Here is a 55,396-nt window from a genome sequence, read left to right as displayed (position 1 = left end):
TCCGACCCGCAAGATCGAGTTGGGATGGTTGGGCGTCCAATGCCACGGCAGTGACCCGCCCGGTGCGCTGGCGCGCCTTCTCCGCCGCTGCAATGGCTGCGGACGTCGGGGATATCAGAGCGGGTGTTGCCGGGGTGCACGCAGCAAGCGCGGCCAGGGTGGCGGCACCGATGCTCGCGCTGAGAAAGGTGCGTCGGGTGAATGGGCGTGGGTGTTGAGCAGAAAGCGGCATGGCAGACCTCATGGGGCAGAGCAGAGCAAAAGGAGAGGGGCCCGGTGAGGTGGCGCAGGGGGAATGCGGGTCCCACCCCACCGGGGTCAATGCAGGCGCGAGTCAAGGATCGCGTCCCGCGCACGCTAGCCGAGGGTCGTCAGCATGGCTTTCATATCGGCGATCTCCGCAGTTTGGGAGTTGACGATGTTGTCGGCGAGCTTCATGGCGGCACCGTCCTTGCCACCCGACTGTTCCTGCTTGGCCATGGTGATCGCACCTTCGTGGTGCTGGATCATTAGGGTGAGGAATTGCTTGTCGAACGCAGTCCCGGTTGCGGCCTTCAGGCTGTCCATGTTCTGCGCGGTCATCCCAGGCATCGAACCCATGCTGGAGGAATCGGTAGGCATCGGCGTGGACATGTCCATTCCGGACATGTCGTCGGGGGTCGGCGAGCTCGAGCTCATTCCGGGCATAGTGACCGGTTCACCCCACGACTTCAGCCAGGACTTCATCTGTTCGATCTCGGGCTGCTGGGCGGCTTTGATTTTCTCGGCCAGGTCCTTGACCTGTGTTGAGGCGGCACGGGATGGGGCGAGGTCGGCCATTTCGATGGCGCCTTGGTGGTGCACGATCATCATCTGCGCGAATGTGACGTCTTGCGCGTTGTGCGCCGCGGCGGGTGTCGAGGACATACCGGACATGCCGGACATGTCTCCCATGCCGGAACCGGTGCAGGCTGTGAGGAGGCCACCAGCGGCCAAGACCACGCCGGCAAGGGCGAGACGAGGTGCGATTTTCATCAGTACTCCAAAGGATTGGTTTGGGATTTCGAGGTTGTATCCGATGGGAGAAGCAGAGCTCTCCCCGGGAGCCTTTAAATCCGCAAAACCTGGAGAACCAGAGTGCGATCGCGGGCACGCACCGCGATCTCTTGTCGCCATTGCGCGATCAATCGAGGCGCGCCGAAGGAAAGTTTGTTCCCCAACGGGGAAGCGAGCAGGAAAAGCAGGGCGGCGCCGAGCAAGAACAGGCAGGCGTGCATGGTGTCGTGGCTCATCGGTGCGACTAGCGGGGGCGTGGAGGTGCGTGCCACGTCCGCCGCGACCGAGGGATGTTGGGTGGTGGGCCCAACCAGAGAAGAGGCCATGGTCGTTAGGTCGCTATGGGCGGAGTCCTCGGGGGATGTGGCCGTCATGGGCATGTCGATTCCCGTGTGCATGGCAGCGATTCCCGAGATGAGTGCGAGCACCATCAGTACCCGACCGGCGATCGTCGCCGCTCGGGTCGGGGGCCGTGCGCTGTCCCTGTCCATCTCCTCAAGAATACCCACCAGTGGTATCGCAGGGAAACCGGTGCGGGGCATTCTCAGCTCCGTACTTCAGACCCGGTCTCTGCGGCACTGCTGGTGCTCTGCCCGGCTTCGTCTACGGTGCGGCGAGAGGGCTGGTTACATTGGGTCGTTGATGTGAAGATGGTTGCAGGTGTCGTAGAAGTCTTGAAAGTTGCGCAGGGCGGGTTCGTTTCCCGCCTTCGCTCGACAGTTGTTTTGGCCAAGGCCCGAACCGTACGGCATCCTCGGGTCGAGTATGCGGATCAACGCCAGGGAGTTGCCGTCTGCGCCGGTCGCCTGGCTGCCGCCGAGGCTATAGAAGTCCACCGCGTGGCCACCACCTCCGGCATAGTGCTGCGAGTAAATCCCAGCACCTTCGATCTGGCCGGTACAGCGCCGGTTGATGTCGCTGACGCCGACGCTTGCGAAGGTGTGCAAGGCGATCACGATGACCTGCAGGACTTGGGTGTCGATCCCGCAGTTCGGGACCGAGCGGCCCTCCGCGATCCATCGGATCTCCATGATGTGGTCGGGGGAAGAGCCGGAAAGTTGGCCAGCCGCGACGTACCCCATGAGCTCTTGGGCGAGGGCGCGGGCGTCGGAGGACACCGGGGCGCTGGATCCGGCAGCGCGAGCGGCGGCCGCGGCGGCCGCTTCGGCTGCCGCTCGTGCCGCAACGCCGGCCTGATACTGCTGTTCCGTCGTAGCGGTGGCGCTGGTCAGCGACGCAAGTTGGGCCTGCAGCTCGTTCTCGTGGGCGGTTTGTGCAGCAAGCGACGCAATCATGTCCTTCTGTGCCTGGACCGCTTTGGTCAACGCGGTCTTCGCGGTAGCGGCAAGTGTGGCGAGAGCGTCCTTCGCGGCAACGGCCTGATCGCTGGCGGCCTTTGCGTTGTTGCTGTCCTGCGCTGCCTGCGAGTACAGCCGGTTGATGGTCGATGTCAGCTTGCCCAGACTACTCAGGCGATAGAGCAGGCCCGCTCGGTCTGAGGACTTGCTGATCAGTAGCGTGCCGGTGAGATTGGGACCGCCTGTGCGGGCGAGCTTCGCCATGACTGTCGCCGCCTGCTGGTGGGAGGTTTCGGACTTGATCTTCAGCTGGGCGGCTGCGGCTGTGAGCGTATCCGCTTTGTTTTGGCCCGCTGTGAGTGCGAGCTGGGCTGCTTCGTTTTCTTTTTCGCGGGCAACGGCGGCGTCCTCGGCCGCTTTGACTTGCGTCTTGAGATTCGAAATCAGCGCGGTGATCGCATTGACTTGGCGCTGTTTTGCTGCCTCGTTTGAACGTGCGGCTTGAACGTCACCCCACGATGGATAAGTATCGGCCATCGCTTTGGGGGCGGTGATGCCGCCCGAGGCGGTGATGAGGACTGCGATCATCAGGCCAGCCCAAAGTCTCCACGAGCCCATGCCGCGCGGGGGAGTTGAGGCGTGACGTCGTAGCATTCAGGGTCCGAATCGTATGTGCGAAGCCGTAGCCTTCGGAAAGAGATGGGTCGTTGGCTTCCCGACGCTAACCTGTGACCGCTTCTCCCTCCCCCGCAACACGCCGTCAGCGAATTCGAGGAGGGTTCGACGCGCGATCTTCTCATTCGCAGGAGTTTGCGACGCCCCGCCGATACTGCCTGCGGGTGAACGGAGCGTAGATTCATCGTGGCGCGTTGGAGTGGTCTCGAACGACCGGGAGATCCCTGCCCCGTCGGCGCGGTTTGCTGTCGACACCATGAATATTGCCCCCGGGCGGCGCGATGACGGTCCTCTGAGGGGCCCTGCCCGGAAAAATGGTTGATTTGCTGCCAGCTCAATCACCACACCACCACCACGGGGTCGAGTTGGCCCGTGATGGCACCTGACCATCGACACGACATATCGTCGTTCTGCGGTGTCCGTGGAAGCGCACTGTCTCGTCACATTCTCATTGAAAACATAGAGAGGAAGAGGGCGAGCGCGCCAACGGCGACAAGGACTACGGCACCGAGGATAAGGAGGCGATGTTTACGGGCCTTCGCCGGGAGCACGGGTTCAGGCGCAGCTCGGGTTTCCCACCAGGGCCGCTCATTCTGATTGTCTGGCACTTTTCTCCTTCCTGCCGAGCTGTGTAGCGGCGCCGCTGGGGCGTCAGTCTTGTCTGAATCCGATGAAGAGTCCGCCGGTGGCTTTGGAACTGAGGTTGTAAAGCAGTGCGATAAGCATCCCGCCCACCATGGTGGCGAGCGCACCGACGAGTCCTACCGCGACCGATCCGACGAGCACGGTTCCGAGGTTGATTACTTTGGCAACGCTTGAGGCGGAGGATGCCGTGGTTTCACCCGCCGGGCCGGAGAGGAGGGAATCGATCTGTTGGAACGCGCCGATTTGATTAAGGATCGTCCAGAGGAGGGCGCTGGCCAGTATGGTGACTGCGGCCATGATCAGGCCGACTAGGAGGGACACCTTCGCCATCGACCACACACCCGTGTAGACAAGGTGAAGTCGGGCGTCGTTGTGTTCTGCGCTTTCGCCGATGTTGTGTTGTCTGTTCATAGGAACTCCTTCGGGGCGTTTGTCGGGCGGGTTGGTCAAATCGGGAGTGTGACCCCGCCGATGAGGGCTTGGAGGCTGTAGATCCACGCGGTCCAGACTCCGGTGACCATGAGGACGCCGATCACGATCAGGACGGTGCCGCCGGCGATGTTGATGGCTCGGATGTGTCGACGGAGGAAGCTGATGGCGCCGGTCGCCCAACCGATTCCGAGGGCGAGGAGGACAAAGGGAATGCCGAGGCCGATTGAGTAGAAGCCGGTCAGGATGGCGCCGCGCGCGGCGGATTGACTGGACAGGCTGAGCGAGAGGACGGCGGCAAGGGTGGGTCCCATGCAGGGTGTCCAGCCGAGCCCGAAGACGATTCCGAGCAGGGGTGCGCCGATGATGCCGGTCGAGGGACGGATGGGCAATTTCAGGGTGCGTTGGAAGAACGAGAAGGTGCCGATAAAGGCCAGGCCCATCACGATCACTAGAAGGCCGAGCAGACGGGTGATGAGGTCTTGCCAGCGCACCAGCCAGGACCCGAAGGCGCCGAACAGGGCACCGTAGGCGATGAACACGATGGCAAAGCCGAGGACGAAAAGCGCGACTCCGGTGGCGGTTCGACGTCGGCTGACGCGCCCCGTGGACCCGGTGACTCCTCCGACATAGGCCAGATACCCGGGCACCAACGGGAGCACGCATGGGGAGGCGAACGAAACCAGCCCGGCGAAGATCGCGATCGGGATGGCCAGTAGCAGTCCGCCGTTGGCGATGATGGAGGCGAATTGTGCGCCCACTAGGTCACCGCCGATCGGCGCCAATTGGGGTGCGGGAGGAGTCTGATCATTTCTGGCCAGCAGTGATGGCACCGGCGAGAATGAGGGCTGCGGCCATCGGGTATCCGGCGGCAAGGTCGACCCAGCCGGGGGGCTGTGCGCCAAAGACGCCGAGATGGGCGAGCCAATGTTGCAGGCCAACCAGGAATCCGATCAGCATGATCAGTTGGCCGACGCGCAGGAACCGGCGTTTGCGTAGGTAGCGGGCACGCAATTGCTCCGGGGTTGGTTTGGCTTCCTCGTGAGTGGAACGTCGCCGAGGAGATTCTGCGTTCTTGCGAGCCATGGTTGCCTTCCTGCTGCTGTTTGTGGTTGATGGGGGTGGTTGGTTTCAGAGGCCGCTGTAGGAGTGCAGGCCTTTGAAGAAGACATTGACGATGCCGAAGTTGAACATGACCGCGGAGAAGCCGATAATCGCCAGCCAGGCCGAGCGGGATCCGCGCCAGCCGCGGGTGGCGCGAGCGTGGATGTAGCCGGCGTAAAGGACCCAGATGATGAAGGTCCACACTTCCTTGGTGTCCCACCCCCAGTAGCGCCCCCAGGCCTTTTCTGCCCAGATCGCACCGGCCATCAGCGTGAAGGTCCAGAGGATGAAACCGACGATGTTGATCCGGTACGCCAGGTTCTCCAGGGTGCCGGAGCTGGGAAGGGTTGCCAGAAACCGAAGCGGGGCTGGTCGGCCGTCGGCGATCTGAGTCTCTCTGCGTGTCTGCAGGAGTTGTACGGCGGAAAGCGCGAAGCCGATCGCGAAGAAGCCGGTAGCGATGATCGCGACCATCACGTGAATGACGAGCCAGTATGACTGCAACGCAGGCGGTAACGGTGCGACCTCGACGTAGTAGCGCATGCTAGAGATCCCCAGGAGGATCAGCACAAGCCCGGTGACGAAGGAGCCGAGGAATCTTAGGTCGTACCTGAGCGTGATGACGAGGAAGACGCCGACGATGAGCAGGGTGCCGGTCATCGAGAATTCATACATATTTGCCCACGGCACACGTCCGGCGGCGATGCCGCGGAAAATGTCGGCGCCGAGTTGGACGATGAAGGCGAGGACGGTGAGTGAGTAGCCGGTGCGTAAGCTCGCCGACCCCAACCTCGAGGAGTCGGCCCGGTCCACGGATCCGCGGATGAGGGTTGTCGTTCGTGCCGGACCGGGCGTGTTGCTGGCCGCCGCTTCTTGCGCGCGCCGAGCGACGGCGCTAGGGACGGCGGCGGTCGCGTGAGCGCTGCGCCGGGCGAGGTCCAGCGCGAAAGCAATGAACGCTGCCGCGTAGAGGACCATCGAGCAGATAAGCAAGATGACGGAGATCTGTGACAAAGAGTCGGTCACGGTGTTCCCTTCAGGTCGGTGTTTCGTTGTGAGTCCTGATCGGCTGCACTTGTGCTACGCAGGGCTGCTTGGTGGGCAGACGCCAAGTCGGCCACCGCGTCCTGTAGTTGAGGGTCGTCGCCTCGAGCGAGTCCGGCGTACTCGATGCGGACGGGTTTGGCTTCGTCGACAATCGCTTTCACCCACAGGCGTCGGCGTGGCACGAACAGGGAGGTGAGAAGGCCGCCGAGCGCGGCGATGGCGAAGAACAGCACCCACCCCTGGGCCGGGTCGTGATGGATTTCAAAGGACGCGAACCGGGACACGCGCTCCAGCGTGATCGAGCCGAGACCGTCGGGAAGTTGCTGCGTCTGACCGAGTTTGAGCTCAATTGACCGGACCCCGGTCGTGCCGCCGGTGAGTTGGGTGAGCTTCGTGGTGTCAAGTGCGTACACGGACTTAGGTGCCCCGGTGTTGATGCCGAGGTCGCCGGAGTAGGCGTTCAACGTCAGAACGGGGTTGGTGAGGTCGGGGTACGCGGAATAGAACGCGCCGGTGCTTGCGGTGGACTTCGTGGGGTAGAAGAACCCGATCAAACCGACTTGTTTGGCAAGTCCGTCGGGGACTTTCACGACGCCGAGGGAGGTGAGGTTCGCGTCTTGTGGGAGGAAGGGGATGTCGTCGCTGAACACGGCGCGGCCTTGCGGGTCGCGGACCGTGATCCGGGGGGCATACCCATTTCCCAGCAGATAGACGTCGGTGCCGCCGATCGACAGGGGTTCGTTGACTTTGATTGTCCGGCTCGTCTTGTCTGGCGAGCCTTGGGTTTGGGCGGTGACGGTCGCGGTGTAGTCGGTCGGGAGTCCGCGTGCCCGCTTGTTCTGGGTTTCGTAGGTGACCGCGAGGTTGTTCAGGGTGAGCGAATAGGGTGCCAGCTCTGTGGGGCTGAAGAAGCGGCCGGGGTTGAACGAGTCGTAGGCGGCGAGGGTGTTGATCATGCTTTGCCCCTCGACAACCACCCGGTTGCCGTCGAACCCGAACCCGCCGCCGATTCCCACCGTGATCAGGATCCCTACCAAGGCGATGTGGAAGGTCAGGTTGCCCGCTTCGCGCAGATAGCCCCGTTCGGCGCTGACCGACAGCTCCCGCCGACCAGCGGCCTGCGTGCCGGGGAAGGCGGCAATCCGGTAGCCGCGTTTGCGGAGAATTGTTGCCGCCGTGCTGATTGCCGTGGCGGCCGTTGCCGCCGAGGCGGCTCCCCGACCAGCTGACAACTCGATGGAGGTGTAGCCGCTCATCCGTGATAGTCGGGCGGGCGTTTTTGGTGGTGTCGCGCGCAGGGAGCGCAAGTGGTGGACAGTGCGCGGCACGACACAGCCGATCAGGGAGATGAACAGCAGCAGATAGATGCTGGAGAACCAGAACGAGGTGTAGGCATCGAAGGCTTGGAGTTTGTCCAGCACTGGGGCGAGGCCCGGGTTGTCTTTGAAGTATTGAACGACACCGTTGGGGTCGGAGCTGCGTTGCGGGACCAGGGATCCGGGGACGGCGGCAAGAGCGAGCAGCAGCAGCAGGAACAGGGCGACGCGCATGCTGGTCAGCTGTCGCCACATCCAGCGCATCCATCCGGTGAACCCGAGCGCCGGTTCGGTGATTCTGCTCGCACCGGGTGGTCTGACGTCGATGTGGTCCAGGGGCCTAGACATCGGACGGCTTTCGCATCGAGTTCGACCGGGGTTCGTCTTCGGGGGCTCCTGCAGCATCGTCGACGGCTGGGGCGGTGGTGACGGCGGGATTCGGGTCGTCGAGAGGTGCGGGATGGTGCCCGTCACGGTACGGCGAGTACTCGGGTTCGGGGTGACGTTTAGTTTGCACGATGAACAGCGCCGCCCCGAGCGCGACCAGGACGAAGGAGGCCCACACGTTGGCGGGGATACCGAGGAACGTGTTACTGGTGGGATCGATCCGGATTGCTTCCAGCCAGCTCCGGCCCAGGCCGTACCAGATCAGGTACACGGCGAAGGCTCGCCCCCATCGCAAGTTGAGGCGGCGTTCCAACACCAGGATCATGCCGACCCCGATCAGGTTCCAGATGATCTCGTAGAGGAACAACGGGTGGAAGAGCGTTCCAGCAGGCAGGCCGGCAGGGAATTTGGGATTGCTCGCTTCGATCTGCAGGCCCCACGGCAACGTGGTGGGCAGGCCGAAGAGTTCGTGGTTGAAGTAGTTGCCGAACCGTCCAAGCGATTGCGCGACGAGCAGGGCCGGTGCCAGCGCGTCTGCGAAGGACCAGAACCGGATCTTGGTTTGCCGGCACCCGATGTAGGCGCCGACGGCTCCGCCGATGAGGGATCCATAGAGGGCGTTCCCGCCGTCCCAGATGGCGAACACGTTCCACAGGTTCGCGCCGGGGTAGAAGTAGTCGCCGGTGTGGGTGAAGACGTGGTAGAACCGAGCGCCGACGATGCCTAACGGCACCGCCCAGAGAATGATGTCGAGAACGACGGGGCCGCGGGCGCCGCGCTGGGCGAGTCGTTTGGAGGTGATCAACGTGGCTGCGACGATTCCGGCGAGAATGCACAGCGCATAGGTGTGGATGGTAAGCGGACCCACCGTGAACTGCGCGAAGACGGGGTCGGGGCTGGGAATGCTGAGGTGGCGGTTCATGAAAGGGCTTTCGGTGAGGGGTGTGCGGGGGGCTCCTAACGCGCGGAAGGGTGTTACGGTCCCTGTTCTGTCAGAACGGTGCTGATTAGTGCGCTGAGCACGGACGCGTCCGGCAGTTGGCCCAGGATGCGAGCGGCGACGCGCCCGTCCTTGTCCACGACGAGTGTGGTGGGGACCGCGTTGGGGGCAACAATCCCGCTGAACGCCAGTTGCATGGCACCGTCGGAGGCGTCGAGCACGCTGGGGTAGGTCACTCCATAGGTGCGGGCGAACGCGCGGGCGGTGTCGGCTTGGTCCCTGACGTTGACGCCGAGGAATGCGACCCCTTGTCCGGCGAATTTTGTGTATGTCTTTTCGAGTGCGGGTGCCTCCGCCCGGCAGGGGGCGCATCCGGCGTACCAAAAATTGAGGACCAGAACTTTCCCGGCGTACATCGCTGAAGTGGTCGATTTGCCGTCTTCGAGCTTTCCCGCGAATGCGACGGGTGCCGCACGATTCTGGGGTTTGATTTCGGTGATGGTGCCGTCGCCGGCGACGTAGTTCTTCCCGGATCCGTCTTTGTACTGCTGAGCGAGGGCATCATTGTTGCTGCTGCACCCCGCCAGCGTGACGACGAGCATGACAGCTGCGGCCACCGAGGTGAGGGCGGTCCGCAGCCTGATGGTTCGCATGATGCGGTTAGCCAAGGGTGATTCCTCTCGCGCTCATGAATGGTTGCGGGTCGATCCGGTTACCGTTGACGCGGACTTCGAAGTGCAGGTGGCAGCCGGAGGAGCCGCCCGTCGTACCGACCTGGGCGATGTTCTGGCCGGCTTGAACGGTTTGGCCCACGTTGACCAGGACTCCGCCCTCGCGGATGTGCGCGTACCCGGTCATCACCCCGGTGCCGTGGTCAAGGAGCACCCAGTTGCCGTAGGTTCCAAGCCAGCCTGCGTATACGACGCGTCCGGGGGCGGCAGCGAATATCGCGGTGCCGCACCCGGCGGCAAGATCTGTGCCGTAGTGGAATGCGCCCGAACTGGCTACCGGTTTGTCCGGGCGGGGCCCGAACCGGTCGCTGATCCATCCGGACACCGGCTTCGCCCAACCCTGTCCACCGAGTTGCCCGCCGTCCCCCGACGGCACCGGTGCACCATCTGCCGCAGCCGCGGCAGCAGCGGCAGCGGCGGCAGCAGCGGCGGCTGCGGCGGCTGCGGCGGCCGCTTCTTGCTGACGTCGGGCCTCTTCCCCTTTGCGGTAGTCGGCTTCGGTCGCTTTGCGATTCTCGACCAGCACTGCCAGTTGGGCTTGCAGGGTTCCCTGTGTCTGTTGCTGTTCAGCCAGCTGGTTCGCTGCAGTGCGGCTGGCAGCGACCGCGTCCTGCAGCGCCTTTTCGGCTGCGCGGCTAAGGTTCGCCAGAGCGGCTTGGGCGGCATCGGCCTGGCGGGTAAGTGATCGGACGGTGTTTGCGCTGGTGGTGGCGGCGGCGAAGGCCCGATTGGAGCGTTGCGTGAGTTGGCTCATGGTGCCGAGTCGGAACAGCAGCGTCTCTGCTCGTTGCCCGTTCAGCAGGAGCAGCGTGGTCGGGTCGCCGTTGCCGAAGCGTGCAAGTTGGGCGACAAGTTGGCCGGCGCGTGCTTGGGATGCGTTCGCGAGCGCCTGCGCCGCATCGGCCGAAGTACGCAGCGTTTGTGCGCGGTAACTTGCTAAATCGAGTCGTGCTTGCGCCTTCTCGTAGTCGCTGCCACGGTCGGCTGCTGCCGCCTGGGCGGTGCGGACGTTGTCTTCCAGTGTGCGCAGAAGATTGGTGATCCGATTGATTTCGCTTGCTTTCGCACTCTCGCTTGAGCGTGCGGCTTCAACCTCCGACCAGGACGGATAGTCGGCGCCTCGTGCCGGGCCTGCTGCCACTAGCTGGCTGAGTAGAACGGTCAGGATCAGCACAGCCGCTGGCCACCGCACTCGAATTGGTCGGACTCGACGGGTGCTCTTCGTCGAGCCCGGTGTGGCGCTCATGGGGTGCCCTCGATCAAGGTGACCCAGCTGGCGCCGTGATCGGCGGTCGCGACGATTCCGTTGGCATGGGCACCGAGGATCCAGAGTCTTGACGCGCCCTGCACTGTTGCCAGCGACTCGGGCAGAGTGTCGAACGTTCCCTTCCGCGCCCAGGTGGAACCGTCGTCTGTGGTTGCCCAGATCTTCTTGCTGACGTCGACGCCGACGAATTGTCCCGGTGCGGCATCCACCGGGGCGAGCAAATACAGCATCGGTCCGCCGGGCAGGGCGGAGAAGGTCATGCCAGCATCCCGGCTGATCTGCACACCGGCCTGGGTTGTGGCAAGGAGCGTATCCGGCCCGTTTGGGTTGACCGCGAGCTTCCGCAACGACAGTGTCCCGCCATCGTGCCAGGTGTGACCGCCATCATCGCTGATCCGGACGCGCTGTTGGGCCGCGTCGAAGCCGTAGATCCGCACGCGGGCGTCGCTTGTCGGGGCGGTAACAAGGTCGTGGAAGTCGGTGTGACCGGCAAGCGAAACAGGCTTCCAGGATTGTGCGGCATCGAGGCTTTGGATCAGACCGAGGTTCGCGGGTAGCTGCTGCGGGTTGTTGCCGGGGTCGGGGTGCCCGGATGCGAACATGACGCCGGAACGGGCGACGGTAAACCCCATTGTGTCCTGGCTACTAATGCCGACCCGGGCGGTGGTTTCGGTGGCGAAACCATCTCCTAGTTTCGCCGCGTCGATCGCCCACACCCCCTGGTGGGTCGCGGCAAAGATGCGGCCGTGCGTGGCATCCAGGCCGTGCACGTGTCCGAGCTCGTTCATCGTCGGAGCCGCCGGTGTTGCGGCGCTGCAACCGCTGAGCAGGAGAGTGACCGCGAGGGTGCTGACAATGAGGGCTGAGGTGTGCCGACGGATGCGAAATGGCATGGTTATTTCACTTTCTGCGTAAGCCACGCATAGGGGTCGACCGGGGTTCCGTTGACGGAAATGCCGAGGTGCAGGTGGGCGCCGGTGCTGGCCCCGGTGCTGCCGACCAGGCCGACCAGTTGTCGGACCTTGACGGTTTGTCCCACACTGAGCGCGAGCGAACCGTAGGCCATGTGGGCGTAGAGGCTGCTGACGGTTTGTCCGTCGATTTGGTGGTCGATGATGGCGTACACGCCCAGGCTTCCGGACGGATTGCCCACCTCGCGGACGACGCCGTCCGCTATCGCCTGGATCGGGGTTCCGACGCCCGGATTCATATCGATGCCCTCGTGATAGGAGGAACAACCAGAGCAGGGCGCGACTCGGTAGCCGAATCCGTCGCTGATGGGTACGCCAACATCGAATGGCCACTGGATCGGGGAGGCGGGGTCGTTTGTGAACGTGTTCGCTGTCCGCAGGAAGGTGTTCGGGGTAGTGACTGTGGCTTTTGGTTTCTGTTTCGGCGGCGGCGGCGGCGCGGTCACAGCGACTTCTTCGCGTGTAACGGGTGCCGGGTCGGTAGCGGCGACTGTTACCGTTTGCAGCTCTCCCGGCCGTGCCGTTGCGATCTGTTGCCGTTCGCCGGGCACGATCGCATAGGCCGGGAGGGCGTAGGTTCCGAACAAGGTTCCGGCCAGCGCCAGCGCAGCAATCGGCGCCCATCGTTTGCGGGTACGTCGTTGCCGAGTGTTTGCCGCGGGACGGGTGACCGGTCGACGCCGCCCGGCGGCGCGGCGGGCTCGGCGTGATTCGTGCTGGTAGGCGGTCGAGGGAAGCGCGTTCGCGCTTCGGCGGTGGCGAGAGTGTGCGGGCATCGTGGCGAAAGGCTCCGACGTTTGGCGTGAGAAGACCCGTAGGTCGGCTCGGAAGGGTAACGACGAGAAATGCCGACCGGAGGCCACATTCGTCGCCGAATAACTGGGGAGGGTGTGTGACGGAGACCATCCGAAGGGAAGCGTCGATCACGTCACAACAGTGGAGCGCAAAAGCCCAGGCCAGCCAACCGCTAGTGCTTTGCTAGTCAGGTCGGCGTTGCGCCGTGGGGTCCAGAGGTGCCGGTCTAGGTGCGGCTTATGGAGAGCGCGACTAGCGACGGTCCATGCGCTCGAACAGACGTAATTGACGGTATGGCGACAGGCGCGATTCGCTGCACAAGGTCAACAAGCGCGAGCGCTCTACTTACCGCGAAGAGCGAGACGGCGACGGCGATTGCGACCAGAACGCACGCGGCGCCTGCGATCGCACAACTGAGCTCGCAGACTGTGTCGCACTGCGGTCCCGGGGAGCTCTGAAGGCTTCCGGGTGCGCTTGCGGCTGGCGAAACCGGAACGATGGGCGGATCAATGTGTGGTTGGGTCGCGACAGAGTGGGCGTTAGGTTGGCTGCCAACCGCAGTTGCGACGGACTCATGCGGGTGTGCCGAGTTCATGGATGTCATCACAAACATCCCGACCACCAACGCCATCAGGGACACAATTGCGAGCAGGATCCGATGCCGGCGCATAGCAACGACCCGGTTCGGGTCGAGTCGCGTGAGCGTCATGTTTCAGTCCTGGGTTGATGGTTTGGGGCACCCGCATCTTAGCGAGGGGTGGTGGGCGGGAGCAGCAGACCGGATGATGTGTCTGCCTTTTACAGGTTAGGTGGAGAGCTTGAGGGCGGTTCCTTGCGCTTGCCGAAAGTCAATGTGGAGGTGATCGCACGTGTCGTCGAACGGCAGAAAGTTGGTGACGGCCACGCTCCCCCGGCAGCCCACCTGGCCCAGATCTGTATTCGGGGGCATCACCGGGTCAAGCGCGCGAATCAGGTTCAGCGACTCCGGATCTCCGCCCGTGAGCGGGCGACCATTTAGCAAGTAAAAGTCCACGGCATGACCTCCGCCGTTGGCGTAATGCGAGGACGCACTACCGGCACCTTCGATCTGGCCGGTGCACCGTCGGTTGATGTCACTGACGCCGACGGTGTTGAAGTTCGCTAATGCGACTTCGATGGTCTGCAGCACCCGATAGTCCACACCACATCCAGGAACGGCGCGGCCCTCCGCCAGGTTCCTGATCTCCGGGATGTGGTCGGGGGTGTACCCCGTCAACCGTCCTTGCCCAACAGCGACCATAAGAGTCTGCGCCAACCGCTGTACCGTCGGCGATACGGTCGACTCCACCGTGGAGTCCAGTTTCGCGCTGTTCTCAGTGATCGAAAAGGCTTCTCGCGCCGCCGCTGGAACGGCAGCTCCGCCACTCAGCAACGTCTGTACCGCTACGCCCGCTCGAGACGTAGTAGCGGCGCCATCGATGGAAGTCGCATATGCGGGCAACGCCGCTGTGCCGACGAGTCCACTCGCCGCTGCAACCACAACAACCTTCGCCCAGATCGAGCGCAGTCGCCGGTTTTGTGAACGGTCTTCACTTGAGGGCCGATACGCAAATGGGGCACGAGCAGGCCGCGCGTTGCTGATTCGGCGCGAAGTGGGCGCCGCTGGGCTGTTGCCTACGCCGCGAAATGAGTCCTCTCGAACCCCGTGGGATGCCGCGACCCGACGTTTGGCCCGCCGGACCGATGCGGATACCGGGCTTGATGCTCGTCGATCCAGCGTCTGGGGAGGAGTCAACTCGATTTCGCGGCGCTCGAACGCGTGTCTTTCGCGTCGAGACGAGAAAGCGTCCACTGCAGCCGCATAGTTCGAGCGCCTTTCCGTCGGCTCGGATCGCGGCAGGCCGCGAGGCTCGACGACGTCCTGTGACAGGGAGAAGTCCCCAGCAGACGTGCTCGAGCGTGCCACACAATGCCTTTCGCCGGGGGGACGCGAACGGACCAGGTGATGCTGAGTTCGCAATGGGAATACCCGGTAATGGTATGCGCTCGTTACCAACTTGTCACATTCTGCGCCTGAGCCAGCGCTCATGCGGTCCAGGCCGGAACGGCCGACGGTGTCGTCGCACCGTTCACGGTCGTCGCCCTAGCGGATACAGCCGCAGCCGGAGCGTTGCCATCGTCGTCGCACTCGTCGCCCGGACGGGCAGTAAAGAGATCGGCATCTTCGTGCCGCCGACCTCTAACGGTTGCGCATCGTCAAGACCCCGTGTGCATCACGTGTTCGGGATCTCAGGCCCGGTGGTTTCCTTGCGGATACGGCTCGAGGTGCGGATGATGTGGCACATGACTAGATCTGGCTCGCTGAGTCAACCCCGGGGGGTGCCGACCGATGATGTGCACCGCGCGCTGTGGCGGCACATTGGTACCCCTGCGGCGATCTACGGCACGATCGTCTACGCGAGCGTGGTCGCTGCGACGTCGATCGGTCTCAAAGAGTCAAGCTCGGCATGGCAGGCTCTCGTCTTCGCCGTGGTCAGCGTCATCGTGTTCTGGGTCGCGCACGTCTTCTCGACCGCTCTCGGTTTCCAAGGAGATGCCGACCGCCTTCGGGACAGAGTGAGGGATTCACTCAGGCGGGCCCTGCGGGAATCGAGTGGAATGCCAGAGGCAGCCGTCGTTCCATCCGCTCCGCTTCTGCTGGCCGCGCTCGGGTTAGTGACGCTCGACACCGCAATATCAGTCGCGCTCTGGTTGGCGGTGGTGATGCTTGGATTGCTGGGCTACCTTGTCCTGTCGGTGCGCGCTCGACCTTGGTGGGCGCGCATCGCGGCAGCGCTCACCAGTGCGCTCTTCGGCGTCCTCGTGATCCTCCTCAAGACAGCCCTGTATTAGACCGGACAACGAGCCTGGGTCAGCGCTTCTTTGAAGCTGAGTGCCAGCCCTGAAGTGACTCTCGCCTCAGGCCAGGGTGAGGGGCGAACGCGGCGCTGATGGGCTGTTCCGGTGTGCGGGAACGGCCTGAAGATCAGGCCTGTGAATGTAATCGCCCTGCACGAGTGCATGGAGATCGACATTAGGCGGGCGACTTGTGCACGGACGCCGCGTAGACCTGCGCGAGCGATGCGTTCAGGCGCGCGTTGAATTGCTCATTAGTTTGTTCGGCGGCGAGCCCTTCGAGCAATGCGCGGGCGAAGCTTGCGATCATGCCCGGTTCCTTGGCCAGCAGGTCGCATGCCTCGTCACGGCTGTACCCACCGGAGAGCGCGAGCACTCGCAGCACCCGCGGGTCGGCGGCCAGATCGGTGTAACGGCCCGTTAGCGTCGGGATCGTCAGTTTCAGTATGATCGCGGCGTCGTCTGGCAGCGCCTCCAGCCCAGCCAGCAAAGCGTTGTAAAGCAGTGCCTCTGCCTCGTCCTTATGTGGGCTGTGGATGCTGACCTCGGGTTCGAGAATCGGCACGAGCCCTGCCCTCGCGATCCTTGCGGCGTACTCGAATTGTTGGTCGACAATGGCGCTCACGCCGCCCTTGTCCGCGTCGTTGATCACGGAGCGCATTTTCGTGCCGAACATGTGGTTCCGGTTAGCCAGCTCAAGAAGGTCATCGAGCGTGTCGATCGGCTTCATCAACGACACCCCGTGCCGCTCGTCGGCAAGCCCCTTATCCACTTTGAGAAACGGTACGACTCGCTTTTCGGCCCACAGATAGCGCCCTGTCGGGACGCCGCCGATATCGCGTTCCATGGTCTGCTCGAACAGGATCGTACCGAGTACGCGCGTTCCATCAAACGCTGGGCTGGTGATGACGCGGGAGCGCATTTCGTGGACCAGGTCGAACATCTCCGCCTGGGAGTCGTATCGGCTCTCGGGGATGCCGTAATCGGCCAGCGCCTTTGGAGTGCTACCGCCGCTCTGGTCCAGTGCAGCGAATAAACCGCGACCGGAACGGATCTGCTCCAACTGCGTCACGTTCATCCCTTCATCCTGATCCGGCCCCGGAGTCCGTGCAAGACCACCTATACGCTGCCGAGCGGCTAGATAAAGAGCAGAGTCTGCGCTCACTGCCAACCGCGGTGCGGTTCAGTTCAAGAGTTGTAGGAGTGGATTTGCTGCGATACCGATGGCGAGGGACACAGCGCCGAGCACAATCGTAAGGCGGAGGCTGTGAGCGCCGACGGATTCCGGCACGGCCGCGGTGTTCGGTTGCCCGATGTCGGTTACGCCTCGCTGGAACAGCGGGAAGATCCAGCGAAGGTAGTAGAAGAGGCTGGCCACTGAGTTGGCTGCCGCGAGGATCACAAGCCAGCCCAGGTTGGCCTCGAATGCGGTGGTGAAGGCCGTCAGTTTTCCTACGAATACCGCGGTCGGCGGGGTGCCGACCAGCCCGAGAAGGCAGATGGTCAGACTGAGTGCGGCCCAGCGGTGGCGGCGGAAGAGTCCGGTGTAGTCGATTAAGGTGCGTCGGCTGGCGAATGCAGAAACGACGGCGAATGCGCCGAGGTTGGTGATTGTGTAGCCGAAGAGGTAGTAGAGCAGGCTCGGCAGGGCGCGCGTGGGTTGCTGATATGCGGCCACGATCATCAGCAGGTAGCCCACTTGGCTAATGGTTGAGTAGGCCAGCAGCCGGCGGACGCTGGTTTGGAAGAAGGCGGCGAGGTTGCCCAGTGTCATGGTGACCGCGGCGAGCAGGGCGAGGATGAGGGTCCAGTTCAGGGGGACGTGTGCGAAGACGTCGGTGCTGATCCGGAAGAGTGCTACGAGCGCGCCGATCTTGGGGATGGTGGCGATGAACGCGGCGACCGCCGGTGTGGCGCCCTCGATGGCGTCGGGCACCCAGAAGTGGGCGGGAACGGCGCCGGCTTTGAACAGCAGCCCGGCGGCCAGCACGAGAATTCCGATCGCCGTTGCTCCCATCGGTCCGCGTAGCAGGCTGCGGCCGAGTTCCGCATAGGAGGTGCTACCGCCGGTGGCTAGGAGCAGTACGACACCGACCAGTATGAGCATTCCGAACAGGGCGCCCATCAGGTAGTACTTCAGCATGGCTTCGGTGCCAAGGCGGTCTTTTGCGAACCCGACCAGTGCGTAGAGGGGGATGCTGGCCAGCAGGTATCCGGACGCGAGCACGAGCAGGTCGCTGGCACCAGCGACCACGATGGTGCCGAGGGCTCCGAGCAGCAGCAGCACGTAGAACTCCGATTCCCGCTTCATGCCGACGATCTGGTCGGTGGCCAGCCCGATCACGATCGCTGTGCCCGCAAGCACCGCAAGACGTACCGCGTTCAGCGCGATGTCGATCGTGTAAGTCCCCGCGGCCGTGACCACGGGCGGCTGTGTCATCGCGACAACGGTGGCGACCACGGCGACGAGGATGCCGACTAACGCAAGGACGCGCACCAGCCATTGCCTTCGCCGGGGCAGCCAACTGCCCATTAGGAGACCGAGCACTGCTGTCACGGTGACCGCAAGTTCCGGGACGAGGACGGTCAGATCGATCTCCTGCCCGGCCTGCATACCGTTCATCGGCCGACCAGGGCTATCAGGGCGTGGGCGGCAGGCTCGATCACGCCCAGCAGGAATCTGGGCATCACGCCGATGATCAGCGACAGCAGTAGCAGTGGCGCGATGGAGACGAACTCGCGTGAGAAGACGTCCTTGATGGGTATGTCGGCGCCATCCGACGTCGTGAGCGCCCGATCGGTTTCGAGTGGTTGCCGCTGGCGGCCGAGGAAGATGCGCTGGAACATGCGTAGCAGCAAGCTGGCGGTGATCACGATCCCGACCACGGATAAAGCTGTTGGTATCGGTGCCGCCCCGAGGCTGCCGGTGAAGATCTGGAACTCGGCGATGAAGCCGGAGAGCCCGGGCAGTCCCAGGGATCCGAACACGGCTACCGCCATCAGCCCGGCGAAAACCGGCGCCCGTGTCGCCAGTCCGCCGTAGGCGTCGATGTCGAAGGTTCCCCCGCGGGCGTAGAGCACCCCGGCGAGCAGGAACAGTGCCCCGGTCAGTAGGCCGTGGCTGACCATCTGTGTCACCGCACCGCTGACCGCCAGAACTGAAGCTTGCACGTTTGATCTGGTTGCGAGTCCCGCAGCGCCCAACCCGAGGATGATGTAGCCCATATGGTTGATCGAGGTGTAGGCGATCATGCGTTTCAGGTTCGTCTGCGCCATCGCCACCAGCGCACCGTACAGCACGGAGATCACCCCGACGATGACAAAAGCCATCGCGTAGGCGCGCCACGCGTTGGGGAGGATCGGCATCGCGATCCGCACGAAGCCGTAGGTGCCCATCTTCAGGAGCACGCCGGCAAGGATCACCGAACCCGCGGTCGGCGCTTCGGTGTGCGCCGGCGGCAACCAGGTGTGGAACGGAACCGTGGGGGTCTTGATGGCAAGCCCCAGGCTGATGGCGAACAAGATGGCCCCGGCGAGCACCGGACTGGATTTCAGCGGGTCTTGCCGCACCAGTTCCGGGATGTCGAAGGTGTGCGGTGTGCTGGCCAGATAAAGGCCGATGAACCCGAGCAACAGCGCCAGAGATCCGATGAAGGTGTAGAGGAAGAACTGAAGGGCCGCCCGTGCGGCGCCGGCGTGACCCCATCCGGCGATGATGAAGTACATGGCGACGATCGACAGGTCGAAGAAGACGAAGAACACCAGCAGATCCAGCGACACGAACAGGCCAAAGGAGACGGTCTGCAGAAATAGGAACAACACCACCCAGGCGCGGGTCCTGCGCTGTTCGCGTAGTGAGTAGATGGCGCAGGCCAGGAACAGCACTCCGGTCAGCGCGACCAGCGGCAGCGAAAACCCGTCGACGCCGATGTGATAACCGGAGCCGAGCGTCGGCAGCCAGCGAATGTTCTCCTCGTACGCGAATCCGGTCCTCCCGCCGCCGATATACCCGATCCACAGCAGAACGATCAGCGCAAGCTCAACGGACGCCAACACCACCCAAGCCCACGCGAAGAACCGCACCCGGGTTCGCGGCACCACCATCAGCAGTGCAGCCACGACCGTGGGCAGGAATACGACGCCAGAGAGCACGGTCACCTCACGAGAACGAAGACGGCGGCAAGCACGACCAGGATGATGATCGCCTGGACGTAATACTGGTAAATCAGCCCGGTCTGCGGGCGAACAGCGGATGCGGCAAGCTTGCGCGCACCGCCGGCAACAGCGCCGACCGCCCCGCTGAGGCCGCGCTCAAGGCGGGAATCCACAAAGCGGGACAGGCGCATTGCGCCGGCGCCAAGGGCATCCCCGACGTGCGCGATGACCCGGTCGTCGAAGCGGGCGCACCACACGGACAGCGCGGTGACCGGACGGACGATGATGGCGTTGATTCCAGCCTCAAGCCCGAGCCAGTCCCGCAACCACCCGAACTCGGCGAGCAGCTCGTTCGCACCCTCCAGCCGCCGATGCTGCCACCGCGCCACGACAACGATCACCGTCACCGCCAGCAACGCCGACACCACTAGCTCCCAGGGGGCAGGCACAATGGGCTGAGGTAGACCGAGCGTCCGCGCCCATGCGGCGGAGAACGACGGGATACCGAAAACACCGAGCACGGCTGCTGCGGCGGCCAATCCCGGCAGCGGCAGCAGCTCACTGACCGGCATATGCCCCGCCCTGATTGCGGCCAGCGGATCATCGGTTGCGGGTTTCGTCCAGACGACGGCCAGCGCCTTGGCCGCATAGGCCGCGCTCAACCCGGCCGCGGCGAGACCGATGATGTACAGGGCTGCAGAGCTCGGAAGTGTCGCGGCGAGAATCTGGTCTTTGGCCACCCAGATCGACAGCGGCGGCAGCCCTCCCAAGGCCAGTGCCCCGATCGTAAACGTGACACCGGCTACCGGATGCGTGCGGGCAGCACCGCGCAACCGCAACAGATCCTTTGTGCCCAACAGGGCAAGCCAGGCGCCAGCCACCAGGAATAGCAGACTCTTCACCGCTGCGTGCGCCACGAACTGGGCTGCCCCGCCGGCGATGCCACCGACGCCTGCGGCCAGCACGATGAAGCCAATCTGGGAACAGGTCGATGCCGCCAACAACTGCTTCAGGTCGCGTTGCGCCACCGCAACAGCCCCAAGCATCAGTGCCGTCAACGCGCCGACCCAGGCCACCACGGGGCCCAGCCAGCCGGTGGCCGTCATGCCGGGTTCGATCCGTAGCAGGAGGTACCCTCCGGCGGCAACCATGGTGGCCGAGTGGAGCAGGGCCGACACCGGGGACGGGCCGGCCATGGCATGCGCGAGCCAAAAACTGAACGGCAATTGCGCCGATTTGCCGAGAGCCGCCAGGGCCAAACCGGCCAGGGCCACATCGCGCCAGCCACCGGGGATGCTTCCGAGTTGCGTCAGATTCAGGCCAGCCGCACCACCGGCCAGCGCAGCCCCGGCCGCTACATACATGCCGACGTCTGCGGATCGTGTCGTGATGAACGCGATTCCGCCCGACCGCACCCGATCTGCGTCGGGCCACCAGAATCCGATCAGCGCGTAGGAGGTGGCGCCCATGATCTCCCAGGCTGCGAGCAGCGTGAACACGTTCGTGGCGGTCACGGTTACCAACATGGCGGCGACGAACAGCAGCAGCGTGCCGAAGAAGCGGGCCCGAGCCTCGCCGCGTCCAATGTCCCCGACCGCGAAAACAGATACAGCCAGGAACACACCGGCGACCGTGATCACGGCGATCGCAGCTAGCCCATCCACCGCGAGAGCGGCCGGTACCCCGTCCAGGGCTGCGACGTGGAACGTCGGTCTCATAATCGTCGCATCGATCGCCAAGCCCAGTTCGACCAACCCCACCGTGACCGCGGCCGCCGGAGCGATCGCATCCGCCCGCCGACCGGCGAGAAGCAGCACAATCGCCATCGTCGCGGGCAGCACAGCGAGAATGAGAAGAATCACCGGCGGCTAGCCCTTCAGATCGGATGCGGAGTCGACCATGTCCACGTCCCGGGTGCGGAAGATCGCGGTCGTTACGGCGAAACCCATCGCCATCTCCACCGCCATCGCCGCCATCGCCACCAGAATGACGGTCTGCGCGTCCGGGCTTCCCGGGATGATGAAGTACCAGACCGCGGCTGCCGCCACAATGATGCCGTTGATGGCCAGCTCGAGACCCATCATGATCATCACGATCGACTGCTGACTGAGCAGCCCGTACAGGCCGACCGCGAACAGGGCGGCAGCAAAGATCAGGAACAGGGGCAGCGTCATCGGCCCAAGCCCCCTCTCACCGGGTCCTGTGGTGGCCGGATACTCAGGTCGTCACCAAACCGGTCGTACCGGCCGCGCGCGGAGGAGAGCACGATCACCGCGACCATCGTCGCGAAGAGGACGATCCCGATGATCACCATGACCAGCATGTGCGGGCCCATGATATCTAGCCCCAAAGCCTTAGTCGGCTCGAGGGCGGATACGCTGCCCGTCCGCGGCCACGGTGTGACCAGCGCGCCCACGGCGAGGACGACAAAGACGACGGCCGCGATGATCAGTGACATCCGGTTGTTGTGCACCATCTTCATTGGCATCAGACCGGCCGGATTCATCATGTACATGAGCATGAAGACCAACATGATCATCATCTCCATCACCATCATCAAGATGACCAGCACACCCAGATACGACAGCCCCAGCAACAGGATCGGCACAGCCGCGAGAACGAACGAGGCCAGCAACGCGAACGTTGCACGCGCCATCGAATTCACCCGAAACACCGTGACGCCGCACGCCACCGACCCCAGAGCACACACCCCGAAAACGATCGCGTCGACCATCAGCGCTCACATCCATCCGACTACGACGAAGATCGAGACCACCAGCGCCTGCAGAATCCCCGCCGGCAGCAGCACAATCCAGCTGATCTCGGTGAACCGCTCCATCCGGATCGTCGGCCACCGCTGCCCCACCCACACCAACACCGCCAGTACGGCCACTGTCTTCACCAGCAGCCACGACCACCCCGGCAGCACCGGTCCGGCATCACCGCCGAGGAAAAGCGGGACCGCCATCGCACTGCCCACCGTCAACATCAGATACCGACCGACCAGGAAGACCAACCGATCGACGCCGGACAACTGCGCCGCCACTCCACCGGCGATGTCACGACCAACAGCTTGATCAAATGGCCCCCAAAAGGAGAACCCCATCACCGAGAGCAGGAACACGATAAAGGCCACCGGCATAACCACCACAAACCAGAGTTCTCCGGTCTGTGCAGCGGCAATGTCGCTGACCCGCAGGGATCCGGCGCCGACGGCCACCGTCACCAGAGCAAACATGTGCGGCAACTCATAGGCGAGACCCTGGGCGAGGAAACGATTCGCGCCGACCACTCCCCACGCCGAGTTCGACCCCCAACCGACCATCCAGACCGCCACCCACGCAAGCACCTCCATCGCGTTGAACCAGACCACGCCAATGGAAAGATCGCTGATCGCATGGGGACCCCGCGGCTGACTGTCCAATGGCAGTACCAGCAGCGCCATGATCGCGGCGATGGGCAACAGGGCGCCGCCGACTCGCGCGAGCAAACGGTCGGAACCGGGAACAGCGGTGCGCTGCCGCACCAGTAGCCGGGCCACCTCGCGCGCCGGTGCCGCCCATGCTCCGGTCCACGGGGAGCCGGCCTGCCGGGCACGCATCAGCGCCGTGGTAGCAGCCACGGCGTACCCGAACACGCCGAGCAGTCCCACCGCGACCAGGGTGCTCCACAGTGCGTCCTCGAACATCGCCGCCTCACCCGTGGGAGCCACCAAGCGAGCGCGCGTGCAACGCCTCCAGATCGGGATCGAACGAGGCAACGATCAGCCGCGCGGCGGCGAACTCCTGGCCTGCCAGAACCAAAGGCAACATCGAGAGGACGGCGCGCGCGTGCTCGGCACGCTGCACACCCCACGCACCAGCGGCTGACTGGCCATTGGCTACGGGATCCTCGATGACCGCTGCGATCTCCTCGACCCATCGCACGCACCGTGCCCACACATCCCCACGAAGACTTCCGGGCGCACCCGAACCAACCTGGCCCAGCCCGCTCATCGACCAGCGCAGGACCCGCGAACCACGAACCCGCCGAATCCAACGAACAAAGCGAGGATGCACCGCTGCTCCGGGGGCGGATTCCAGCAGCTGATCGCGCAGCCAACGACCGGTGTCAGCCGCGCTCTCCCAGCCCGCAACACTCAGGAAGCGCTGCAACGAATCGGCAGCAGCAGCAGCCCTCACCCTCTGCTGATCATCGGCCCCCGCGTCGAACCAAAATGACGAGCGTGCCCAGTCACCGACGACCTCCGGCTCAGCCGCCTGCACAACGTCGCCCTGAACCACAAGACGCACGATAAGCCCTGATGGCCACGCTGACAAAGCCGGCCCGAGAGCAACATGCAACTGATCGAGCTTCAACCCATCGCGGTCCCGGCCCCGATCGGCCATCGAAATGCCACCAGGCATCTCCAAACTCATATCCATATCGCCCATGCCGGCCACGTCATGGTTGTCCATGTCGTGACCAGTCGTGTGCGCGTCGACGTTTTCGTGCGGCTGAACGGTCGAGCTCCAGTCCATGCCATCGGGGTCCATGCCGCGAACGCCAGCACCGATACTCGCCGCTGCATCAGCCCGTAGGCCCGCGAGACCCCACATTTCCGTACGCGCCTCGTCGAGCTGCCGGGCAACCGCATCCGGCATCGCAACACGAACCAGCACGCGAGGACTCGGTATCTGGTCCCAGAGGCGGTCGACCACTCCGTTGAAACGGTTTTCACCGCTCCCACACACGACCAGGATGTCGGCGTTCGCTGGGGTGAGGGCTTCACCCCAGCCCCGCCGCCGCAACTCACGCTCCACAGCAAATCGGACCGCCGTCGAGCCGGACGCACCCACAACAAATGCTCGAGGAATCGCGAGCCGTAACAGACGGCGGGTCACGTCCACCGGAAGACGCCCTCGCGCCAGGCGTAAACGACCGCGGTAACCAGCACAGCAAGGAAGGCGAACATCTCGACCACGGAACCGGCACCCGTCTCACGCACCGCGAGCACCCACGGATACATGAAAACCATCTCCATGTCGAACACCAGAAAGACGATCGCAATCGTGTACCAACGCACGTGGTACCGAGAGACCGCATGCTCCGTCACTGGCATACCCGACAAGAACGGTTCCTGAACCAACACCCGACCCGAGATGCGCACCAGCCGGGATACGCCGTAAAGCGCAACAAGCAGGAGCAGAGCTACGGTAAGCAGCACCAGAACATAGATCATTGCGCCACCTCCTTGTCCAGAATTCCCCCCCAGATCGGGAGAAACTGATGCCTACTAGGGGTATACCCGCCACACTAACAACACCGTGGTGAGTACAACAGGACGCCAGCGAATCTCAGGTGCCGATCTTTGGCGGCGGGGCGAGTCACGGTTTCGCCCGGACCCGCGTTGCGGTCGTGCAAGGCGCCGTTCTCGTGGAAGGTTTCGACGTCTCCTCCAGGCATGCCCGCTACGTAAGCCAACTCCTTCACGCCTCCGACCCGGGGCTTCAAGATCGTGTTCCCCGTTGCCCGTTGCCCGTTGCCCGTTGCCCACGTGGTCGCGATCGACTCGAAAGGGGCGAAGCTGGTTGGCCAACCGCTCATCTGCTGTGGCATCATCGCTACACCGCAGTCGGAAGTTAGCAGCAGGGATGGGTCGGATGTGCAGTCGCCGACCTCAACTCGCCGGAGTACTGTCGTGCCATGCCGGCCACCTCCGTTGTCGATGTAGACGGGAGACGGTTGCGCCTAACTAGCCTGGACAAGGTGCTTTACCTGGAGACCGGGACCACCAAGGGCGACGTCATCCACTACTACGCGAGCATCGCGGCGGCGTAACTCCCCCACCTAGCCGGCCGGCCCGTGACACGGAACCGCTGGCCTGATGGCGTCGGCTTGACTTCGGCGCCGATCGAGGCGTTCTTCGAGAAGGATGTGGGCATGGGCGTCCCGGACTGGGTGTTGCGCCAAACCATCCTTCACTCCGGCCGGGAGAAGCGCTATCCGGTGGTCACCGATCGCGCGACACTCGTCTGGGTAGCTCAAACTGCTGCGCTCGAAATCCACGTCCCGCAATAGCAGTTCAACACGGACCGCCGCCCCACACGGATGCTGCTCGACTTCGATCCGGGCGAAACTACTTCACCCAGCGCGCCGCGTGGGCTACAGCCCCAGCGACGAGGAGCAGATCGTGACCGCCGACAAGGCAGCCGACGAGGAAGGAGACGCAGCAACGGTCAGCTCGGACCCTGGCGTAGGTGACTGACCACGCCGGACGGAAGCGGGCCCGCGGACCGGGCCCGCTTCTCGCTTGCCCCGTCAGGACAGTTCGCGAGTCGTCGCCGCGACCGTCGCCGGCCCGACAACGGGACCACCCCGCTGGGCTACCCGGTTGAAGGCGACGAACGGCACACACGCCGTCTCAGCCGTGAGCGCCGCCAGACGGCCGATCGGTGTGCGTGGATCGGCGGCGATCGCCCATCCATCGACGGCGTACCGGCTAACCGTCTCCACGCACTCCCGCTTCTCCTCGGCCGAGGGGCTCGTCGAGCCGACCACCCCGACCAGTCCGCCTTGCAGTTCCGGACCCATGTTGCTCGTATCGATGGCGAATACCCGCATCTCAATCACTCCCCTGGTTGATCGACCCTTCTATGGGCCGGTGTCAAATTGGTCTGCCGGGTCGGCCGATCAGTTGGGGGCGTTTGTGCTGTCCTGCTCCTGATCGTTTTTCTTGCCGTTCCGGCACAGAGATCGAGAGCGGGCGGAGGCAGCGCAGTGCCCGGAGGGAGCGGTTGCTAAGCGCAGGGAGCGCAGCGAGTGGAGTCTGCAAATAGCGCGTGGAGGGAACGGAGCTGGTGGAGCTCGCTATGATCGGCTGCCGGATCGGAAAGAAAACCAAGGGGAACAGCACGCCGGAGGCGTTCCATCCGACAAATACGGCGCCGCCTCCGTGCGGCTCCATTTCCTTGGCCGCTTCGGACACAACGACCGCTGTGCCCAATTCGCCGACCACGCGGATGAGAAGGCATTCAGAGTGCTAGTGGCGACGCTTCACGTGGACCATCCTGTGGGCATGAGTGGGATAGCCGACAACAACGCGTTCTTGGCCAGAACGGAAGACAGCGGGGGGTCGCTGTTGACGCTGCACTTCTCTCAGGAGGAGCGCATCGAGATCCTGAGGCTGGCTGCAGCGCTTAAGACGACGCCCGAACAACTGATCCGACAGATCATCCGCAGACATCTTCTTCACGATGTCGCCTGGAACAGAGGGCACTGATCACATCCCTTGGCTGTGAGCGCCGCGGTCACGCCATAACCGAGTTCAGGTGACCGAACAGTTGCCGGGCTATGTAGCGCTTCAGGCTGCGTCGAATCTCGCGTTTGCTCTTGCCTTCGGCCAGCCGCCTGGCCAGATAGTCGCGGGTTGGAGGATCACAACTCAACCGGACCCGGGCGATGACATCCAACGCCCGGTTCAACTGCCGATCGCCGTGCCGGTTCAAACGATGCCGGGTCGTGTTCCCGCTCGAGGCCTCCAGCGGAGACGCTCCGGCCAGAGCGGCGAACGCCGCCTCGCTGCGGACACGCCCCTGATGCGAATACGCGGTGACCAGGATGGCGCCGGTGACAGCGCCAACTCCGAGCAACTGCTGCAACCCGGGCGCAAGCTCCTGAACATGCCCGGCTAACGCCGCTTGATTCTCAGCCAGCTGCGCGGAGAGCGCTAGGACCGAGACCGCCAGCCGACGCGCTTCCTGCCGGATCGTGACCATCGCGGCGTCCTCGGCTGAGCGCTGCCGCCAGCCGGCGACCTCCTTCACCTGGGTGTCGGTGAGTGGCTTGCGGACGTCGATGCCGAGGTCGAAGCTGCGCAGCAGGGCGGCTAGTGCGTTCCGCTCCGCGGTTCGCCGGCTATCCATCGCCTGTCGGGCAACCAGCAACACACGCAGCGCTGCGCGCAGCCCGTCCGATCGCGGGGTCGTCAGCCGTTCGACGTCGGAGGCAAGCGCGGTCCTGGCCGCGGCGATGGCGTCGATCTCGTCCGACTTGCCGTGGCCAGCGCGAGCGGCCCGCTTCGGCGGCCGGACATCGCAAACGTCGACGCCAGCGGCGATCAGCGCTCGCCTGAGACCCGAACCATAGGAACTCGCACCCTCGATCGCGACCAGGACGCGACCTTGAGCGCGCCGCCGAATCCAAGCCAGTGCTCGGCCGAGACCGTTCGCAGTTGTCGGGAACGTCGCCGCGTCGAGGCGGCGTCCGGTCCCTGATTCCAGCACGGCATAGGTGTGTGTTCGTGCATGCGTGTCGACGCCGACGACGTGGTCATAGTGATCAGCCACGGAGCTCACTCCGATGGTCCCCTTCCGGTTGGCGAACAGTGCAGTTCGTCGGTCTGGAAGTGTTTCGAGGCGGAACTCTTATGAGTCACGCAAGCCGGTTCCCCGGCCGCGGACGACCTTCTATCAAGCCATCGGAACAGACAAACCGACGCCCAGTTCAGCGCGCGGACAGATCGATCGAAAGGCACCCGGGGGGCCATTTTTGTTTTGAGTCACGCGACGTCGAACCGGACGTCAGTCTGCCAGCCAGTCCCAGACCAACCGGTCTCATTAGAGTCTTGTTTGCCTTTCCGGCGGGGAGATCAGTGGCGAGTGGGAGGTGCGGAGTGCCGGGACCGTGGAATACCGGACTAAAGCGAAGCGGAAGGAGGATATGCCGCGAAAGCCCGGCACGGAAGCACCGGGAACGAGCTACGATCGGGCGGCGGAAAGACACAGAAAGCTCTGGGAACAGCGCCGCCGGAGGCGGCTCCTCCCGTCGTTACCCGAGCGGTATCGCACTGGGGAACGTCCAGTCGATCTCCGACGCCCGCGACCCGCGTATCTCCTGCGAGATCGGCTGTCGCGATTTCGAGCAGCCTGCCACTTGATACAGCGAACGCTGTATCATCGCGGTATGTCCCATGTCGGCCCCCTCAACTCGATTCCAATCGCGTGTACGCTTTCGCCCGATACCGGCCGGGCCCAGGTTGAGCGCTGGCATCGCTTCGATGACCGATTCGCCGTCAGTCGCACGAGAACCGACGACCGCCTCGTCATGACTACACCCGCAGCGATGACTCGATCGCAGAGCTCAGCGAGCTCGTCGCCGCTGAACAGTCGTGCTGCGCGTTCGTCACCTGGTCTGTGGAGACCGATGACAACGACCTTCGGCTCGTCGTCACCGGAACGCCGGAGCAGATCGAAGCCCTCGCCCTCACCCACTGAGAGACCCATGACGACCATCGCCCCCGCGGCCACCATCACGCACACCGCCGCCCTGGCCCGCTTCGGCCACGCACTCTCCGACCCCACCCGCGTCGGCATCCTGCTCGCTCTGCGTGAAGCGCCGGCCTTTCCGTCCGACCTCGCCAACGCCCTCAGCGTCTCCCGCCAGGTGATGTCGAACCAACTCGCCTGCCTGCGTGGGTGCGGGCTGGTCGAAGCCATCCCTGAGGGCCGCCGAACCTGGTATCGACTGGCCGACGGCCACATCGCCCCGGCACTGGACGAGCTGCTACGCGTCACACTGTTCGTGGAGCCGGGGTGCTGCGCAGGTGAGGACTGCCACTGCGCATGACCGCACCCATCACGCACGAACGATCCCCTATCCTTCAACGGCGCATCCGCTTGATCGTCGCCGCCACGATCGGCTACAACCTCATCGAGGCCGTCGTGGCCATCGCGGCCGGCAGTGTCGCATCGTCCGGGGCGCTTGTCGCGTTCGGATTGGACTCGACGATCGAGGTCCTCTCCGCCGCAGCCGTCGCTTGGCAGTTCACCCGGCGTGATCCGGAGCGTTGGGAGAGACCCACTCTCCGAGTGATCGCGGTCGCGTTCTTCGCTCTGGCTGCGTACGTCATTGTCAATTCGTTACTGACGCTGTTCGTCCGTGTCGAGGTCCAGCATTCCCCCGTCGGGATAGTGCTGACAGCACTGAGCGTGATCATCATGCCGTTCCTGTCCTACGCCGAGCGCCGTGCCGGACGCGAGCTCGGCTCCGCGACCGCGGTGGCCGACTCGAAGCAGACGCTGATCTGCAGCTACCTGTCGGCTGCCGTTCTGATCGGCCTGCTCCTGAACAGCGGGTTCGGCTGGTGGTGGGCCGACTCGCTCGCGGGAGTCGTCATCGCCGCCTTCGCTCTTCGCGAGGGCGTCGAGGCGTGGCGCGGGGACGCCTGCGCGACCTCCATTGGGATGGTGCTCGAGGACGGCAGCGACGATAGTTGGCACCGTCAGAGCTGACACACAGGAGCGCTCTTGAGACCGCCCTATGCGACGTCTAGCTGTATGAGGCCAGGACGTTGTTGACGCGAATTGGCACGAGCGTGGCCGGCGGCTGACCGTCCGCGGCACCGTGCGGGCGGTGGTAGTTGTAGTGCAGGTTCCAGCGCTCGAGGGCGTTGGCGCGTTCGTCTTCTGAGGTCCATGTCCGTGCATAGAGGAACTCTTCGGCAAGGATCCGGTTGTACCGCTCGATCTTTCCGTTGTGGCGGGGCGTGTAGGGCGTGATCCGTTGGTGCCGCGACCCGGCCAGTGCATCGGCGAACGCTGAGGCGCGGTAACAGGATCCGTTGTCGGTCACGATCCGTTCGATGTGCGTGATGCCATGAGCCGCGAACCATGCCCGCGCTCGCGCGAGGAACGCAACGGCCGTCGCGGCCTGCTCGTTCGGCAAAGCCTCGGTGTACGCGAGGCGTGAGTAGCCGTCAATCGCTGAGTGGAGGTAGACGTAGCCGGCTCGCGTGCCGCGGGTTTTCGTCCGCGCGACGGCGCGAGCTTCCGGGCTGTCCTTGCCATGAGCCCGCCATCCGCCGCCATCGGGGATTCGGCCGACCTTCTTGACGTCCAGGTGAACCATGTGGCCGGGGCACCGAGCGACAATCTTCCTCGCTTCGCGGTTACTTTCCCCGGTCGGGTCGATGAAGCGGCGCCGGTTGAGCTGCAGGTCGGTGAGGATGCGACTCACCGTGCGCCGACTGATCTGAATGCCGACCTGTTCGAGCTCGAACGTGATCCGAGCCGCTGACCACTTGTGCTCGCGCCGCATGCGTTCGACTTCGCGAACAACGACGTTGGGGGTGGCTGTCGGGGATTGCTTAGGCGTCGATGAGCGGTCGAGCAGACCGACCTCACCGAACTCACGATGGCGATGGACCCACTTTGACGCGGTAGCGCGGGAGATTCCCATCTCAGCTGCCACGTGAGCGATCGGCCGGGTCTTGCAACGCTCGACCAGCCGCCGACGTCCCTCGACTGACAGTGGCGAGTTGCGGTGAGTCATGCACGTCCTTCGAAGAATGTTCCAGTCGAGTCGCTGAGTCCCGGACCAAGCCCCCCATTCAGCCGTCGGCTACTGACCCTCGTGGTCGCCGCCTGACACGCCGAGCCCGACGTTCGTGGTGTCGCAGCAGGCCTCCGGCGATTCGGAACTGGCTCGACGCCGCCTATGGGCGGCGCCAAGGGCGAGTACTACGAGGAGGGAGATGACCGCGAGCGCCGCGATCGGCGCCGTGTGAGCCTGAACCCAGCCGGACAGGGTCGTTGAGAGCCTGGCGACACCGCCGGCACGGCCGGTCGCGACGAGGTTGTTGTCGGCGGTGGCGGCGGGCCACCAGTACCACGCGAGGTAGACGCCGGTGAGCAGCAAGACGGCGCCGGTGATCCGGGGGCCATAACTCCCGAGGCGTGCGACGTGGCGGGTTAGGCCGGTACCCGCGGCGGTGGTCGCGAGTGCGAGCAGCAGCAGGATGCTGGCTGAGCCGGCGGCGTAGACACCGAAGACCAGCAGCAGCCCCGCGTAGCTGGCGGTGGCCTGTGCCTGGGCGATGACAGCAAGGATCACTCCGAAGGTGCACGACAGGGAGGCGAGGGCGTAGCCGATCCCGAAGACCAGCATCCGGGCGGTTGGCGGGAGGCCTTCGGTTGCTCGGCCGGTGATCCGGGGCAACCGCACGGAGATCGAACGGCCGGCCAGCATCCACAGGCCGAGGAGCACCAGTAGGACGCCTACGGCGAGACCGAGTTTGGGCGCTGCCTGGATCAGGCCCCGAGCCCCGGCGCTCACCAGCAGGCCCGCAGCTGCGAGGGTGCCGGCGAACCCGATCGCCAGTGCGATTCCGGACCGCAGGGCCCTCAGCAGCCGCACCGGGACGGGCGAGGCGTCAGCGTCGCCGAGGGTCTGGCTGATCCAGGCCGGCAGCAGCGCGAACCCGCATGGGTTGACCGGCGCCACCATGCCGGCGGCGAAGGCGAGGCTGAGCAATCCGCCCATGGATCAGGCTCCGGCCTTGACGAGTTCGGCGGTGATCGTCTTCGCGTCGGGCTCGGTGGCACGGAAGGTCACCTTGCCGTCGCCGTCGATGACGATGAGGGTGGACAGGGCGGCAACGTCGAATCGCTGGGACAAGGCGGCACCCTCGTCTATGGCGGCCGGGACGTGTTCGGCGTCGACGTACTCCATGAATCCCTCGATGGTCTCCTTGGACTCGCCGGGGTCCATGTCGACGGCGAGGAAGCTCGCCCCAGCACCCGACTTCTCGGCAGCGGTGGCGGCCTCGCCGAGGGAGCGGACGCCTTCAACGCATTCGCCGCAGCCGACGGAGAAGAAGAACACCGCGGTCGGCTTCCCGCTGGCGGGCAGGCTGACCATCTGGCCGTCGATGCTAGTAACCGCCGCTGGCGTGCCCGCATCTGCGGCTGGTGTGGCGTCGGTGTTTCCGCAGGCGGTCAGAGCCAGGGAGCCTGCAAGCAGGAGGCCGGCGACCGAGAGGGTCGCGCGGCGGGTGCGGGTAAGCGTCATCGGTTCTGGTCGTCCTTCGTGTCGCTGGGGTGGGTGGAGTTCACAGGCGGGCAACAGCCATGCCTGGCGTTGTTGCCGCCGCTGCGGCGCCGCGTGGTCGCGAGGACCGCGAGCACCAGGACGGCGATGCCGGTGCCGATCACCCAGGGGTTGCCGAGGAACCCGCCGACACTGGCCAGCAGACCACCGGCGAGGAGCAAGGGAAGTAGGGCGCAGCAGGCGACCATGAGCAGCGCGGCCCCGGCTCCGAGGAGCAGGCCGCTGCCTCCCGGTTGGTCGTCGTGGTTGGACTTCATCGGAGTGGAGTTCCCTTCGGTGTTCTTGGTCAGCAGCGGCAGTGGCCGTCGTCGGCCACTGCCGCGTTGGCCTGGAACTGGTTGAGGAAGCCGGTCGTGAGGTCGGTACCGATCCGATAGGCAACGGCCACGGGCACGACCTCGGCGCGGGGGTGCTCGGCCAGCCAGCCCGCGGCGTCCTCATCGGAGGTGAAGTAGTGGACCTGGTTGCAGAAGGAGGACCGGATCGAGGTGATCTGGTCGGGGTTGACCAGCGACACCACCGCGGTGGCGGGTTCGACGCTGGTGACGCCGGCGACGGGGTCGATGGTGACCCGGATCGGCTCGCCGCTGGTCGGGGAGACCGACTCCACGCTCGCCGCGCGCTCGAGCAGGGTCGGAAAGATCAGGGTGTCCAGGGCGCACCAGGTGTAGAGCTCCTCACCGGCCACGGTGAACCGGTGAGGGGTGGGGCGCAGGGTGAGGCCCTGGCCGATGATGCGGCCCTGGTCGTCGTACTCGGTGTCCGGCACCGCGGCCAGACCCGTGCGTACGTCGTCGACCGGACGGCCGGCGGCCGCGGCGAACTGCTCGACGGTGACCGGGCCGCCCTCGACGATCAGCCGCAGCAGCGGGATCAATAGGACGGCGTCAAGGCCGGTCTCTTCGGTGTTGTTGAGTCGTTCGGGCAGTTGCGTCGTGAGCTCCGATGTCGGCTGCGGGTCACGCGCAGCAGGACAGCTTGGAGATGTCGGTGGTGAAGGCCTTGGCGGCGATCCGGATGCCTTCGGTCATGGTCAGGTAGGGCGCCCATGCGTCGGCGACCTCGGTGACGGTCTTGCCGAGGATGTGGACACCGGCGGCGGCGAGCTCGCCGGCGTCTTTGGCGACGGCGGTGAGGCCGAGGATCTCGCCGGTCTCAGCGTTGGCGACGATCTTGATGAAGCCGCGGGTGTCGCGGTTGACCAGCGCCCGGGGCACGTAGTCCAGCGGCAGGACGCGGCAGTCGCAGCGGATCCCGGCAGCGAGCACCTGGGCCTCGGTCATCCCGACCGCGCCGATCGCCGGACTGGTGAAGGTCACCCGCGGCAGCCGGCTGTGGTCCACCGACCGCTCAGCGCCAGCGAACGTGTTCTCAGCGACCATGTTGCCGTGGTGGGCGGCGACGTAGACGAACTCGGGGTGCCCGGTCACGTCGCCGGCTGCCCAGATCCGGGGGTTGGAGGACTGCAGTTGGTCGGTGACCACGATCTCGCCCGTGTCGCCGGTCTTCACCTCCACCGCATCGAGGTTCAGCCCATCGGTGACCGGTCGGCGGCCGAGGGCGACGAGGACCTGTTCGGCGTGGAATTCCTGCTCGCCGCCGGAGATGTCAGCGGTGACAACAACCTGGCCCCTGACGTCGTCACGGGCAACGTGGGTCGGGACCGCACGGCGGACCACGCGGATGCCCTCGTCGGCGAAGACCTCCTGCAGCGCCTTGGATACCTCCGGCTCCTCCTTCGACGCCAGCCGGGAACGAACCAGCAGGGTGACCTTCGACCCGAGCCGGGCGAACAGTTGGGCCTGCTCCAAGGCGACGTAGCCGCCGCCGAGCACCAGCAGCGAGTCGGGAACCTTGGTCAACTCCATCGCCGTGGTCGAGGTCAGGTAGCCGGCCTCCTCAAGACCGTCGATCGGTGGGGCCCATGCGCTGGCGCCGGTGGCGACCAGGTAGTGATCAGCGTCGATCGTCTCGACCGCACCGTCAGTCGCGGTGACCTCAAGAACGGGCGCTTCTGGCGTGCCGGCGAACGCAGCGTCGCCGTGGCGGATCTGCCAGCCGTAGGCGTCGGCGACGTCGACGTACTTCTCACCCCGAAGTTCCTCGACGAGGTCCTGCTTGCTGCTGATCAGCGCGGGCATGTCCACGTCGTCCGCTGTGGTGGCGATCCCCGGGAAACGGTTGCCCGCCTCGGCAGCGGTCTGGCGGGCCTCAGCGGCGGCGATGAGCGCCTTCGACGGCACGCAGCCGGTGTTCACGCACGTGCCGCCGAAAGTGCCGCGCTCGATCATCACCACCGACTTGCCGAGCGTGGTCGCGCGGATGGCGGCGGCGAACGCGGCGCCACCCGATCCGATGATCGCAAGGTCGTACCTGGACTGCATCCCGATTCCTCCCCTGAGTCTTGAGAATTGCTCTTGATGCAGCCACAATGGACCTTCCAGTACGGGGGAAGGTCAAGTGCGACCTGTGACACATCGGAGACCCAGATGAGGATCGGCGAACTCGCCGAGGCGGCCGGCACCACCGCCAAGACCCTGCGGTTCTACGAGGAGCAGGGCCTGCTTCCCGCGGCCGAGCGCACCGCGTCGGGATACCGCGACTACGATCCGGAAGCAGCGACTCGGATCGACTTCATCCACCGCGGCCAGGCTGCCGGACTTACCCTCGCGCAGATCAAACAGATCCTCGACATCCGCGATGGAGGCGAGATTCCCTGCGGCCACGTCCGGGACCTCCTAGACGTTCGTCTGAAGGACATTGAGCGCCAGATCTCGGATCTCGTCTCCCTCCGCGACAACGTTGCCGCCCTCCGCGACGCAGCCGCAGAACCCGAACCCGAGACCTGCAACGCCGACGAGGTCTGCAGGTACCTGTAGCCAATCCGAGATGACGCGCGCAGAGGCGGAGCCTCCTGCCGCGACCTTCCTACGTGACCACAACGTTATGGCCAGCAACATCTAGCGCGTAACGCTGGAGTTGGGGGCGAAGACTCGCACAGCTGCCAGCCCGAGGCCTGCCCCAATGAGCTGAGCGCCGATGTACCAGGGCGCGCTTCCTGGTGCGATGCCGGCGAAGGTGTCGGTGATGGTGCGGCCGATGGTGATGGCGGGGTTGGCGAAGCTGGTGGAGCTGGTGAACCAGTAGGCGGCTCCGATGTACGCGCCGACTGCTGGGGCGACGATGGCAGCGCGGCCGGTGCGGGCGAGGACGAAGATGACCAGGATCAGCCCGGCGGTTGCGACGACTTCGGCGAGCAGGTGCGCTGGAGTCGCGCGTTCGGTGCTGCTCCATCGGGCAGCCGGCTGCTCGAACATCAGGTTCGCCAGCACCGCCCCGACAAGGCAGCCGAGGACCTGCGCGGGGATGTACGACCACAGGCCTCGCCAGGGCCTCCCGCCAGCGGCCGCGTCGACAAGCGAGACGACCGGGTTGAATTGAGCGCCGGAGCTCGGTGCGAAGACCAGGACGAGCACGGTCAGTCCCAGGGCCGTGGCTAGGGCATTCTCGAGCAGTTGGAGCCCAGTGTCTCCGGGCGAGAGATGCTGAGCCGCGATCCCAGACCCCACGACCACCGCAGTGAGTCCAGCGCTTCCAACGAACTCGGCCAGCGCCGGACGGAGGACCGCGATAGTTGGGATCCGGATCTGTTTCGCAGCCTCCGTGGTCGCGCTCATGCGTTGACTGCCACGGCCTGCTTCACGACCGGGGCACGTCCCGCGAGGTAATGCTGGGCGTCGAGCGCGGCGGCGCAGCCGGTGCCGGCCGCAGTGATCGCTTGCCGGTAGCGGCGGTCGACGAGGTCGCCGCAGGCGAACACGCCTGGCAGGTTGGTCGCCGTTGTGGGATGGGCGACCTTGACGTAGCCGTCGGGGTCGAGGTCGATCTGTCCGGCGACGAGGGCGCTCCGGGGGTCGTGGCCGATCGCGACGAACAGTCCGGTGGCATCAAGAGTCCCGGGTTGCCCGGTAACGGTGTCGCGCAGGGTGAGCCCGTTGAGCTTGTCGTCGCCGTGGGCTTCGTCGATCTGGGTGTTCCAGCGCACGGTGATCTTCGGGTTCGCGAGAGCCCGGTCCTGCATGATCTGGGAGGCGCGGAGTTCGTCGCGGCGGTGGATGAGGGTGACGGAGTTGGCGAACCGGGTGAGGAACATAGCCTCTTCCAGTGCGGAGTCGCCACCGCCGGCGACGGCGATGTCCTGGTCGCGGAAGAACGCACCGTCGCAGGTCGCGCACCAGGAGATCCCATATCCGGAGAGCCGGTCCTCCCCGGCGACGCCGAGCTTGCGATGCGCTGACCCCATCGCGAGGACGACGGCGTGCGCCTGGTAGGTGACGCCGCCTCCGGTGGTGATTGTCTTGATGTCGCTGGCGAGGTCGACGGCGGTGGCGTCGTCGTAGACGAGGCGGGCGCCGAAGCGTTCGGCCTGCTGGCGCAGGTTTTCCATCAGGTCGGGGCCTTGGATGCCGTCGATGAATCCGGGGAAGTTCTCGACCTCGGTGGTGTTGACCAGGGCTCCGCCGATCTCGACGGAGCTGGTCAGCACGATCGGTTCTAGGCCGGCGCGGGCCAGGTAGATCGCGGCGGTGTAGCCGGCGGGGCCGGAGCCGATGACGACGACGTTCTCGACGCTCACGCGGGCGTCACCTCCAGACTCTTGAGCAGCTCGCGCACGTGCTGCTCCACCTCGTCGCGGATGCCCCGGACGGTGTCGACGGGCTGGCCCTGCGGATCCTGCAGTTCCCAGTCCTGGTAGCGCTTGCCAGGGTAAATCGGGCAGGCGTCGCCGCACCCCATCGTCACCACGACGTCGGCGGCCTGGACGACGTCGTCGGTCAGGGGCTTGGGGAACTCGCGGCTCATGTCGAGCCCGAGTTCGGTCATCACCTCGACGACGGCCGGGTTCAGTTCGTGGGCGGGCATCGATCCGGCGGAGCGGACGTGGACGCGGCCGCCGGAGAGTGCCTCGGTGAGGACGGCAGCCATCTGGGAGCGGCCGGAGTTCTGCTCGCAGACGAACAGCACTTCGGGCCAGATCACCGGCAGGGCGCCCTTGGCCTGCGCGAGCGCGGTCAGCCGTTCGGTCGCGAAGTGGATGGTGCGGGTCGCCAGGTGCGCCTTCACCGTCGCGGTGCGCAGCAAGGCGGTGTAGGACTCCAGCACGTACCGTTCGACGGTCTCCCGGTTGAAGATGCCCTCGAACTTGGCCGCCAGCTCGTCGGCCAGGCGGCGCAGATACTGTTCCGGGTAGGCGAGTTCCGGTTGGGCTCGGCGCCCCGTCGCGTCGATGGTCATGGGTCTCACACCGCCGCGGGAAGGAGCTCGGCGAGCAGGTTCTCGACGCGCTGCTTGATATCGTCGCGGATCGGGCGGACCTCCTCGACCGGGCGGCCGGCCGGGTCGGTGAGGTCCCAATCCTCGTAGCGCTTACCGGGGAAGATCGGGCAGGTGTCGCCGCAGCCCATCGTGATCACCACGTCGGACTCCTTGACGGCCTCGGTGGTGAGGATCTTCGGCTGCTCGCCCGCGATGTCGATGCCCTCCTCGGCCATGACCTGGATCGCGACCGGGTTGATCTGGTCTTTCGGCTCGGAGCCGGCGGAGAGGACGTCGACGCGGCCTCCGGAGAGTTCGCGCATGTACCCGGCGGCCATCTGGGAGCGGCCGGCGTTGTGGATGCAGACGAAGAGGACGGTGGGCTTGGTGTCAGACATGGCGGGGCTCGCTTTCTCTCGTACAGAAAGCATAGATGCACGTCTATGGTTTTGCTAGTCGGTCGCCGGGGTGTTCACGAGCCGTTCAGCATCGATCCGGGTCAGGAGGCCGCGGACGCGTTCCTCGATGTCGTCGCGGATCGCGCGAACTGCGGCGAGGGGCTGGCCGACGGGGTCGGGGACGTCCCAGTCCAGGTACTCGCGACCCGGGTAGATCGGGCAGGCGTCGCCGCAACCCATCGTGATCACGTAGTCCGCAGCCCGAACCGCCTCGTCGGTCAACGGCTTGGGGAACTCACCACCGAGCGGGGTGCCGACCTCATCCAGCACGGTCACGATCGTCGAGCGGACCGCGTCAGCGGGTTCGGAACCGGCGGTACGGACGCGGACCCGGTCGCCGGCGAGCTGCCGAAGGATCGCCGACGCGAGCTGGGAGCGGCCGGCGTTCTGCACGCACACGAACAGCACCTCGGGCACCCCGGCCCGCTCGCCGGTGGATCGGAGGAGGGCGTCGAGGCGGGAGACGGCGAACGCGCTGGTCAGCGATGCCCGGTTCTTGCGGCCGTCGAGGCGGTCGTAGCTGTCCTGGACGTACTGCTCGACGCTCTCCCGGGACAGGACGCCGCGGTAGCGGAGGGCGAGGTCCTCGATGATCCGATCCGTCGCTGCGCCGTCTTCGGCGGGTCGTTCGTGGCGGACGAGTTCGGCGACCCTGTCTAGCTGATCCGCCGTGATCGTGTACCAGGCGGTGCGGCCCTCCTGGGTGCGCTCGACCAGGCCCTCCTCGCGTAGCAGCTTCAGGTGATGGGAGACGGTCGGCTGCCGCAGCCCGAGTTTCTCGGCGAGGCGGGTGACCGAGCCGCGTCCGTCGCGGGCGTCGAGCAGGAGTCGGAGGATGCGCGCCCGCGTGGGATCGCTGATTCGCTTCAAGCTGCGCAGCGCGTCCGGTTCCGGCACCCCACCCATAGACGCAAGTCTATGCGCACGCGGTGCCGGAGTGAGATCAGGAGCAGCAGGACGACCCGGACGTCCCGGTGGAGCACACGCCCGTGGCGGGCAGCACCAGTTGAACGTTCGTCGCGGAGGCGATGTCGCCGGCGAGGTAGGCGGTGATCGAGCGGACCTGCTCGTATCCGGTGGCGAGCAGGAACGTCGGGGCGCGGCCGTAGGACTTCATCCCGGCCAGGAAGAAGTTCGGCTCCGGCTGCCGCAGCTCGGCGAACCCGTGCGGCTCGACCGTGCCGCACGAATGGACGTTCGGGTCGATCAGCGGCGCCAGCCGAGCCGGCGCCTCCACGATGTCATCGAGCTCCAGCCGGATCTCGCGCAGCATGTCCAGGTTCGGGCGGAACCCGGTCGCGTTGACGACCACGTGGGTGTCATGCTCGACCAGCTCGCCGGCGCGCTGCCCGATCAGCCGGACACCGCCGTCGATGGGAGCCAGGCGGAGGATCTCGAACCGGTCGAGCTGCTGGATCGCGCCGGTGGCGATCAGCCGGTCGACGCGCTTGCCGATCGCGGTGCGGGCGATCAGTTCGTCATCCTCGGAGGTCGTGACCCGGATGGCGCTGGCGTTGCGGATCAGCCAGGTGATCTGCGTCTCCGGTACCTCTCGCTTCAGCGCGGCGAGGTTCAGCAGCGTGTTCGCGGCCGAGTGCCCGGCGCCGACGACGGTGACGCGCTTGCCCGCGAACCGGTCGCGCTCACGGCCGACCGCATCCGGGAGCGCGTGCGAGACATGCTCGGCGACCGCTGAGAGCCCGAGCGGGTCGAGACCGGAGGAGGCCAGGCTGTTCGGGGTGAGGTAGGTGCCAGAGGCGTCGATGACGGCACTGGCGGTGACCTCCTGGACGCCGTCGGCGTCGGTGATGCGCAGCAGGAACGGGGTGTCGGCGCGGCCGGCGCTGCGTGTGCGGTCCATGCCCTCCCGGCTGACCGCGTCCACGGCGACGCCGTAGCGGATGCGGGAGGCGATCGCGTCCAGCTTCGAAAGCGGCTCGAGATACGCGGTGACGAACTCGCCGCCCGTCGGCAGCCCCGTGGCCTCCGGAGCGGTCCACCCGGTGGCTTCCAGAAGGCGGCGAGAAGCCGGGTCGACCAGGTGCCGCCACGGCGAGAAGAACCTGATGTGCGCCCACTTCTGGATACTCGCTCCAGCGTCGGCGCCGATTTCGTAGACGACGAAGTCGATGCCACGTTCGACGAGGTTCGCTGCCGCGGCCAGTCCGATCGGGCCGGCGCCGATGATCGCGACAGGCAGCCCGTCGAGACGGCTGCTGCGCGCGGCGGGGGTGGTCAGGTCGACCAGAGTCATCTCATCCTCCATTGATGTTCTTCGATGCGTTGATCCTGCACCCATCCATCGAAGTTTGTCAATATTGTCGCTAGGATGGATCCATGAGCACCCTGGAAGCACTCCCCATCACCCCTGTCGGTGCCTGTTGCACACCGGTCACCAAGGACGTGCTCTCACTCGCGGACGCCGAAGCGATGGCCGTCGCGTTCAAGGCGCTCAGCGATCCCACCCGGCTGCGGCTGCTCTCGATCGTGGCCGCCTCCGACGGCGACGAAGCCTGCGTCTGCGACCTCACCGAACCGATCGGCCTCAGCCAGCCGACGGTCTCCCACCACCTCAAGATCCTGATGGACGCCGGTTACCTCACCCGTTCCAAGCGGGGTACCTGGGCGTACTACAAGCTCGTCCCGGGTAGCCTCGACCGCGTCTCCGCACTCCTGGCTACCGCGGCGGCATGACCATCCGGGCGCTCAGGCCGGAGGATTGGCCGGAAGTCGAGCGCATCTACGCGGAGGGCATCGCCACAGGCAACGCCACCTTCGAGTCCGCTCCACCGACCTGGGAGCACTTCGACGCCGGAAAGCTGACGGTCGGCCGATTGGTGGCGGTTGACGACGACGGATTGGCGGGCTGGGCGGCGGTGTCGCCCGTGTCGAGCCGGGAGGTGTACCGCGGCGTCGTCGAGCACTCGGTCTACGTCGCCGACCGCGCACGCGGTCGCGGACTCGGACGACAACTCCTGGACGCACTCATCACGGCTTGCGACGCCGCCGACATCTGGACCATCCAGTCCAGCATCTTCCGTGAGAACACTGCCAGCCTCCACCTCCACGACCGCGCCGGTTTCCGCCAAGTCGGCCACCGTGAACGCATCGCGTTCATGACCTACGGGCCGTGGGCGGGGCAATGGCGAGACACCATCCTCATCGAGCGACGGAAGGCGTAGCCCGAGGACACCGCCTCCAGGTCTAGCCTGAGCGCGACGAAGGGAGACGCGCTCGTGCACATGGCCCCCCTACTCGGACTCGACGTCGCGTCGCTCTCCCTCGCCTTCCTGGTGCTGCTCGGAATCCACGTCACGACCGCGCTGGTTGCGATCGTCACGGGACTCATCGCGATGTTCAGCCGCAAAGGCTCAGGCCGGCACATTGTCGCCGGGCGCTTCTACTTCGGTGCGATCCTGGTCGTCTTCACGACCGCCTGCGCGATGTCGGCATTCCGCTGGCCGACCGACGCACCCCTCGTTGCGGCCGGAGCGGTCGCGGCCGCCGCCGCCACGTATGGCTTCGCTTATCGGCGGCTCCACCGGCCAGGGGATGCACCCCACATCATCGCTATGGGTATTTCGTACGTAGCCATGCTCACTGCCTTCTACGTCGACAACGGACCCCAACTCCCCGTTTGGCGCCTCCTACCCACCTGGTCGTTCTGGTTCCTTCCCGCGATCGTCGGGACTCCGCTCATCGTCCGCGCCGTGCTCAAACACCGCAACCACAGGTCACCAGTGACAACCCGCGGGTGAGAGATCCCGCTCGACATTTTCGTTTCGCCGGCGGGCTGACGCTCAGGTCGTCAAAGGTCGAACCGGCGGGAGGAGTGATCGCGTGCACAGGCAGCGTGACGTCGCCCAGACCGCAAAAGGCAGACGCACAAGGCTAGCAATGGCGGCCATAGCGACGAGTCCCACCGCGATTGATCCCCCGGATCCGCTCGCCAGTCGCACGGTTAAGGTTGTGAGAACGAGCAGATCGGCCGCGACGCAGACCGTCCCCACGGATGCAGCGGCGAGAATCGCGCGTCGCGGTGGTGACGCTGCTAGCCAACGAATGAGCGATCCTGTCGTGGCGAGCGTGAGAACGCCGGCTGCGACGGGCCATTGCCACAGCGGGCAGGATCGGGATGGCCGCGATCAGCTCACCAGGCTGCGACATCCAGCCGGCAGGCGCCAGAAGCATCAACCACCAGAAGCCGACCAACGGTCCGGTGATCAGTAGCGACCGGAGCGTTGCACGCGCTTCCGCGATCGCGAGCTCATCAGCGAAGCCTTCCGCGACTTCCTTCGCCTGCCCCATCTCCGCAACGGCCGCCGCGGCGGCTTCCGAGGCATCAAGGCCAAGCCTCCTGAACTTTCCGATCGCCGATTCGAGATCGACGGCGATCTCCTCGACCACCCGCGACTTGACCATGGCGGGTCCACGCAGATAGGAACGCAGCTCAGCCACATACGCCTCGATGACGTCGCTCTGTTCGCATGACTCCGCGCGAGCGCCGAGAGTCCGTCTCATGATGCGCCCTCCGACGGACGACTCCCGTGGAGGAGGGCAGTGACGGCATCTGCGAATTCCGCCCAGCCCGCCCGTTCGTCGCGGAGCGCGCGCCGACCGGAGGCGGTGAGCTCGTATTCCCGGCGTCGTCTGCCTCCGATGACATGCCAGTGGCTGCCCACGAGGCCGGCTCGCTCCAGCCGGTGGAGCGCCGGATAGACGGTGCCGGTCGGCAAGTCGAACGTTCCCCCACTGCCGGCACGCAACGCTTCGATGATTGCGTACCCGTGGCGCGGTTCGTTCTCGAGCACCGCGAGGAGAAGCCCGTCCAGGTGCCCTTTGAGAGCTTCAGATCTCACGACCCCACCACCTCCGGCGTAGCGACGGGGCGAAGAGAACGCGCTGGTGTTCCGTCCCGGCGAGACTTATAGTAGCACTGCTACATGTAGTGTTGCTACGTATTGGTGGTGATTCAGTTGGATGAACAACGAGCACTTCCTGAGCTGTCCGACGCCGCTGCTGACCGGACGCTCTGGGGAAGCAAAGCCGCCAACCTCGCGGTCGCCGCAGCGGCCGGATTTCGGGTGCCCCAGGGATTCGTCATCACTGACGACGCGTTAGCGGAGCTCGGCCGGCGCTTCGATGAAGCCGTCGCGGGCGCTGCTGCACACCTCGGAAACGGCCGCTTCGCGGTGCGTTCATCCGGGTCCGCCGAAGACCTCGCCGACGCGTCCTATGCCGGTCTGTACGAGACCCTGCTCGACGTGGAGATCCCCGATCTCGCGAAGGCGATTCGGAGTGTCTTCGCCTCAGCTGCAACCGAGCGGGTTTCCGCGTACGAATCACGGCGGTCCCCTGTGGCCCGATCGCCGATGGCGGTTCTCGTTCAAACGATGGTTGCCCCGGTCGCAGCGGGAGTCGCCTTCTCCGCGAACCCGTTGACGGGGACCAGAGACGAGGCAGTGGTCAGCGCTGTCCGCGGCCTAGCTGAACCGCTTGTCTCCGGAGAGGCGACCGCCGAGCAATGGATCGTGAAGCACGGCCACGCCCACCGCGCGCAGAACCAAGATGTCCTCAGCCCCGCCGAGGCGATTGCGGTTGCGGAGCTCGCGTATCAGGCGGAAGGGGTTTTCGGCTCACCGCAAGACATCGAGTGGGCCATCGATGATGGGGGCCGGCTGTTCCTCATCCAGGCCCGACCGATGACGGCGCTTCCCGAACCGGTCGACTGGACCCGCCCGGACCGGGACTGTGGTCCAGGAACTTCCGTCTCGGCGAATGGCTCCCCGAAGCAATGACTCCACTGTTCGCCGAATGGATCATTCCGCGTCTGGAAGCGGGATACCTCGCAGGAATGTGGGCATCAGCACGAGTGAAAGTCCCGTTCCCCTACGCCACCGTGAATGGCTGGTACTACAACACGACCCCGACACCATCAGCGCCCACGCTCTGGCACGTCCTAATCGAGAGCCGGGGGCGCGCGCCATGGTTCCTCTACAACGTGCTCGCGCGGGTCTCGAGCAACCCTCCCGCGGCCGATCACGCGACCCTGCGGGGCATGGAGGCCGACTGGCGTGAGCGGATCCTTCCGACCTATCGAGCTTTCGTGGAAGCGGCCCCAGCTCCCACGACCGTGAGCGAAGCGGAGGAGCTTGTCGACCACATCTGTTCACTCGCCGGCCAGTACCTCTGGTGGCTCGCGGTCGTAGGAGGGTCCGCCTGGAAGATGGAGGGCGCGCTCTCCACATTCTGGTCGAAACACCTGGCTTCACGCCTCGACGGGACCGCAGCCGGCGAAGCGGGCGCCGAAGCGTTGCTGCGCGGCCTCACGCGAACCGAAACCACCCCTCCCGCTCATGCGGTCTACTCGTTGGACTGGTACTTCCCGACAGCCGGAGAACACTCGTCCCCTCAGACGACGGCGCCAGAAAGGGCACCCGATGACCGCGCACGAATCGATGCCCTCCCGCAGAAGCGATCCGATGTCGAAGCCGCCGCACGGGCAGCACTGAGTGACCGTCCGCGCCTCGTGGTCAGGTTCGACGCGCTCGTCGAAGTGGCGCAGCGATACGCGATCCTCCGCGAGGAACAAACCCGCGACCTCACGCTCGGCTGGCCCCTGCTGCGCCAATGCGCTCAGCACATCGGTCATGAACTGACAACTGCCCGAGCGATCGCGGACCCTGACGATGACTTCTTCCTCACCCACAACGAACTCCGCGACCCGACTACCGATCACCACGAGCACGCGGTCCGCCGACTCGCCGGCTGGGAGAGGCAACGACGCCTAGATGCGCCGCTCACACTCGGCACGCCACCGCGACTGATCGGGGACCCCATCGCCCGCGCAGTCAATCGAGCCCGAGGCGCGACGCCTCTTCCTGACGGCGTCATCGTTGGCCACCCCGCCAGCGTCGGACGGGCAACGGGCACGGTTCGGGTCGTCACCGGACCGGAAGACTTTGCCGACTTCCGGTCCGGGGACATCCTCGTCGCCAAAGCGACCGCACCTGCCTGGACCCAGCTGTTCTCGCTCGCTGCGGCCGTCGTCACCGACGGCGGCACGCTCGCAGCCCATGCGTCGCTGATCGCTCGCGAGTACGGCATCCCCGCGGTCGTGGGCACGGGCGACGCAACCGCACGGTTGCGCACCGGGCAAACGGTTACGGTCGATGGCGGAGCCGGGACCGTCGCACCCGTGCTCGACTGACGGATCCGCCACTGAGGAATCCGACGAGCTCCTCAACCAGTGACGTCTGTGCGGTCTCCGCGCCAGAAGAAGGCAATCCAGAAGCCGCAGCGTCGGCACACGTACACGTCATGGCGCTCACCGAGCGCATGAACCTGGCGCCGGAGCCGTTCCCGACCGCAGCAAGAGCACTCCACCGAGCCATTGGTCGACATAGTTCACGATAACTCCGCGACATGGCACCCGATACGCAAACAGCGCGACTCGGCAGATGGGCCAGTCGCGCGGACGCGCATGGGGGTTTCCGGAACTGAGTTTGGACCTTTTGCGCGGAGCCGACTGTGTCGGCGCGATATGTGTGTCTTCTCCCCGCTCCGGCCTGCGATCGTAACGGCCTCCGGCTGCTCCGCTCCCGACCCTCGCTATTTGCAGACTCCGTCGCTGCGCTCCTCCACTTAGCAACCGCTCCTGTCGGTCGCTGCTCGACCTCCACCCGTTCTTGATCTTCGTGCCGGGACGGCGAGAAAGACGAGTGGACAAAGGAGCAAGCGAATCATGAGCAACACGACCATCACCCGAGACGCGGCGGACCGACAGGCAGAGGCGGAGGCACTGCACGCGTCGATCGTGGAGCAGGTCCAGCAGCTCGCCGACAGCGGCCAGTGGCGGGCATTCCTTGAGTTCGCCCGCTCATTCCACAACTACAGCCTGAACAACCTTCTGCTGATCCTCGCGCAGAAACCGGACGCGACCATGGTCGCCGGTTTCCGGCAATGGCAGGCCAAAGGGCGACAGGTCCGCAAGGGTGAGAAGTCAATCAAGATCTTCGGGTATCGCGAGAAAAAGACCGAGACCGCTGCTGACGATGACACCTCGTCCGATGAAGGGCGTGTCGTCCGGTACTTCCCGACTCTGTCCGTTTTCGACATCGCGCAGACCGACCCGATCGAGGGAGCCGACCCGCTCCCAAGTGATCCCACGCAGCAACTCACAGGCGACCAAGACCACGGCCTGATTGCTCCGCTGAGCGATCACCTGGAGTCCCGAGGATGGACGATCAGCCGCGAGCCGTTGACCCGTGCCAGCGGATACACCGACCCCAAGACGCTGCGAGTGATCCTCGCGGAAGGCATCAGCGTCGAGCAGTCCGCGAAGACTCTGATTCACGAGACGGCGCACATTGAGCTCCGCCATATCGACAGCGTCGAGGAGTATCGACAGCACCGCGGCCGCATGGAGGTCGAGGCTGAGTCGGTCGCCTTCGTGGTCGCTGGTCTGTGCGGATTCGATACCAGCGCGTACAGCATCGGCTACATCGCCGGATGGAGTGACGAGGATGTCACTGTGATTCGCGACTCGGCCTCCCGCGTCCTCGCGGCGGTTCACAGCATCGCGGGGATGCTCGACCAGTAATCACGAGCGAGCGAAAAGAACCCCGACCCATCTTGAGTGGGTCGGGGTTCTTTCACGCTCGGGAGCGGCGCGAGGCGGGGTCGGAGCAAGAGGCGACAAATGCTGAGCGGGAGAGATGGCCGTGACAAGAAGAGGCGAGACGAAGAGACAAGAAGCAACGAAGGAAACCAAGGTGATCTTCCCCCGGTTCTTCGGACAGTTTGATGTGTCGTTTCAGGCAGCCAGGGTGACTGTCGTCGGGACGATTTTCTCGTAGTCGGCCGGTGAGTGGTAGCCCAGGGAGGAGTGCCTGCGGCGGGGGTTCTACCAGGCTTCGATCCAGGAGAACATCGCCGTCCCCAGTTGCCGTCTGGTGGCCCAGGGTTGGCTGTCGAGGAGTTCGATCTGCATCCCGGACCAGAAGGATTCCATCATCGCGTTGTCGTAGCAGTCGCCGACGCTGCCCATGGAGGCGATCAGGCCGGCTTCGTGGACGCGGGAGGTGAAGGCCCAGGAGGTGTATTGGGAACCATGGTCGGAGTGCATGATCGCCCCGCGGACCCCGAACCGCCTCCAGCGGGCCATCTGCAACGCATCCACCACCAGGTCCGCGGTCATCCGGGATCCGATCGACCAGCCGATCGCGAGCCGGCTGTAAGCGTCCAGGACGACGGCGCAGTAGACCTTCCCCTCCGCGGTGTGGTGCTCGGTGATGTCACCCAGCCAGAGCCGGTTCGGGCCCGGAACGTGGAAGTTGCGGTTGACCTTATCTTCGCTGGTGGCCGGGTTGGCGCGGAACCGGAACTTGCGTTTGACCGCGCCAGCCCAGCCGCGCTCGCGCATGATCCGCTCCACCCGCTTCCGACCGATCCTGAACCCGTGCCCCATTCGCAGCTCGGCGTGCATCCTGGGTGACCCGTAGGTGTGGAAGAACGCCCCCTTCTCCGACCGGAGTCGTCCGATCACCGCGGCGATCTCCTCATCCCGGGCCTTGCGGGCAGAGACATGATGCTTGGCCCAGGTGTAGTAGCCGGAGCGGGAGACCCCTAACAACCGGCTGACCGTCGCGACTTTGAACCGTTTCGGGTTCTCGGTCGTCAGCTGCTCGATCAGTCGGAAAGATGTTTTGGGAGCACGTTCTCCTTCGCGAAATACGCTGCCGCGCGTTTCAGGATCTCGTTCTCCGTCTCCAGGCGGCGCACCTCCCTGCGCAACCGGACCAGCTCGGCCTGCTCATCAGCATCGAGCACCGGCACCACCCCGGCGGCTTTCTCCGCCTGCTCTTTCGCGAAGTCGTCCTCGGCCACCCACCGATACAACGCGGAGTTCGAGATGCCGAGCTCGCGGGCGACCTGCGACAACGGGCGGTCGCTGATCCGGACTAACTCGATCGCACGAACACGGAACTCCCGAGGGAAACGTCTAGCCATAAAGACCAACCTCCCGAACCAAACAAGGCCGATGATAAGTGACCGAAGAAACGGGGGAACACCACAACGAAGGGAACCAAGGCGAAAGAGACCAACGAGAGAACGAGACCAGAAACGAGAGCAGACAAGAGGGACGACAAGCCAAAGGAAAAGAGCGAATGCACGTAGGCACTCTTCGAGTGTGCGCGCTCCGTGCGCGCCAGAATGCGCGCGCAACCGGAAGTTCTAAGTGTGAGAGGTGGAGTGGCGCGTTGGAAGCGCGGGCAGGCGGCCCAAGGGGTCAAGCAGGCGGTCCGCTACGCCTTCGGTGGCGTCTGCGACGCGACCCTGACGGCCAAGACTGCCGACGGCGCCCTAGCCGCGGCCGGCTACGCGGACGCGGTGATGACCCGTTACATCGTCGAGAATGGCACCATCCGGGACGACCTGCTCACCCGTTCCCAGCTGAAGAATTGGGTCGACGGCGTCGACCCTGTCACCAGTGAACGCCGGGGCCGCGATCTGGAGTCTGCGGTCGCGGATCTCATTCTGGATGCGACGATCAATGCACCGAAGTCGTTCTCGATCGCGGCGATGTTGGACACGGAGTTGGCGGACGCGTACGAGGATCTGCAGGACCGGCTGCGGGGTCGGATCATCAAGCTCTGGCAGTCCGAGCTCAACGCCCGCCGAGGGAAGCAAGGTGCCATTCGGGAGGATCTGGCTCGCATCGAAGTCGTCGAGTTGCAGCATGAGCGGTCGCGTTCGCTGGACCCGCACAAGCACCGCCACCTCTGGCTGAACGTCAAGGTCTTAGGGCTCGATGGGAAGTGGTCGAACGTCGACACTCGCGTGGCCTTGCGCTTCCAGAACGTCGTGAACGCCGAAGGCGATCTGGCCTCAAGGACCGACCCGACGTGGGTCGCTGCGCTGGCTGCGAAGGGCTTGACCCTGAACTCGGATGGGGAGATCGCGCAACTACAGCATCTGGTGCGGCCACTGTCGAAGCGCTCTGCGCAGATCGAAGCGAATAAGGCGACGCATCTGCGTCAGTGGAAGGAGCAGCATTCCGGCGAGGAGCCTTCCGCCACCCTTCTGACTCAGATTGATCAGTGGGCTTGGGCAGCGGGCCGGCCGAACAAGCCGGGTCAGCTGAACGAGGAGGATTGGGCGTCCGTCGTGATGTCCGAACTCCACGCGATCGATCCGGAGCTCGGCCGAACGCGGGACGTGAATGCGGCAATGTCAGTAGCCATCGAGGACCTCGACCTGCAGCTGCTTGCGGCCAAGGCGATCGTTGATGCCGACTCACGGTCGACCGCGACAGGAGGTAGGTTCAGCGACATGGATGTCCGAGCCGGGGCGATCCGGGCGATCGCCGCATCTGGTGTCATCGCGGACCGGACCGACCTCGTGGACATCGTGGACGAAGTGACTTCCCTCGCCGCGCGGACGTACACGGTGACGCTGCTGTCGGATCCGGACATTCCTGCACACATCAAGAGGCGTATGGCGACCTCCACCGCAACTCTCAAGGCCACCGTTGCACATCTGACCGAGTCGCTCGCGGCGCCCGGCGAGGCGCCTAGTGCTGCGGAAATCGCTGACGTCGCGAAGGCTATTGGTCCCGACCGAACGCTCGATGAGGGACAGGTGGAGGGTGCCGCCTCAATCGCAAGTTCGGATCGCATCGTGACAATCTCCGGGGCGGCCGGCACGGGCAAGACGACCATGCTCAAGGTGGCAGGTGCGTCGCTCCGCCGTCGGGGTCGCGCCATGATCATCGTCGCACCGACGAAGAAGGCGTCTGCGGTAGCGGGTCGCGAAACGAAGAGCTCATCGTCGTCCCTTCATCAACTTCTGCATGATCATGGCTGGCGTTGGATCAACAACGAAGCTGGCGCTGTCGAGTGGTCTTGTTTGAAGATCGGTGACGTTGACCCGACGACGGGACGAACGTACGTGGGACCCTATATGGCGATTCGCCCCGGCGACCGAATCGTCGTCGACGAAGCTGGGATGCTCGATCTCGAAGCTGCGCGCGCCCTTCTGGATGTCGTCAGCCGAACGGGGGCCGGCGTTGCCCTTGTAGGCGACCAGCACCAAGCTCTACCAGTCGGTCACTCCGGCGCGATGGCTCTGTTCTGGCGGCGCGCTACTCGACAAGTTGAGCTCACGACGATCCATCGATTCGAGGATCCAACGTGGGGAGACCTGAGCCTCAGACTGCGCAGGCCTGATGACAAGGAAGAGGCGCTGCGTACGGCTCAGGAGCTCATAAGCACTGGGCACGTGGTGCTCGCAAGCAGCGACGCTGATGCCCGCAACGCAATGGTCGGCGCCTGGTTGAGCGCCGCGGACGCACACCGGTCGATTGCGCTCGTAACCGCAACACACGCAGAGGCGCAGTCTGTCAGCGAAGAAATCCAGGCTCACCGAATTGCGGCTGGGACAGTCGATACTCGCGAACTGGCGATTGGCCAGAACGGCCAGGCAATCTTCGCCGGAGATGTCGTTCAGACCCGTCGAAACGATACCTCGGCGGACGTCCAGAACCGGCAAAACTGGGTAGTGAAGAGCGTCACCGATCGGCATGTACTGCTGGCGGCAGCCAGCGATTCGACCGATCTCAGACGGATAACTCACGAGTACGCCGGATCGCATCTCCACCTGGCGTATGCAACGACCGTTTACGGCGTGCAAGGTGAAACGACGGACCTATCGGTGGTTGGCCCCGACGTCGATGCCTCCGGCCTCTACGTTGGGCTGACGAGGGGCAAGGCGCACAACATGGCGGTCGTTGTTGCTCCGACCGAAGCATCCGCTCGGACCAAACTTGTCGAAACCATGCAACGTGGATCCCTAGAGGAGACCATGGATAAATCGCGTGCAGCTGCTCGAAGGGAATTCAACCGGGCCGCTCGGCAGGTCGTGGGCACGGTCGCGAGTGAATCCCCCACGAGTGCCAACGGCCCTGGTTTGGGGTGATGTTGCCGCTACACCACAGCAAGACCGCTTGCGACTAGACGGCGGCCTAGAGCATTCGCACCGTCGAGATCGCCGCCACGCGCGTCAAACCGTAGCAACCCGACTGCTAGGGCGTCCGCGCGGTCCTGCACCGTCGGGAAAACGCCGCCGGCAACAAAAACCAACGCTTGGCGTCCGTCGTTCGCGCAAGTGGTTGCTGCTCTCTCTACCAGTTCGGCGTCGAGATTTCCGCGACGACTCGCGACCCACGCGAGCCAGCGGGAGCTGTACAAGTCACAGACTTCGCTTGCTGGCCCCTGCGACAACACTGTGTCGACCGCGCCGAGGTAGCGCATCCACTCTCGGCAGAGTTCTGCCGCTTCACGTCCGGTAGCGCCCCACTGTCGCGGTTGTGGTCGATCAACGTTCATCTCACCAGTGTCCTGCAGGCCCGCGACGACCGCTCGTGATTCTAGAGAATCGCTCCTCAACTCTTTGCAGACCGTTCCGCAGTCCCATCTGCACGCTTCAACGCCTGCGCTCACCAACCTGTGCCAAGCTCGGGTTGTGGGTGAGCAGCAGCAAAGCAAGCCGCGTAGTTGGGTAGGAAGCTGGGCGCGCAGCGAAGAGTTCTGGCGCGGTGTGACGAGCAAGATGCTGGCGGGATTCATCGTGCTTTTGGTCGGCGCCTTCTTCGCAGCGGTGGCCGGGTTGATCGATTGGTCGATCGTGGGCATCGTAGTGCTGGGAATCATCGTGCTGATCGGGACGGCACTCTTGGCGCTCGCGGTCGGCGTGTGAATTCGTCCGCTTCGAGCAAGGGCTCACTGGAGCGTGCGGCTGCTACTTGAGCTTGCAATGGATGCGCTAGTTGGCCTGCCCATCTTGGGCTATGTGTGGCTGCTGTCCCTGTTCATTCGCTCGCACTAAAACACGGCCTACGCCGCATCCAGACTCAGACGCACCTCTCGCGAGCGGAGCATGGCGAACGTATTGCAATACGGAACTCCCAAAGCACGGCACGCGTTGGGGATGAGGATCCGCTTCTTTGCCTCAGCCTGGTACCCCTCATGAGTTACAACCGTGTGGCCGTGAGCCGCTGCATGCGCAACCAGGTAGTAGTCAGCCACGCTGAGAAATTCGTCGACCGCTGCCTGGGTGAACTGTCCGGAGCTAGCCCACTTCGACAGCTCCGCAAGCTTCACCGCGGTGAGAGCGTCAGCCGAGGCAAACATGCCCGGGTGGGTCCGGACCCATTGCGCGAGCTCGTCCGCGCCGTCCGTGAGCTCGTCCTTCACCTCGTCGATGCTCCCAATCGCGCCTGCCGCCGCGTCAGCCTCAAGCCATTCCCAAAAACCCGGTGCTAGATCGAACGCGTAGTACCGATTCTTCGCTTCGATGAACACGTTGGTGTCGAGGAGGTACATCACGCCACCCCTAATTCATCGGCAAGCTTGCCGAAAGTCTCGGGCTTCGTCGTTCCGAGAAGACGATAGGCGTCCCCATAAGCCGTGCCTCCGCTTCGAGCGTCTGCGACGACCGCACGCGCAAATCGGCGCCCAAGCCGCAGGGGCTGAACCTTATAGAAGTTTCCCCCGCCCGGCCCATCCTTGACTCGACGGGCAAGCTCCCGCACTCGATCCAGCTCCTCTCGGTACCGTGGCCGGTACTCATCCCAACTGATCAGATCAACGTCGAAGAGCCGGCGAAGAACCACGAGAGTACTTACTCGGTACAGGGCAGCCAAGCGCTCCAATTCAGAGGTACTGGCCTCTCCGGCGTATGCGTTCTTCAGTGTCGCGCGGGGAACTAGAACCTCGGCAGCGACTTGATTGCACCAACGCTCGTGCGCGTCGCGATCTGGCCTGGCCACTCCGGCGTCAGAAAGCGCGGACTCTCCTGCCGCAATATGCGCCAGCTCATGCACGATCGTGAATATCTGAGCCGCTTTCGTATCGGCCGCGTTGACGAAGATGAGTGGGGCATAGTCGTCTACGAGTGCAAAGCCGCCGAACTCTTCCGGATCTAGTGCACGATGCGTGTCGGCGCCAACGATGCCGTTGACAGACACCAGGACGCCTGCTTCTTCGATCAGATCGATGAGCTGCCTGAACGCTGCCTCCCAGCTTCGAAACGCGCTGCGTCGCTCAAGACCGAAGCCGATTACGTTACGAATGCGTTCGGCTACGGGCTCAACAGGGTCCCCGATAGCAGCGAAGCCGACTAGGGGAACTCGATCGAAACCGTGCGCAATGGCGAAGTCGCGGTACCAGGCCTGACGACGTTGACACGCATAAATGGTGTCTCGAAGATCTGTAGAAAGCTCGTCCCGATGCTCATCGCCCCGCGTTCGAAAATCAGGGATCGGAACGGTTTCCTCCGGTGGGCTTTCCAGCATTAGATAACCGAAAGGAACGTGAGCAGCGTTCGCGAAGGACTGCAACTGCTTTAGAGTCGGCGCCGGATCAGCAGCCAGCCAATCTTCGAAGCGAGGAAACCGGCCGTGGACAATTTCTTCGCTCCAGCCGGCACGATCGACCGCCCATCGGAGCACCTCCGGGCTCACGGGGATGCGAACAGTCATCACAGCCCCTCCAGTCACCAACTGATCCCTATCGTAGGCGGCTCGCATTTCCGCTCAAGCACTATTTGCCTCATCTGGGCACCTGAAATCCTAGGGCGTACCACCGTCGTCAGAACGCTGGTGCGAGTCCCCTCTTGTGGGGCAGCAAGCCGTGCGGCAAGGGCGGGCGAGGTCGATCGTTACACCCTCGCCCGCCCTCCTGTCATGCGATTCCAATGCCCGCCGGGCCGCTCGCACCTGCGACCGGCCCGGACGCGGATGCGGATGCGTCCAGGCCGTCAGCTTTTGGGCCGCGACGGGTCACCTCCGCTGTCGTGTAGCGGAGCGACGGCCCGACGCTGTCGGCGACGACTTCTGTGGCGGCTCGGGGTTCGCCGGTAGCCTGGTCGGTCCAGTGGCGGAACTCGAGGTTGCCGTTGACGATGACGGTGTCGCCCTTGGCGAGGCTGGCACGGACGTTCTCGGCGGTCCGGCCGAAGACGGTGGTGCGGTGGTACTGGGTGTCGCCGTCGACCCACTTGCCGTCTTCGAGCTTGCGGTCGGTGACGGCGACGGTGAACTTGGCGAACTTGGTGCCGTTCTGGGATTCGCCGTAGTCGGGGTCGGCGACGAGGTTGCCTTCGATGCTGATCGGGACTCGAGTGCTCATCGTTCCTTTTCCTTTCCTTTCGCGCCCCGTTGGTCGGGTCGCTCTCACCTAGAACTTCCGGTCCGAGGTCGGAAAATGCGCGCTGGGCGCGCGCAAATCGCCTCGCCGACGCTCACTCATGGGCGTGGCTTTGGCGGATCCAGTCGGCCCACTCCGCAGGGACGGCATTGCCGCCGGCTTGTGGGAGTTCCGTATGCCCGTTGTGGCATTCGCCGTTGTACCAAGACGCAAGCCGCGGGATGGCGACCGCGAGGCGCTCGTGCCAGCCGATGGGTCCGTAGCCGGCGTCGAGGCTGTCGAACGAGACGAGCCATGCGGTGTGGAGGGCGGAGAGTTCTTCGACGAGGGCCCCGTGTTTGTACCAGCAGGGCGGGATCTTGCGGGTGGGGAGGTTGTACCGGCGGGTGAACCAGATCACCCAGCCGCGTAAGTTGGTCCAGACCTCTGCCGCATCTGCGTCGTCGAGGGTGCGCCAGTTGATGACCCGGATTCCGAGCATGCCGGGACTTTGCCGAGGAGGCTGGTCCTCCCATCGCTCGGCGAGTGAGGCGACGAGGTCTTCGAGGGGGGTGTCGTCGGTCATTGCTGTTCCAGTGCGGATTCGATGTAGTGGGCGATCTTGGCCTGCAGCCGGGCGATCGCTTGGACGGAAGCGGTGCGGCGCGAGACGAACCCCGAGAGGGCGCGGTCGCGGTCGATCAGCTGGTGCACGTACTCATGGCAACGCGGGTGCAGGGCCGTCAGGTCCTCATGCCGCTCGTGGGCGGTCCAGCCGTGCGGGGTTTGGGTGACACCGCGGTAGTCGAGGTGGTGCAGCTCGAGGGAGCGAGAGTCGCCAGCCCCGAGGCAGAGAGCGCAGCGAATGGTGCCGTTGCGCGACCCTTCCTCGAGAAACC

General features: G+C 64.9%; 60 protein-coding genes and 2 pseudogenes (1 of these 62 cut by a window edge). 15 read left to right on the top strand and 47 right to left on the bottom strand.

All coding sequences use genetic code 11. The annotated features are described in order from the left end of the window. From HNO83_RS18030 to HNO83_RS17960, 15 genes are all read right to left on the bottom strand, one after another. Positions 1-232, bottom strand: partial view of a multicopper oxidase family protein gene (locus tag HNO83_RS18030; protein WP_249776840.1) — the 5' end (the start) only. The gene continues 1,283 nt to the left of window position 1, outside the view; the window shows 232 of its 1,515 coding nt (coding positions 1-232); the start codon lies at positions 230-232; the stop codon falls past the left edge of the window. Positions 233-357: 125 nt separating this feature from the next. Further along, positions 358-1,014 (bottom strand): DUF305 domain-containing protein, encoded by a 657-nt coding sequence (locus tag HNO83_RS18025; protein WP_175338911.1) that lies wholly within the window; start codon positions 1,012-1,014, stop codon positions 358-360. Between the two features lie 74 nt (positions 1,015-1,088). Next, a complete protein-coding gene (locus HNO83_RS18020; RefSeq protein WP_175338910.1) occupies positions 1,089-1,577 on the bottom strand; it encodes a hypothetical protein in 489 nt (162 codons plus the stop codon). Positions 1,578-1,661: 84 nt separating this feature from the next. Continuing rightward, a complete protein-coding gene (locus tag HNO83_RS18015) occupies positions 1,662-2,921 on the bottom strand; it encodes a coiled-coil domain-containing protein (RefSeq protein WP_175338909.1) in 1,260 nt (419 codons plus the stop codon). A 738-nt stretch (positions 2,922-3,659) separates the two neighbouring features. Then, positions 3,660-4,064, bottom strand: a complete 405-nt coding sequence (locus HNO83_RS18010) for a DUF3566 domain-containing protein (protein ID WP_175338908.1) — start codon at positions 4,062-4,064, stop codon at positions 3,660-3,662. 35 nt (positions 4,065-4,099) lie between these two features. Next, positions 4,100-4,843, bottom strand: a complete 744-nt coding sequence (locus tag HNO83_RS18005; protein ID WP_115697598.1) for a cytochrome c biogenesis CcdA family protein — start codon at positions 4,841-4,843, stop codon at positions 4,100-4,102. 46 nt (positions 4,844-4,889) lie between these two features. Continuing rightward, entirely contained in the window at positions 4,890-5,168 is a 279-nt protein-coding gene (locus tag HNO83_RS18000) for a hypothetical protein (RefSeq protein ID WP_249776839.1), read from the bottom strand. A 45-nt stretch (positions 5,169-5,213) separates the two neighbouring features. Further along, the gene (gene ccsB, locus HNO83_RS17995) at positions 5,214-6,212 is read right to left on the bottom strand and encodes a c-type cytochrome biogenesis protein CcsB (protein ID WP_301218894.1); all 999 of its coding nucleotides are present in this window, start codon (positions 6,210-6,212) and stop codon (positions 5,214-5,216) included. Continuing rightward, positions 6,209-7,897: a cytochrome c biogenesis protein ResB gene (resB, locus tag HNO83_RS17990; RefSeq protein WP_175338907.1), complete on the bottom strand. Its 1,689-nt coding sequence runs from the start codon at positions 7,895-7,897 to the stop codon at positions 6,209-6,211. Before resB ends, ccsB begins: the two co-directional genes overlap by 4 nt. Then, a complete protein-coding gene (gene lgt / locus HNO83_RS17985; protein ID WP_175338906.1) occupies positions 7,890-8,858 on the bottom strand; it encodes a prolipoprotein diacylglyceryl transferase in 969 nt (322 codons plus the stop codon). The genes resB and lgt overlap by 8 nt, the downstream gene beginning before the upstream one ends. 53 nt (positions 8,859-8,911) lie before the next feature. After that, complete coding sequence (locus HNO83_RS17980) at positions 8,912-9,544, bottom strand: TlpA family protein disulfide reductase (RefSeq protein ID WP_349627286.1); 633 nt, start codon at positions 9,542-9,544, stop codon at positions 8,912-8,914. Continuing rightward, positions 9,537-10,781, bottom strand: a complete 1,245-nt coding sequence (locus HNO83_RS17975; RefSeq protein ID WP_175338905.1) for a M23 family metallopeptidase — start codon at positions 10,779-10,781, stop codon at positions 9,537-9,539. The genes HNO83_RS17980 and HNO83_RS17975 overlap by 8 nt, the downstream gene beginning before the upstream one ends. Positions 10,782-10,849: 68 nt before the next feature. Next, positions 10,850-11,662, bottom strand: coding sequence for a F510_1955 family glycosylhydrolase (locus HNO83_RS17970; RefSeq protein ID WP_175338904.1), 813 nt, complete (start codon positions 11,660-11,662; stop codon positions 10,850-10,852). Between the two features lie 107 nt (positions 11,663-11,769). Beyond that, positions 11,770-12,291, bottom strand: a complete 522-nt coding sequence (locus HNO83_RS20825) for a M23 family metallopeptidase (RefSeq protein WP_301218898.1) — start codon at positions 12,289-12,291, stop codon at positions 11,770-11,772. A gap of 1,154 nt (positions 12,292-13,445) precedes the next feature. Then, the gene (locus tag HNO83_RS17960; RefSeq protein ID WP_175338902.1) at positions 13,446-13,808 is read right to left on the bottom strand and encodes a hypothetical protein; all 363 of its coding nucleotides are present in this window, start codon (positions 13,806-13,808) and stop codon (positions 13,446-13,448) included. Between the two features lie 1,154 nt (positions 13,809-14,962). Between HNO83_RS17960 and HNO83_RS17955 the strand changes: the two genes are divergently transcribed. Then, complete coding sequence (locus HNO83_RS17955) at positions 14,963-15,511, top strand: hypothetical protein (RefSeq protein ID WP_175338901.1); 549 nt, start codon at positions 14,963-14,965, stop codon at positions 15,509-15,511. A 181-nt stretch (positions 15,512-15,692) separates the two neighbouring features. Here the strand turns inward: HNO83_RS17955 and HNO83_RS17950 are convergent, their stop codons facing one another. The 9 genes from HNO83_RS17950 to HNO83_RS17910 all read right to left on the bottom strand — a co-directional run bounded on the left by HNO83_RS17950 (position 15,693) and on the right by HNO83_RS17910 (position 24,890). Beyond that, the gene (locus tag HNO83_RS17950) at positions 15,693-16,592 is read right to left on the bottom strand and encodes a fructose bisphosphate aldolase (protein ID WP_175338900.1); all 900 of its coding nucleotides are present in this window, start codon (positions 16,590-16,592) and stop codon (positions 15,693-15,695) included. Positions 16,593-16,697: 105 nt separating this feature from the next. Next, positions 16,698-18,137 (bottom strand): NADH-quinone oxidoreductase subunit N, encoded by a 1,440-nt coding sequence (locus HNO83_RS17945; RefSeq protein ID WP_217499213.1) that lies wholly within the window; start codon positions 18,135-18,137, stop codon positions 16,698-16,700. After that, positions 18,134-19,666: a complex I subunit 4 family protein gene (locus tag HNO83_RS17940; RefSeq protein WP_175338923.1), complete on the bottom strand. Its 1,533-nt coding sequence runs from the start codon at positions 19,664-19,666 to the stop codon at positions 18,134-18,136. Before HNO83_RS17940 ends, HNO83_RS17945 begins: the two co-directional genes overlap by 4 nt. A 2-nt stretch (positions 19,667-19,668) precedes the next feature. Continuing rightward, on the bottom strand, positions 19,669-21,531 hold the full coding sequence (locus HNO83_RS17935) for an NADH-quinone oxidoreductase subunit 5 family protein (RefSeq protein WP_301218907.1): 1,863 nt from the start codon (positions 21,529-21,531) through the stop codon (positions 19,669-19,671). Positions 21,532-21,537: 6 nt separating this feature from the next. Beyond that, positions 21,538-21,843: an NADH-quinone oxidoreductase subunit NuoK gene (locus HNO83_RS17930; protein WP_175338899.1), complete on the bottom strand. Its 306-nt coding sequence runs from the start codon at positions 21,841-21,843 to the stop codon at positions 21,538-21,540. After that, positions 21,840-22,403, bottom strand: a complete 564-nt coding sequence (locus HNO83_RS17925; RefSeq protein ID WP_175338898.1) for an NADH-quinone oxidoreductase subunit J — start codon at positions 22,401-22,403, stop codon at positions 21,840-21,842. The genes HNO83_RS17930 and HNO83_RS17925 overlap by 4 nt, the downstream gene beginning before the upstream one ends. Before the next feature lie 6 nt (positions 22,404-22,409). After that, positions 22,410-23,357 (bottom strand): complex I subunit 1 family protein, encoded by a 948-nt coding sequence (locus HNO83_RS17920; RefSeq protein WP_175338897.1) that lies wholly within the window; start codon positions 23,355-23,357, stop codon positions 22,410-22,412. A 7-nt stretch (positions 23,358-23,364) separates the two neighbouring features. After that, positions 23,365-24,558: a hypothetical protein gene (locus HNO83_RS17915; protein WP_175338896.1), complete on the bottom strand. Its 1,194-nt coding sequence runs from the start codon at positions 24,556-24,558 to the stop codon at positions 23,365-23,367. Further along, on the bottom strand, positions 24,549-24,890 hold the full coding sequence (locus HNO83_RS17910) for an NADH-quinone oxidoreductase subunit A (RefSeq protein WP_175338895.1): 342 nt from the start codon (positions 24,888-24,890) through the stop codon (positions 24,549-24,551). The genes HNO83_RS17915 and HNO83_RS17910 overlap by 10 nt, the downstream gene beginning before the upstream one ends. Positions 24,891-25,354: 464 nt before the next feature. Between HNO83_RS17910 and HNO83_RS20665 the strand changes: the two genes are divergently transcribed. Both HNO83_RS20665 and ligD read left to right on the top strand, forming a co-directional pair. Further along, complete coding sequence (locus HNO83_RS20665) at positions 25,355-25,489, top strand: hypothetical protein (RefSeq protein ID WP_283810132.1); 135 nt, start codon at positions 25,355-25,357, stop codon at positions 25,487-25,489. 12 nt (positions 25,490-25,501) lie between these two features. Then, a pseudogene (gene ligD, locus HNO83_RS17905) lies at positions 25,502-25,729 on the top strand (non-homologous end-joining DNA ligase LigD); the annotation flags it as partial. A 240-nt stretch (positions 25,730-25,969) separates the two neighbouring features. Here the strand turns inward: ligD and HNO83_RS17900 are convergent. Continuing rightward, on the bottom strand, positions 25,970-26,272 hold the full coding sequence (locus tag HNO83_RS17900; RefSeq protein WP_175338893.1) for a hypothetical protein: 303 nt from the start codon (positions 26,270-26,272) through the stop codon (positions 25,970-25,972). Between the two features lie 331 nt (positions 26,273-26,603). Here HNO83_RS17900 and HNO83_RS17895 point away from each other — a divergent pair, with 331 nt between their 5' ends. Continuing rightward, a complete protein-coding gene (locus tag HNO83_RS17895; RefSeq protein ID WP_175338892.1) occupies positions 26,604-26,930 on the top strand; it encodes a hypothetical protein in 327 nt (108 codons plus the stop codon). 28 nt (positions 26,931-26,958) lie between these two features. Here HNO83_RS17895 and HNO83_RS17890 read toward each other — a convergent pair whose 3' ends face one another. Further along, positions 26,959-28,005 carry an IS110 family RNA-guided transposase gene (locus HNO83_RS17890; protein WP_175338891.1) on the bottom strand — a complete coding sequence of 349 codons (1,047 nt, stop codon included), beginning with the start codon at positions 28,003-28,005 and terminating at the stop codon, positions 26,959-26,961. Between the two features lie 925 nt (positions 28,006-28,930). On the opposite strand from HNO83_RS17890, the gene HNO83_RS17885 reads away from it, so the two are divergent. Together HNO83_RS17885 and HNO83_RS17880 are read left to right on the top strand one after the other, a co-directional pair. After that, positions 28,931-29,275 (top strand): ArsR/SmtB family transcription factor, encoded by a 345-nt coding sequence (locus HNO83_RS17885; protein WP_175338890.1) that lies wholly within the window; start codon positions 28,931-28,933, stop codon positions 29,273-29,275. Further along, positions 29,272-29,940 carry a cation diffusion facilitator family transporter gene (locus HNO83_RS17880; protein ID WP_175338889.1) on the top strand — a complete coding sequence of 223 codons (669 nt, stop codon included), beginning with the start codon at positions 29,272-29,274 and terminating at the stop codon, positions 29,938-29,940. Before HNO83_RS17885 ends, HNO83_RS17880 begins: the two co-directional genes overlap by 4 nt. Positions 29,941-29,977: 37 nt before the next feature. Here the strand turns inward: HNO83_RS17880 and HNO83_RS17875 are convergent, their stop codons facing one another. The 6 genes from HNO83_RS17875 to merA all read right to left on the bottom strand — a co-directional run bounded on the left by HNO83_RS17875 (position 29,978) and on the right by merA (position 34,920). Then, a complete protein-coding gene (locus HNO83_RS17875; protein WP_175338888.1) occupies positions 29,978-30,979 on the bottom strand; it encodes an IS481 family transposase in 1,002 nt (333 codons plus the stop codon). A gap of 69 nt (positions 30,980-31,048) precedes the next feature. Then, a complete protein-coding gene (locus HNO83_RS17870) occupies positions 31,049-31,969 on the bottom strand; it encodes a cytochrome c biogenesis CcdA family protein (protein ID WP_058623030.1) in 921 nt (306 codons plus the stop codon). Positions 31,970-31,972: 3 nt separating this feature from the next. Then, a complete protein-coding gene (locus HNO83_RS17865; RefSeq protein ID WP_005882713.1) occupies positions 31,973-32,497 on the bottom strand; it encodes a TlpA family protein disulfide reductase in 525 nt (174 codons plus the stop codon). Beyond that, positions 32,494-32,793 (bottom strand): mercuric ion transporter MerT, encoded by a 300-nt coding sequence (gene merT / locus HNO83_RS17860; protein ID WP_005882715.1) that lies wholly within the window; start codon positions 32,791-32,793, stop codon positions 32,494-32,496. The genes HNO83_RS17865 and merT overlap by 4 nt, the downstream gene beginning before the upstream one ends. Positions 32,794-32,822: 29 nt before the next feature. Next, entirely contained in the window at positions 32,823-33,464 is a 642-nt protein-coding gene (gene merB, locus HNO83_RS17855) for an organomercurial lyase MerB (protein ID WP_175338922.1), read from the bottom strand. 31 nt (positions 33,465-33,495) lie between these two features. Beyond that, positions 33,496-34,920: a mercury(II) reductase gene (gene merA, locus HNO83_RS17850; RefSeq protein WP_005882720.1), complete on the bottom strand. Its 1,425-nt coding sequence runs from the start codon at positions 34,918-34,920 to the stop codon at positions 33,496-33,498. A gap of 105 nt (positions 34,921-35,025) precedes the next feature. On the opposite strand from merA, the gene HNO83_RS17845 reads away from it, so the two are divergent. Continuing rightward, a complete protein-coding gene (locus HNO83_RS17845) occupies positions 35,026-35,415 on the top strand; it encodes a heavy metal-responsive transcriptional regulator (protein WP_040347802.1) in 390 nt (129 codons plus the stop codon). An 81-nt stretch (positions 35,416-35,496) separates the two neighbouring features. Here HNO83_RS17845 and HNO83_RS17840 read toward each other — a convergent pair whose 3' ends face one another. Genes HNO83_RS17840 through HNO83_RS17815 form a run of 6 tightly spaced genes read right to left on the bottom strand, consistent with a single transcriptional unit; the run spans position 35,497 to position 40,564 of the window. After that, the gene (locus HNO83_RS17840; protein ID WP_175338887.1) at positions 35,497-36,213 is read right to left on the bottom strand and encodes an aquaporin; all 717 of its coding nucleotides are present in this window, start codon (positions 36,211-36,213) and stop codon (positions 35,497-35,499) included. Then, the gene (gene trxB, locus HNO83_RS17835) at positions 36,210-37,172 is read right to left on the bottom strand and encodes a thioredoxin-disulfide reductase (protein ID WP_175338886.1); all 963 of its coding nucleotides are present in this window, start codon (positions 37,170-37,172) and stop codon (positions 36,210-36,212) included. The genes HNO83_RS17840 and trxB overlap by 4 nt, the downstream gene beginning before the upstream one ends. After that, the gene (locus HNO83_RS17830) at positions 37,169-37,831 is read right to left on the bottom strand and encodes an arsenate reductase/protein-tyrosine-phosphatase family protein (protein WP_175338885.1); all 663 of its coding nucleotides are present in this window, start codon (positions 37,829-37,831) and stop codon (positions 37,169-37,171) included. Before HNO83_RS17830 ends, trxB begins: the two co-directional genes overlap by 4 nt. Positions 37,832-37,836: 5 nt before the next feature. Next, positions 37,837-38,250: an arsenate reductase ArsC gene (locus HNO83_RS17825; RefSeq protein WP_175338884.1), complete on the bottom strand. Its 414-nt coding sequence runs from the start codon at positions 38,248-38,250 to the stop codon at positions 37,837-37,839. A 54-nt stretch (positions 38,251-38,304) separates the two neighbouring features. Further along, positions 38,305-39,216 carry a metalloregulator ArsR/SmtB family transcription factor gene (locus HNO83_RS17820; protein ID WP_175338883.1) on the bottom strand — a complete coding sequence of 304 codons (912 nt, stop codon included), beginning with the start codon at positions 39,214-39,216 and terminating at the stop codon, positions 38,305-38,307. Positions 39,217-39,253: 37 nt separating this feature from the next. Then, on the bottom strand, positions 39,254-40,564 hold the full coding sequence (locus tag HNO83_RS17815; protein WP_175338882.1) for an NAD(P)-binding domain-containing protein: 1,311 nt from the start codon (positions 40,562-40,564) through the stop codon (positions 39,254-39,256). A gap of 83 nt (positions 40,565-40,647) precedes the next feature. On the opposite strand from HNO83_RS17815, the gene HNO83_RS17810 reads away from it, so the two are divergent. From HNO83_RS17810 to HNO83_RS17800, 3 genes are read left to right on the top strand one after another with little or no spacing between them, the layout of a single operon-like run. Then, positions 40,648-41,004, top strand: coding sequence for an ArsR/SmtB family transcription factor (locus HNO83_RS17810; RefSeq protein WP_175338881.1), 357 nt, complete (start codon positions 40,648-40,650; stop codon positions 41,002-41,004). Then, positions 41,001-41,492: a GNAT family N-acetyltransferase gene (locus tag HNO83_RS17805; protein ID WP_175338880.1), complete on the top strand. Its 492-nt coding sequence runs from the start codon at positions 41,001-41,003 to the stop codon at positions 41,490-41,492. The genes HNO83_RS17810 and HNO83_RS17805 overlap by 4 nt, the downstream gene beginning before the upstream one ends. Positions 41,493-41,552: 60 nt before the next feature. Beyond that, the gene (locus HNO83_RS17800; RefSeq protein ID WP_175338879.1) at positions 41,553-42,068 is read left to right on the top strand and encodes a DUF2306 domain-containing protein; all 516 of its coding nucleotides are present in this window, start codon (positions 41,553-41,555) and stop codon (positions 42,066-42,068) included. 133 nt (positions 42,069-42,201) lie between these two features. Here HNO83_RS17800 and HNO83_RS17795 read toward each other — a convergent pair whose 3' ends face one another. Further along, complete coding sequence (locus HNO83_RS17795; RefSeq protein ID WP_175338878.1) at positions 42,202-42,831, bottom strand: hypothetical protein; 630 nt, start codon at positions 42,829-42,831, stop codon at positions 42,202-42,204. Then, entirely contained in the window at positions 42,828-43,169 is a 342-nt protein-coding gene (locus tag HNO83_RS17790) for a PadR family transcriptional regulator (protein WP_175338877.1), read from the bottom strand. The genes HNO83_RS17795 and HNO83_RS17790 overlap by 4 nt, the downstream gene beginning before the upstream one ends. Before the next feature lie 105 nt (positions 43,170-43,274). Between HNO83_RS17790 and HNO83_RS17785 the strand changes: the two genes are divergently transcribed. The 3 genes from HNO83_RS17785 (at position 43,275) to HNO83_RS17775 (ending at position 46,912) form a co-directional block, all read left to right on the top strand. Continuing rightward, the gene (locus HNO83_RS17785; RefSeq protein ID WP_301219611.1) at positions 43,275-44,108 is read left to right on the top strand and encodes a PEP/pyruvate-binding domain-containing protein; all 834 of its coding nucleotides are present in this window, start codon (positions 43,275-43,277) and stop codon (positions 44,106-44,108) included. After that, positions 44,105-45,520, top strand: coding sequence for a PEP-utilizing enzyme (locus HNO83_RS17780; protein ID WP_175338875.1), 1,416 nt, complete (start codon positions 44,105-44,107; stop codon positions 45,518-45,520). The genes HNO83_RS17785 and HNO83_RS17780 overlap by 4 nt, the downstream gene beginning before the upstream one ends. A gap of 534 nt (positions 45,521-46,054) precedes the next feature. Then, on the top strand, positions 46,055-46,912 hold the full coding sequence (locus tag HNO83_RS17775; protein ID WP_175338874.1) for an ArdC family protein: 858 nt from the start codon (positions 46,055-46,057) through the stop codon (positions 46,910-46,912). Positions 46,913-47,215: 303 nt separating this feature from the next. Here HNO83_RS17775 and HNO83_RS17770 read toward each other — a convergent pair whose 3' ends face one another. Both HNO83_RS17770 and HNO83_RS17765 read right to left on the bottom strand, forming a co-directional pair. Beyond that, a complete protein-coding gene (locus tag HNO83_RS17770) occupies positions 47,216-47,992 on the bottom strand; it encodes an IS3 family transposase (protein ID WP_283810133.1) in 777 nt (258 codons plus the stop codon). A gap of 8 nt (positions 47,993-48,000) precedes the next feature. Further along, a complete protein-coding gene (locus tag HNO83_RS17765) occupies positions 48,001-48,321 on the bottom strand; it encodes a transposase (RefSeq protein WP_175338873.1) in 321 nt (106 codons plus the stop codon). Between the two features lie 243 nt (positions 48,322-48,564). Between HNO83_RS17765 and HNO83_RS17760 the strand changes: the two genes are divergently transcribed. Further along, a complete protein-coding gene (locus tag HNO83_RS17760; RefSeq protein ID WP_301218928.1) occupies positions 48,565-51,288 on the top strand; it encodes an AAA family ATPase in 2,724 nt (907 codons plus the stop codon). Between the two features lie 546 nt (positions 51,289-51,834). Continuing rightward, entirely contained in the window at positions 51,835-52,068 is a 234-nt protein-coding gene (locus tag HNO83_RS17755; RefSeq protein WP_175338872.1) for a hypothetical protein, read from the top strand. Positions 52,069-52,205: 137 nt separating this feature from the next. Here HNO83_RS17755 and HNO83_RS17750 read toward each other — a convergent pair whose 3' ends face one another. From HNO83_RS17750 to HNO83_RS17730, 5 genes and pseudogenes are all read right to left on the bottom strand, one after another. Continuing rightward, positions 52,206-52,694: a DUF4411 family protein gene (locus HNO83_RS17750; protein WP_175338871.1), complete on the bottom strand. Its 489-nt coding sequence runs from the start codon at positions 52,692-52,694 to the stop codon at positions 52,206-52,208. Next, positions 52,694-53,851, bottom strand: a complete 1,158-nt coding sequence (locus HNO83_RS17745) for an ImmA/IrrE family metallo-endopeptidase (RefSeq protein WP_175338870.1) — start codon at positions 53,849-53,851, stop codon at positions 52,694-52,696. Before HNO83_RS17745 ends, HNO83_RS17750 begins: the two co-directional genes overlap by 1 nt. Positions 53,852-54,053: 202 nt before the next feature. Beyond that, positions 54,054-54,500 carry a single-stranded DNA-binding protein gene (locus HNO83_RS17740; protein ID WP_175338869.1) on the bottom strand — a complete coding sequence of 149 codons (447 nt, stop codon included), beginning with the start codon at positions 54,498-54,500 and terminating at the stop codon, positions 54,054-54,056. 112 nt (positions 54,501-54,612) lie between these two features. Next, entirely contained in the window at positions 54,613-55,083 is a 471-nt protein-coding gene (locus tag HNO83_RS17735) for a hypothetical protein (protein WP_175338868.1), read from the bottom strand. Next, positions 55,080-55,396 (bottom strand): annotated as a pseudogene (locus HNO83_RS17730) (hypothetical protein); the annotation flags it as partial. The gene HNO83_RS17735 and the pseudogene HNO83_RS17730, both read right to left, overlap by 4 nt.

Source organism: Leifsonia sp. C5G2, from assembly GCF_013359685.1.
In the GTDB taxonomy this organism is placed as follows: domain Bacteria; phylum Actinomycetota; class Actinomycetes; order Actinomycetales; family Microbacteriaceae; genus Leifsonia.
Note: the sequence above shows the minus strand (reverse complement) of the source record. Positions and strands in the feature narration are given on the sequence as shown.

What these genes read in the sequence shown, in the direction of transcription:
- lgt (WP_175338906.1), bottom strand. Translation starts at nt 8,858, where the DNA reads ATGAACCGCCACCTCAGCATTCCCAGCCCCGACCCCGTCTTCGCGCAG.
- HNO83_RS17920 (WP_175338897.1), bottom strand. Translation starts at nt 23,357, where the DNA reads ATGTTCGAGGACGCACTGTGGAGCACCCTGGTCGCGGTGGGACTGCTC.
- HNO83_RS17765 (WP_175338873.1), bottom strand. Translation starts at nt 48,321, where the DNA reads ATGGCTAGACGTTTCCCTCGGGAGTTCCGTGTTCGTGCGATCGAGTTA.
- HNO83_RS17885 (WP_175338890.1), top strand. Translation starts at nt 28,931, where the DNA reads ATGACGACCATCGCCCCCGCGGCCACCATCACGCACACCGCCGCCCTG.
- HNO83_RS17945 (WP_217499213.1), bottom strand. Translation starts at nt 18,137, where the DNA reads ATGAACGGTATGCAGGCCGGGCAGGAGATCGATCTGACCGTCCTCGTC.
- merA (WP_005882720.1), bottom strand. Translation starts at nt 34,920, where the DNA reads ATGCAGTCCAGGTACGACCTTGCGATCATCGGATCGGGTGGCGCCGCG.
- HNO83_RS17955 (WP_175338901.1), top strand. Translation starts at nt 14,963, where the DNA reads ATGACTAGATCTGGCTCGCTGAGTCAACCCCGGGGGGTGCCGACCGAT.
- HNO83_RS17830 (WP_175338885.1), bottom strand. Translation starts at nt 37,831, where the DNA reads ATGACCATCGACGCGACGGGGCGCCGAGCCCAACCGGAACTCGCCTAC.
- merT (WP_005882715.1), bottom strand. Translation starts at nt 32,793, where the DNA reads ATGAAGTCCAACCACGACGACCAACCGGGAGGCAGCGGCCTGCTCCTC.
- HNO83_RS18015 (WP_175338909.1), bottom strand. Translation starts at nt 2,921, where the DNA reads ATGATCGCAGTCCTCATCACCGCCTCGGGCGGCATCACCGCCCCCAAA.
- HNO83_RS18020 (WP_175338910.1), bottom strand. Translation starts at nt 1,577, where the DNA reads ATGCCCCGCACCGGTTTCCCTGCGATACCACTGGTGGGTATTCTTGAG.
- HNO83_RS17775 (WP_175338874.1), top strand. Translation starts at nt 46,055, where the DNA reads ATGAGCAACACGACCATCACCCGAGACGCGGCGGACCGACAGGCAGAG.
- HNO83_RS17805 (WP_175338880.1), top strand. Translation starts at nt 41,001, where the DNA reads ATGACCATCCGGGCGCTCAGGCCGGAGGATTGGCCGGAAGTCGAGCGC.
- HNO83_RS18025 (WP_175338911.1), bottom strand. Translation starts at nt 1,014, where the DNA reads ATGAAAATCGCACCTCGTCTCGCCCTTGCCGGCGTGGTCTTGGCCGCT.
- HNO83_RS20665 (WP_283810132.1), top strand. Translation starts at nt 25,355, where the DNA reads ATGCCGGCCACCTCCGTTGTCGATGTAGACGGGAGACGGTTGCGCCTA.
- HNO83_RS17925 (WP_175338898.1), bottom strand. Translation starts at nt 22,403, where the DNA reads ATGGTCGACGCGATCGTTTTCGGGGTGTGTGCTCTGGGGTCGGTGGCG.
- HNO83_RS17810 (WP_175338881.1), top strand. Translation starts at nt 40,648, where the DNA reads ATGAGCACCCTGGAAGCACTCCCCATCACCCCTGTCGGTGCCTGTTGC.
- HNO83_RS17970 (WP_175338904.1), bottom strand. Translation starts at nt 11,662, where the DNA reads ATGAACGAGCTCGGACACGTGCACGGCCTGGATGCCACGCACGGCCGC.
- HNO83_RS18010 (WP_175338908.1), bottom strand. Translation starts at nt 4,064, where the DNA reads ATGAACAGACAACACAACATCGGCGAAAGCGCAGAACACAACGACGCC.
- HNO83_RS17780 (WP_175338875.1), top strand. Translation starts at nt 44,105, where the DNA reads ATGACTCCACTGTTCGCCGAATGGATCATTCCGCGTCTGGAAGCGGGA.
- HNO83_RS17950 (WP_175338900.1), bottom strand. Translation starts at nt 16,592, where the DNA reads ATGAACGTGACGCAGTTGGAGCAGATCCGTTCCGGTCGCGGTTTATTC.
- HNO83_RS17865 (WP_005882713.1), bottom strand. Translation starts at nt 32,497, where the DNA reads ATGACGCTTACCCGCACCCGCCGCGCGACCCTCTCGGTCGCCGGCCTC.
- HNO83_RS17795 (WP_175338878.1), bottom strand. Translation starts at nt 42,831, where the DNA reads ATGAGACGGACTCTCGGCGCTCGCGCGGAGTCATGCGAACAGAGCGAC.
- HNO83_RS17845 (WP_040347802.1), top strand. Translation starts at nt 35,026, where the DNA reads ATGAGGATCGGCGAACTCGCCGAGGCGGCCGGCACCACCGCCAAGACC.
- HNO83_RS18000 (WP_249776839.1), bottom strand. Translation starts at nt 5,168, where the DNA reads ATGGCTCGCAAGAACGCAGAATCTCCTCGGCGACGTTCCACTCACGAG.
- HNO83_RS17870 (WP_058623030.1), bottom strand. Translation starts at nt 31,969, where the DNA reads ATGGGCGGATTGCTCAGCCTCGCCTTCGCCGCCGGCATGGTGGCGCCG.
- HNO83_RS17930 (WP_175338899.1), bottom strand. Translation starts at nt 21,843, where the DNA reads ATGACGCTGCCCCTGTTCCTGATCTTTGCTGCCGCCCTGTTCGCGGTC.
- HNO83_RS17840 (WP_175338887.1), bottom strand. Translation starts at nt 36,213, where the DNA reads ATGAGCGCGACCACGGAGGCTGCGAAACAGATCCGGATCCCAACTATC.
- HNO83_RS17815 (WP_175338882.1), bottom strand. Translation starts at nt 40,564, where the DNA reads ATGACTCTGGTCGACCTGACCACCCCCGCCGCGCGCAGCAGCCGTCTC.
- HNO83_RS17820 (WP_175338883.1), bottom strand. Translation starts at nt 39,216, where the DNA reads ATGGGTGGGGTGCCGGAACCGGACGCGCTGCGCAGCTTGAAGCGAATC.
- HNO83_RS17750 (WP_175338871.1), bottom strand. Translation starts at nt 52,694, where the DNA reads ATGTACCTCCTCGACACCAACGTGTTCATCGAAGCGAAGAATCGGTAC.
- HNO83_RS17910 (WP_175338895.1), bottom strand. Translation starts at nt 24,890, where the DNA reads ATGATCTATGTTCTGGTGCTGCTTACCGTAGCTCTGCTCCTGCTTGTT.
- HNO83_RS17875 (WP_175338888.1), bottom strand. Translation starts at nt 30,979, where the DNA reads ATGACTCACCGCAACTCGCCACTGTCAGTCGAGGGACGTCGGCGGCTG.
- HNO83_RS17800 (WP_175338879.1), top strand. Translation starts at nt 41,553, where the DNA reads ATGGCCCCCCTACTCGGACTCGACGTCGCGTCGCTCTCCCTCGCCTTC.
- resB (WP_175338907.1), bottom strand. Translation starts at nt 7,897, where the DNA reads ATGTCTAGGCCCCTGGACCACATCGACGTCAGACCACCCGGTGCGAGC.
- HNO83_RS17900 (WP_175338893.1), bottom strand. Translation starts at nt 26,272, where the DNA reads ATGCGGGTATTCGCCATCGATACGAGCAACATGGGTCCGGAACTGCAA.
- HNO83_RS17740 (WP_175338869.1), bottom strand. Translation starts at nt 54,500, where the DNA reads ATGAGCACTCGAGTCCCGATCAGCATCGAAGGCAACCTCGTCGCCGAC.
- HNO83_RS17880 (WP_175338889.1), top strand. Translation starts at nt 29,272, where the DNA reads ATGACCGCACCCATCACGCACGAACGATCCCCTATCCTTCAACGGCGC.
- HNO83_RS17745 (WP_175338870.1), bottom strand. Translation starts at nt 53,851, where the DNA reads ATGACTGTTCGCATCCCCGTGAGCCCGGAGGTGCTCCGATGGGCGGTC.
- HNO83_RS17825 (WP_175338884.1), bottom strand. Translation starts at nt 38,250, where the DNA reads ATGTCTGACACCAAGCCCACCGTCCTCTTCGTCTGCATCCACAACGCC.
- HNO83_RS17735 (WP_175338868.1), bottom strand. Translation starts at nt 55,083, where the DNA reads ATGACCGACGACACCCCCCTCGAAGACCTCGTCGCCTCACTCGCCGAG.